The following is a 57,671-nucleotide window of genomic DNA, read 5'->3' on the forward strand; positions in this document are numbered from 1 at the left end:
GAAGTTGGACAGAATGATGATGGCGATGTTGAAAAAGGTTCCGGCGATGAGCAGCGAGGTATACACCGCCTTGCGCTCTTCGAGCAGGGTAACGATGCGGCGGGCGGCGTCGTGCTGCTTGGTACGCAGCATGTTCACGTCTTTGGTCTGCAGGGTAAAGAGCGCCACTTCCGAGCCCGAGGTGATGAAGCTGAGGAGCAGCAGGATGGCCAGCAGCACGCCGAGGAAAACGGCGCTCTGCGAGTTGACGTACAGGAGCGTGAGGGTGGAAGGGTGAAAGAATTGGGCAGCCGTGTGGTGGTCCAAAGCAAGGAATTTGGTGAACAATTGTTTTCCCGGCGCGGGGCCCGGAAAGCATTTCGAAAGCTACAAATTTATCGGGAAACGGGTAACGGCAATCGTGAACCGTGAAATGCGTCGTGCGACGCCGGCGGGCGTAGCCCGTCATTGCGAGCGGAGCGAAGCAAACTCCGGCGTTACGCAGGGTGTTCGTGGCCGAAGACTTTGCGCATTGAAGTCCTCACAGGCGCCGACCAGTCTTAAGGTCGGGGAGTTTGCTTCGCTTCGCTCGCAATGACGCCAAAGGCGTCGCGCAAGCGACGCCTTTGGAGATCCGCGGCTCACGCCCTCAGAACGAGAGGTCCTCGTCACCCCCGACACCATGATGCGGGGCGCCCGGCTCCATGCCGCCTTCGTTGCTGTAGCCGCCCTGCCCGTTGGCGTCGTTGCGCTTATCGAGCATAATGAGGTTGTCGCCCACCACCTCGGTGGCAAACTTGCGGTTGTTGTCTTTGTCTTCCCAGCTGCGCGTGCGCAGTCGGCCTTCGATATAAACGAGTGATCCTTTGTGCAGGTATTTCTGGGCCAGTTCGGCGAGGCCGCGCCAGAGCACCACGGTGTGCCATTCGGTTTGCGACACGAGTTTGCCCGATCGGTCCTTGAAGGTTTCGGTGGTGGCCAGCGGGAATTTGGCCACGGCGATATTTCCCTCCAGGAACTGGATATCGGGGTCTTTACCCAGGTTGCCAATCAGCATCACGCGGTTTACGCCTCTCATACCGTTCTTTTTTCAGGGGTTAACTGTTTCATCGATTCTTCAAAGCCGTTCATGGCATTGAAACAATCAAATTTGTTGCCAGCAAAAGAGGAAATCTTTTGATCTCCGATGTGCGATCTCCGATTTGTTTGGTCGTTTCGAGCGCAACCTCATGGAGCTCAATCCTAAATCCGACACCGGAGATTGGAGATCACACATTTTTCAAAAATGCGCCTACCGTTTTTGGGTAGGGATGCGTGCCAACAGCAGTTTTCGCCACCCATTCAAAGCCGGGAAGAGCCGGACGTTGGTTCAGCTCCAGGTGTAGAAAGGCAAAGTGGATGAGCTGGTGCGAAAGGCGTTGCCGGCCTTTCCCGCCGGCGCTGATCACACTTGAGGATCCGGGTGCAATCCGGTACTCTTTCTGAAGCACATCCAGCAGCTCTTCTTTCGACAGAACGTGCTCCGCCTCCACCAGCAAGGGTTCCCACAGATCCTGCCAGATGTCTTTGCCGCTCCGCGGATGGAGCGCCACAGCGCCGTTATGCTCCAGCAGGATGTAATGAAACCAGCGCTCGCGAACAGCGGTCTTTTTGGCTTTTACGGGAAGGATGCTCTGGCGGCCGTGCAGGTAGGCGCCGCAATGGTCGCGGTAAAAGCAGCGGGCGCACTCGGGCACGGGTTTGCACAGGGTGGCGCCGAAATCCATCAGGGCCTGGTTGTAGATGGCGGCGCGGTCCAGGGGCAGCTCATCCTGGGCTTTTTCCGCAAACCAGCGCTTGCCGGCGGTGCTGTCGATGGGGGTGTCGTTGTTCCAGATACGGGAAAGCACGCGGTATACGTTGCCGTCGACAACAGCATAAGGCAGGTTATAGGCAAAGGAAGCGATGGCCGCGGCGGTGTAGGGGCCGATGCCGGGCAGCGCCAGGATGGCTTCGTAGGTGCCTGGAAAACGGCCGCCGTGCTCATCCGTAATTCTACGGGCGGCGGCGATGAGGTTGCGGCAGCGGGCATAGTAGCCCAATCCTTCCCAGAGCTTGAAAACAGCGGCTTCCGGCGCGCGGGCAAGGTCCTCAACCGTAGGGAAGGCCGCGAGAAAGCGTTCGTAGTAGCTCCAGCCTTGCTCCACGCGGGTTTGCTGGAGAATGACCTCCGACAGCCAGATGCGGTAGGGGTCGGTTTCTCCCTTCCAGGGCATGGGCCGGTCGTTTTCCGTGGCGTTCCAGCGCAGCAGCGCTTCCGCGAAGCGGCCACCCCCTTTTTTTACCCCCTTTCCCTGCTTCATGCCGGCAGAACAATTTTTTTCAAAAATGGTTTATATTTACTTGACAATCACCGGCTTTCGGATTATATTACAGACACAAACCTTGAACCGCTATGAGAAAGGCAGATTTAGTCAACCAGATTTCCGAGAAAACGGGCATTCCAAAGGTAGATGTCCTGATGACCCTCGAAGAGATGTTCCGCGAGATCAAGACCTCACTCTCGAAGGGGGAGAATATCTACATCCGCGGCTTCGGATCCTTCATTACCAAGAAGCGCGCTGCCAAGATCGGCCGCAACATCAAGAAGAACGTCGCGGTGCACATCCCGGAGCATTTCATTCCCGCGTTCAAGCCGGCAAAGGAATTTGTTGCCGAGGTGAAGAAAACCACGGTAGCGGAGTAACTTTGCGGCCTCCCGCGTCACGCGGGATACCGCTGAATGAAGAAACAACAATGGACCGTCCTGGGCATCGTTGCCCTGCTGACGATCGGCATTTACGCCCTCACACAATCGCAGATTTTCGGATCCAAGGCTCCGAAAGGCGAGAACACCGGCTCCACGGTGCACGGCCCCGGCGACGGCCACGATCATGACGCCGCCCCTTTCACAACCGATACCCTACTTGCCCGCGCCCGCCAGCAGCTCGCACCCGCGCAGCGTGCCCGCCTCGCCCTGCTCGAAAGTTCCATTTCGCGCGGCGACGTGCAGGGGCAGAAAGAGCACCTCTATCACCAGTTGGCTGCCTTCTGGCGCGACTCTGCACGCCTCTTTGAGCCCTACGCCTGGTACACCGGCGAGGCCGCCCGGTTGGAAAATTCAGAAAAAACCCTCACCTTTGCAGCCCATTTGTTCTTAAACTCCCTACGCGAGGAGGAAGATCCGGCCCTCAAAAGCTGGAAGGCCCTCCAGGCAAAGGACCTGTTTGAGCGCTCTTTGCAAATCGCCCCGGCAAACGATTCCAGCCAGGTGGGTCTCGGTTCCGTCATCCTGTATGGCGGTCTCGGCTCCCCGATGGACGGGATTGCGAAGATCCGCGCCGTGGCCGACCGCGACTCGACCAACGCGTATGCCCAGATGACCCTCGGTGAGGCCTCACTGATGTCCGGGCAGACCGACAAGGCCATCGACCGCTTTGAGCGCGTGGTGCGCCTGCAGCCCAACAGCCCCCAGGCTGTGTTGCTGCTGGCCGACGTGCACGAGCGGGCCGGCCATAAGGCCGACGCGGTACGCTGGTACCGCCGCAGCCTGCAGCTCGTGCTTCCCGGAGCTGTGAAAGCGGAGGTGGAGCGGAGGATCGCCGAACTGAACAAGTAATTGATTGATCATTAATAAAATAATTTAAACAATGCCCTGCGGTAAGAAAAGAAAGCGTCATAAGATCGCTACCCACAAGCGTAAGAAGCGTCTGCGTAAGAATCGTCACAAGAAGCGTAAGTAAGCTTTCGACGCCCCACAAATACGTGCCGGGAAGGACTTCAGTGCCCTTCCCGGCACGTATATTTATTGATTGCTGATTGCTTTCCCGAAACTTCGGACCCCTGTGCCGGCATCTCCCGTTCCTGTCCTTCTCTCTAGGTTCCTGCAGCACCCGGCCCCAGAGGCGCAATCGGCGTCTATTTCCCCTTTACCCAAAGCTGTAGTAATGTGAACAAAGAATTAATCATCAATGCCGCTCCGCATGGAGTGGACATTGCCTTGCTAGAGGACAAGAAACTGGTAGAACTACACACAGAAAAGGTAGACGCCCGCTTCGCAGTCGGCGACCTCTACCTGGGCAAGGTCAAGAAGCTCATTCCCGGTCTCAACGCCGCATTCGTCGACGTGGGCCACGAGAAAGACGCCTTCCTGCACTATACCGACCTCTCGCCCTACGCCCGCTCGCTCCTGAAATTCACCGCCGCCGCCATCGGCGACAAGTCGGCCGAAGGCATGGACTTCGCCGTATTTCCCAACGAGCCCGAGATCGTCAAGACCGGCAAGATCTCCGAGGTGCTCAATGGAAAGCCCAATATTTTGGTGCAGATCCTGAAAGAGCCCATCGCCGCCAAAGGCCCGCGTCTCTCCTGCGAGATCTCGCTTCCCGGCCGCTTCGTGGTCATCACCCCCTTCAACGACATCGTAGCCGTTTCGCGCAAGATCCACTCCTCCGAAGAGCGCAAGCGCCTCCAGCGGATCGTGGAATCCATCAAGCCGAAGAACTTCGGTGTCATCGTGCGCACCGCCGCCGAAGGCAAAAACACCGCCGAACTCCACGAGGATATCTCCGAGCTCGTAGCTACCTGGAAAACAATCCAGAAGAACCTGCGCGGCGCCACACCGCCCGCCAAGATCCTGAGCGAGCAGACGAAGACGACCTCCATCCTCCGCGACCTGCTGAGCGCCGACTTCAACAAGGTGGTGATCAACGACAAGGAGCTTTTCCAGGAAACGAGAGCGTATATCCAGAAGATCGCGCCTGAAAAGGCGGATATCGTATCGCTCCACCAGAACGGCAATCCTATCTTCGACACCTTCGGCATCACCAAGCAGGTGAAGTCGGGTTTCGGCAAGACCGTCAACCTCGAAAGCGGTGCCTACCTGATCATCGAGCACACCGAGGCCCTGCACGTCATCGACGTCAACTCGGGCTATAAGAGCGTGAGCAACAACCAGGAGCAGAATGCCTTCGAGACCAACCTCGAGGCTGCCAAAGAAATTGCCCGCCAGCTGCGCCTGCGCGATATCGGCGGCATCATCGTGGTGGACTTTATCGACATGAAGCTGCCGGAGCACAAGAAAAAGCTCATGGAAGCCATGGAGGAGCATATGCGCACCGACCGCGCCAAGCACGCGGTGCTGCCCATCTCCAAGTTCGGCATCATGCAGATCACGCGTCAGCGCATGAAGCCGGAGATGAACATCAACACCCAGGAGGTGTGCCCCACCTGTCAGGGCACGGGCAAGATCCAGAGCACCATGCTGCTCGAGGACGATATCGAGAAAAACCTCAACTACCTCATTACCCACCGTCATTCCGACCTCACGGTTGCTGTGGGCCCGATCCTCTACGCCTACCTCACGAAGGGGCTCTTCTGGAGCTCCAAGGCCGCTAAATGGCGCCGCAAATTCGGCCAGAAGATCACCATCAAGGAAGACTCCACCTACCACCTTACGGAGTACCATTTCTTCAATAAGGATGGCGAGGAGATCAAATTGTAAATCTCAGATCGCAGATCTCAGATTTCATCGACGCGAAAGGCCGGAAGCGAAGCTTCCGGCCTTTTTAATTTTGTGCGCCAGCAAGATCTGAGACCTGACATCCGAGAGCTGAGATTACCTGCGGTCGCGGCTGCCCATAAAGATGCTGATGTACTGGAAGAGCGTCACCAGCGCGGCCAGGGCGGCTACCACGTAAGTCAGGGCGGCCCATTTAAGGGCGTCTTTGGCCTTCGGGTATTCCTCGGCACTGGTAACGTTGGTATGCTGCAGCCACACCAGGGCGCGGCGCGAGGCGTCAAACTCCACCGGAAGGGTCACCAGGGAAAAGACGACCGTCAGGGCAAAGAGGATAATGCCGGCCAGCAGGAGCGTGGAGTTGCCCGAGTAAGCCATAAAAAGCCCGGCAATGAGTACCCACTGCACGATATTGGAGCTGAACTGTACGGCCGGCACCAGTTTACTGCGGAGGTTGAGCCAGGCATAGGCCTTCGCGTGCTGCACGGCGTGCCCGCATTCGTGGGCGGCCACGGCGGCGGCGGCGACGCTATAGGATTCGTACACTTCCGGGCTCAGGTTGATGGTCCGGGAAGCGGGATTGTAGTGGTCGGACAGGAAACCGTTGACCGAAACCACCTTGACGTCGAAAATGCCGTTTTCGCGGAGCATTTTTTCGGCCACCTCGCGGCCGGTAAGGCGGGCGCGCAGGGGAATTTTGCCATAGGCGGCGAAGCGGCTCCGCAGTATCCCGGACACGATCATGGAGATGAACAGGAAGACGATCGAGACGAGAAATATCGAGTGAGACCCGTAAAACATGGCTGAATTCTTTCCCTTTTCCCGGCAAATCCGGAACCAAACAGGCCCGGCGGTAAAAAGCCTCCGGAAGTTTTGATTTTGCTAACTTTTTTGGCAGAAATGGAGCAATTTTGGCCGTTTCTAACTGACACTTTTACAGGCCATTAGATTTTGAACCGTGCCCATGGACCTTTATAAGTTATTGAATATCAATATAAAAATGGCAGCTTTGGCTTTGCATTTCCTTATATAAAGCTCTGCTAAAAGTTATGCACAGGGGTAAAAAATAATTTTGTTATCTGCCCTCCTTTTGTAATTTAGTGTCAGAATTTAATGGGTTAGTAAGTAAAGGGGTTGGTCGTCTGACTGACCCCTTTCTTCATTTTAGAATCTCGGATCTTTCGATCTCGGATCTTTTTGCGGCATCGATAAATGGCATCGGAATTCAATCCGATGTATCTGTCAGCAATCACTAATACCCTGAAACTCCATCAACGCAAATTCGAGATCCCGAGATCCGGGATAAAAAGATTTCCTCCAGCATGTCGAAAGTTAAAACTGCCTATTTCTGCCAGAACTGTGGCTACGAAAGTGCCAAGTGGATCGGCAAATGTCCTTCCTGCCAGCAATGGAACACCTTCGTGGAAGAACTCATTCAGAAAGACAACAAGAAAGCTGCCGGCAACGACTGGCAGACCTATCACGAAGCGTCCACATCATCGCGCAAGGTGCAGGCCCTGCATTCGGTGCAGACGCAGGCCACCGAGCGGGTGCGCACCATTGATGATGAACTGAACCGCGTGCTCGGCGGCGGCATCGTGCCGGGCTCCATCGTGCTGGTGGCGGGCGAGCCAGGCATCGGCAAGTCGACGCTCTTCCTGCAGATGGGCCTGCAACTGCAGGGCGTCACGGTACTGTATATCTCCGGTGAGGAAAGTGAGCAGCAGGTGAAGATGCGCGCCGATCGCCTGGGCATGGCCAACGAGCATTTCTACCTGCTCACGGAAACAAGCACCCAGTCGATCTTCAGCGAGATCAAAAAGCTAAAGCCCGAGCTGATCATCGTGGACTCCATCCAGACCCTCGAGTCGCCTTTCATCGAATCGTCGCCCGGCTCTGTGTCGCAGATCCGCGAGTGCGCCGCCGAGTTCCAGCAGTTTGCCAAGGAAACCAATACGCCGGTATTCCTCATCGGGCACATCACCAAGGACGGCACCATCGCCGGCCCCAAGATCCTCGAGCATATGGTGGATACGGTGTTGCAGTTCGAAGGCGACCGCCACTATGTATACCGCATCCTCCGCACGCTCAAGAACCGCTTCGGCTCTACTTCCGAGCTGGGCATTTACCAGATGAACGAAACGGGCATGGTGCCCGTGCGCAACCCCAGCGAGATCCTTATCACGCAGAAGGAAGATGCACTGAGCGGAACGGCGATCGCCGCCACCATGGAAGGCATGCGGCCCCTGCTCATCGAGGTGCAGGCCCTGGTGGCGCAGTCGGTATACGGCACCCCGCAACGCACCGTCAGCGGCTTCGACCTGCGCCGCCTGCAGCTGCTGCTGGCCGTACTCGAAAAACGCGGCGGCTTCCACTTCGGTGTCAAGGATGTCTTTCTCAACCTCGCCGGCGGCCTCAAGGTGGAAGACCCTTCCATCGACCTGGCCGTGCTGGTGGCGCTGCTTTCCTCCTACGAGGATGTGCCGGTAGGACAAGACATCTGCTTTGCCGGCGAAGTGGGTCTCTCCGGTGAGATCCGCGCCGTGAGCCGCATCGAGCAGCGCATTGCCGAAGCCGAGAAGCTGGGCTTCTCCAAGATCGTCGTATCCAAATACAACCAGAAGGGCGTCAAGGCCAGCAAGGCCGGCATCGAGGTGATCCAGATGGGGCAGGTGGAGGAGGTATACCGGTACCTGTTTGCGTAAGGCGAGAATCTTCAATCGTCGGTGCCGACGCCTGATTTTTAAAGGATGGATGCCGTAGCCATCCATCCACATTTACCGCGCATTCGGGATTCCCGATCCCCGATTGCCGATTCCCGTTTATTTTCGCAGCCCTTGGTTTCTATCATCACCGATACCGACACCCCACGGCTGCACTACGTGCTGGATTTCCTCTCGGGATTTTTCGGCCGTCCCTTCGTGCGTAATGGGGCAGAAGGCGTCCGGGTTTACTATGGAGCAGAAAGTAGCGATGCCCTGGTGACGATCCGGCCTTCGGGCCTGCTCAACGAAACCGGCATCCGCTTCCACGACCTCGAAGTGATGCGGCACCGCGAAGGATTCCCGATCTTCTTCACCGATGAAACGGACTTTGGCTTCGACATCTTTTCGGCGATCTTTTACCTGATTACCCGTTACGAGGAATATGTGAAGAAGGAGCGCGACTCCCACGGGCGCTTCGATCACCGCGCCTCCGTTGCCTTTGAGTATGGCTTCCTGGACCGGCCCCTGGTGCATGAATGGCTGGCGTTTTTCTCCGAAGCCGTTTTCGGCGAACGCATCCTGCCGCCCTTTTCCCTGCAGCTCACGTACGATGTCGATATGGCCTGGAGCTATCGCCACAAGGGCTTCGCCCGTAATGCCGGCGGCCTGCTGCGCTCGCTGCTCCGGCGCGACGGTACGGTTGCCGAGCGGATTGCCGTGTTGTCGGGCCACCGCCCGGATCCCTTCGACAATTTCGGGCTGATGGATGCCCTCCATCGCCAGTACGGGCTCCGTCCGACCTATTTTATTCATGCCGGGACCGCCCGTGGTCCTTACGATAAAAATATCCCGCTGGCGCACCCGGCCATGCAACGTCTTGTGCGCAAGCTGGCGGCCTCTTGCCCCGTTGCACTTCATCCTTCCTGGCAAAGCGGTGATGCCGCAGGCTTGCTGGAAAAGGAAAAAGCGGCGCTTGAGGCGGCCGTGGGCAGAAAAGTGACCGCTTCGCGACAGCATTATATCCGGATGACATTGCCGGACACCTACCGCGCCCTCATTGCCGCCGGCATCACCGACGATTACTCCATGGGCTACGGCAGCATCAACGGCTTTCGCGCATCGGTAGCCGTGCCCTTTTATTGGTACGACCTGCAGGCCGGGCAGGCTACCAACCTGTTGCTGCATCCCTTTTGCTTTATGGATGCCAATGCATTTTATGAGCAGGGGCAGGATGCGGCGCAAACCGAGCTGGAGCTGGATCGTTACCTGCAAACCTTTAAAGCCTGGGGCGGCACCTTCAGTTCGGTGTGGCACAATTCCTTCCTTGGAGAAGGCGTCGGCTTCGGGGGATGGAGCGTACTCTGGCGCAGCTTTTTGCACGAGGCTACTGCTTCGTTGCCACGGAGCGATTAACCAGGAACACGCCGTACAGCGTTACCAGCGTGCCGCCGATGATGAACAGCGACAGCGGCTCACCAATGAGCGCGGCGCCCATCAGCACTGCCACCACCGGGTTGATATACGCATACAGACTCACCTGCGTAGTAGGCAGGTTTTGCAAGGCATAGAGAAAAGCGGCGAAGGTCACCACCGACCCGAAGACCACCAGGTAAGCGATGGCTGCCCAGGATTGCCAGGGGATGACACTAAGCGGCATCGTATTGCCGGTGACGCCCAGTCCGCCGAGGAGCACCAGGCCCGAGATAAGCAGTTGCAGGCCGAGGCTGAAGTAAGGATTGAAGTTGCCCGCCTCCTTCTTGGTATAAAGTGTACCGAAAGCCCAGCTCCACGTAGAGGCTACGGAAATACCGATACCCAGCCGGAAAGCCGGGTTGGTGAGGTGATGCAGGTGCTCGTAAAAGATGATGCAGATGCCGCCGAGGCCCAGCAGCATGCCTGCGAGGGTGCGGAGCTGCAGCCGGGTGCCGCCCACCACGAGGCCGATCAGCACGAGCCATACTGGGTAAATGGCGCCGATGATGGAGCCGAGCCCCGCGGGGATAAAGCGCATACCCCAGGTAGAGAGCGCGTTGCTGAGCATGAAGTTGAGAAAGGAAAGCATCAGGATGGGCCGCCACTGCCGCCCGCGCGGCCAGGCAAGGCCTTTAATGCTGAAATAGACAACGAAGCAAAGACCCGCCAGCACCTGCCGGAGCCCGGCCAGCTGCAGGGCGGCGAGCTTGTTGGTGCCGGGCAGGTGCATCACGCCCTGCTTGGATACCACCCAGGTGGTGCCCCAGAAAAAGCACACCAGCACCAGTGCAAAAAGCGCTGTGAAACGCTTGCCCCGCCTCCTGAAATGAAAGGGGTTGAAGCGGGCCCGGTACCAGGCCACATCCTGCGCCGACTGCGGGTCGGCAGGCGTGTAGCTACCGGCCGATCCGGTGCGGCTATGATCCGGGTGTTTTTGCATGGAGCACAAAATTGCAATAATGCGGTGAGGCCGGAGCGGCACAGTTTCGGGAAAATTTGCTGAAGCAGTTCATTAGCCGTGAACCGTGAGCACGCAATGGGCGCTAATAAACAACGTCCCGCTTTTGGCGGGACGTTGTTTATTATTAGGTGTCTGCCGCTCACGGCTCACGATCTCAATGCCGGAAGTGCCGCTGCCCTGTCATCACAAGCACGAGGCCTTTTTCCTGGCAATAGGCAATGCTATCCTTGTCGCGGATGGAGCCGCCGGGCTGGATAAAGGCGGTGATGCCGGCCTCGTGGCCCAGCTGCACGCAGTCGTTGAATGGAAAGAAGGCATCGGAGGCCATCACGGCGCCGTTGAGGTCGAAGTTGAACTGGCGGGCCTTTTCCAGCGCCTGGCGGAGTGCGTCGATGCGGCTTGTTTGCCCGCAGCCCTTTCCGATCAGCTGCCCGCCTTTTACCAGGGCGATGGCATTACTCTTCAGGTGCTTGCACACCAGGTTGGCGAATTCGAGGTCCTTGCGCTCTGCATCCGTAGAACTACGGCCGCCCGCTTCTTCCCATTTGTCGTAGTTGCCGGTGTCTTTCTTCTGGGTGAGTGTTCCGTTGAGTACGCTTTTGTACTGCCGCTCCGGCAATACGGCATCGCCGTTCAGCTGTAGCAGGATGCGGTTCTTTTTCGAGCGCAGAACTTCGAGCGCGTCGGCATCAAAGGCCGGTGCGATGAGCACTTCAAAAAAGATCTCGTTGATGGCTTCGGCAGTTGCCTTGTCGATGGTTCCGTTGCTCACCAGCACGCCGCCAAAAGCGCTCTCGGGGTCACCGGCGAGCGCCGCGGTCCAGGCTTCTGATACCGAGGCGCGAAGGGCAATGCCGCAGACGTTGGTATGCTTGATGATGCCGAAGCAGGATGCGGTTTCCTGCTCTTTTCCGGAGGCACTGATGTCCCGGATCAGCTCGATGGCGGCATCGATATCCACCAGGTTGTTATAAGAAATTTCCTTGCCGTGCAGTTGATTGAAAACCGCTCCGAGGTCGCCGTAAAACTGCGCGGTCTGGTGCGGGTTTTCGCCATAGCGGAGCGGCGTGCGTTGCCCGGCGCCGATCACCTCCAGGGCTTCTTCCGCATTGAAATAGTTGGAGATGGCGATATCATAATCCGCCACGATGCGGAAGGCCTTCGCGGCGTACGCCTTGCGCTGTTCGATCGTCAGCGCGCCGCCCTGGGCTTCCAGCTGGCTTACAAGGCCGGCATAGTCGTCTTTCGATGCCAGCACCGCAACGTCGCGGAAGTTCTTCGCGGCCGCACGGATCATCGACGGACCGCCGATGTCGATCTTTTCGATGATGAGCGCCTCTTCCTTCGTTTGCTTCAGTGTTTCCTGGAAAGGATACAGGTCTACCACAACGAGGTCGAGCCCGGGGATGCCGTATTGCTGCATCTCCTGCACATCGGTTTCGTTGGCACGCCGGCCGAGGATGCCGCCAAACACCAGCGGGTGCAGCGTTTTGACGCGCCCGCCGAGGATCGAAGGATAGGAGGTGAGCTGCTCCACCGGCACTACCGGGAGCCCGAGGCCCTCAATGAATTGCTGGGTGCCTCCCGTAGAATAGATAACAGTTCCCTGTGCGTGCAGCTGGCGAACGAGCGGTTCGAGGCCTTCCTTGTAAAATACCGAGATGAGTGCGGCGGCGATCTTTTTTTCCATGGTGCGTTGTTGGGTTTGGGGCGCGGCAAAGGTAGGAGCGGGATGTTACGATCTCCGATCTCCGATGTCTGATTTAAATCCTTCCATAAAAATCAGACATCAGAGATCCAGCACAAACGCGCCTGCTTCCCGCACGTCGTGACAGGGCACGCCGGCTTGCGCGCAGTCGGCTTTCCAGCGCGCTGCGCTGCGCTTCGGCACGGTAGCATCGAGCACCAGCTGTCGCACGCGGCCTTCCTGCAGCAGAGCCGGCAGAAACATACGCGGCTTACCGGATACCACCAGCACGTCGGCACCGGAAGCCGGCAACGCTTCCCTCCCTTCTTCGAAGACCACCACGCTGCGGTTGCCGAAGCGAAAGGCCGAAGGAAGCGTTGTCGCTTCTTCCCGAAGCCGGTACGCTACATGCGCCGGGCCCAGGTGCTGCTCGCGCAGCGGGCCTGCGAGCACCGATGCGTCGCCGCGAAAAGCAACCTGCCGCCCGTCGTGCACCTCCATCGCGACATGGCGGGGGATATTGTACACTAGGAAGCGTGCCTGCCGCCCGGCCTGCCAGAAAGAATACGCCCGCAGGCATAAGAAGAGGGCGCCACAGGCAAAGGCCGTACGCCAGGCGGGCGCCTGCAGCCGGAGCGGCCCCCAGGCCAGCGCGGCAATAAGGGCATACAGCAGCAACACCTGCAACGGCGACACGGAAATGCCTTCCCATACCGCTACCGGAGAGCGTTCTACCGCGGCTATATACTGGTTGAGCAAAGCAATGAGTGCGTCCGCGCCTTTGCCAATAAGAGTAGCGGCACCTGGCCAGAAAGAAAAGCCAAGGAGCACGAGCAGTGCATACACCAGCAGCCCCGACAAAGGCACGGCGAGGAGGTTGGCTGCGAGAAAAAGCAGCGGGAACTGGTGAAAGTGGTAGAGGCTGATCGGTGTCGTCAGCACCTGTGCCGCCAGCGTCACGGCGCTGCCTTTCCAGAGGGCGTCCAGCAGCCGGTTGTGCGGCGTATACAGCGCGTAGATCGGGCGATAGAAAAGCAGGATGCCGGCAACCGCGGTGCAGGAGAGCTGGAAGCCCGCGTCCCAGAGCCAGAACGGGTTGATCAGCAGCAGCACGAGTGCCCCGAGCAGCAGGGTGTTCATGGCGTTGCCCTTACGGCCGATGAGGCTGCCGAAGGCAAGAAAGCTGAACATCACGGCAGCCCGTAGTACGGAAGGGCCGCCACCGGCAAGGAAGGAGAAGCTCCAGAGACCGGCAAGCACCAGCGTCATCCGCAGCCATTGAAGGCGTTGCGCACGCAAGGGAGCCGTAAGCCCGATGAGCAATCCATAAACCAGCGCCAGGTGCATCCCGGAGATTGCGATGATGTGCACCACGCCCGTGCGGCTGTAGCTGCGCACGAGCTCTTTATCGAGATCGTCTTTATAGCCGATAAGGAGCGCCTCGGCCATCCCGGCACCGCCACCAGGCAGGTAACGCCGCAGCACGCCGATTGTCCAGGCACGTGCCTGAAGGAGTGCGCTTTGAAAACGGGAGCCCCTCCAGCCGGGTAGGATGTGGTAGTCGGTCTTTCCGAGAAAAGCGCTGTGCGTGGTGCCCTGGCGCAAAGCCCAGCCGGTATAGTCAAAGGCAGCCGGGTTGCCCGATCCGCGCACAGGTGCAAGCGGCGCATCGATCAGCAACTCCTGGCCGTAACGGGGCGGCATGCTGCCGCTGTCTTTGCGGAGATAAAGTAAAACACCGCCGCTGGCCGGCTGCCAGCCATTGTTGGTGGCTACCGATAACAACTGCCCCTCGAGTTTCCAGGAGGCGGCTTTTTCGGATGGCTCGGCGGTGAGCACCACGCGCGTCCGGGATGCCGATGGATAATTGCCGATCCAGCCGGGCGCGCGCCGTACATCGCGGGCCTGCAGCCAGAGCGCGCCGGCTACGAGCAACAACAACTGCGTGCCGGCACCGGGGAGCGCGCGCCATCGGAAGCGCATCTTTTCGGAAAGCAGCAGGGGCAGCAGGAAAAGCAGTGCCAGCGCGGCCAGCGCCGGAAATAGTGTTGGTGTCGCCGCCAGCAAATCGTGGAGGGCTATGCCGGCTGCAAAAGGGAGCAGCAGGCGCAGTACCGGTGTTTTTCGCCAGGGCGGAATAGGTGTCCGCATGGCATTAAGTTACTAAAAAAAGAAGGGCGATGATCTGGTCATCGCCCCGTGTTTAGACATAGGTTAGCGTAAACAAGTTCTATATAGGGAGAAAATGTTTTCATGGATATAAAATCCATTACCGTGCCAAACGCTTATCTGATGGGTTTCTCTTTGATAATCAGAAGGTAAACCATAACACACAAAGCTGATATGACGGAAGAGCCAAAGGCCACCGCCGGGCCGTAGCTGCTCCAGAGCGCCCCTGCCAGGAGGGAAGCCACAAGCGCGCAGCAGCTTTCGCAGGAGCTGTAAAAGCCCAGCGCTGTAGCGGTATCGGTAGGAGCGAGCGACGCCAGCCAGGCCTTAACCACGCCTTCGGTGGCAGCGGCAAAAAGCCCGTACAGGAAGAACCCGAGGAAAATCACCGGCACCGAATGCTGCGCAAACGCGAAGAGCGTGTATACAATCGCAAACAGCAGCAGCCCACCCGCCAGCACAAAGCGTTTGCCCAGCCGGTCGGCGAGCGCGCCCAGCGGGTAAGAGGCGCCGGCAAACACGACATTGTAAAAGATATAAGCTGCTACCGTGGTGCTGTCGCTGCCCGTTGCCGCACGCGCCTTCAGCAGCAGGAATATGTCTGAAGAATTGAACAGGGTAAAGAAAAGCAGCGCCAGGGCCACGCGCCGGAATTCGGGCTGCGCAATGCGCCAGTAGCGGAAGTAGGAGAAGAAATTGCCGCGTCCCAATGTGGCGCGAGGTGCCCGCACTTCCTTCAGCAGGAAAATGAGCGCTACCGACAGCAGCCCGGGAATAAAGGCGATCCAGAAAAGCAGTTTGAAATCACCGGGATGACGCAGCAGCAGCCAAAGTGCGATGCAGGGACCGATGGCCGCGCCGAGCGTGTCCATCGAGCGGTGAAAGCCGAAGACGCGGGCTTTTGTGGCCGGCGTGGCGTTCTGCGCCAGCAAGGCATCGCGCGCCGCAGTACGAAGGCCCTTGCCGAGCCGGTCGAGGGTGCGCACGAAGAAGACCCAGAGGGGGAGTGCCAGCCAGCCCATCATGGGCTTGGAGAGTGCGCTTAGAAAATAGCCGCTTTTGATGAAGGGGATCCGCCGTCCGAGCTCATCGCTCCATTTGCCGAAATAGCCCTTGGTCAAACCCGCGGTAAAGCCCGCGATGCCCTCCAGCACACCGATCAGGAATACGGAGAAGCCGATCTGCTTCAGGTAGATCGGGATCACCGGGTAGAGCATCTCGCTTGCTACATCGGCAAAGAGAGACACGAGCGAAAGGATGACGACCGTGCGGTTGATGATCTTCATTCCCGTTAAAGATAGAGGCGGGGTGGAAGAGAAAGAACGCAGATTTTCTATGATCCTTAGGATTGACGCAGCCTTCGGTTACACTCAGGCTGACAACTTTGACTACGCTCAGGCTGGCAATGTCCTGGTGAGCTTGTCGAAACAGGACATTGCCAGCAATCATAAAAAATCATAACCGATCTGCGTATTCTGCCTGCGGGATCAGCGTTCTTTCTCTCCGCGCCGGTACGTCGGCGTCTTGATGTCGTGGTAAAACAGGAAGGTCCAGCCCTCGTTATTTCCCTGCTCCCACCACTGCTGCCGCAGTTGCGTGGCCAGCTCGGGGTTGAAGTCGTACTTGGTTTTATAGCGGATCTTCATCTGCTGGAGCTGCGGCGCGTCGTCGCCGCCAAAGAAGATCGTTTCATTTCCCTCGCGGATCCAGAACACCTGGTGGTGTGGCGAATGCGCGCCGGTGTGGCAGTAGCTGATATAGTCGTCGATAGTGCCTTCGTCGGCGGTGAGCAGGTGCACCTGGTGCGATTCCTGGAGCGCCTCGAGGTCTTCACGGATATAGGATTTGTTTTCCTTCTCCAGGGCGAACTCCAGCTCGCGCTGCTGCACATAATAGGTGGCATTGGGCAGGCTCAGCCAGTTGTTGTTGGGGCCGAAGGCCACGCCGCCCGCATGGTCTTTGTGCAGGTGGCTCATCAGCACCTTCGTTACCTGTTGCGGGTGGTAGCCCGCGGCTTTCAGGTTGCGGTGCAGCTGCAGTTCGTCGCCGATGGAAAAGCCAAGTCCGCAATCAAGCAGCAGCACGTCCTTTCCGGTGACGACCAGGAAGGGCTGTATCTCCACCAGCAGCGAGCCGACGGGCCGGTCGTTGAGTACGTCCTTTTCTTCATCAAAGGGAACGAATTGCTTGGTACGATCGATAGTAAAGGAGCCTTCCGAAAGCGGGATGATCTGCATGCGGCAAAATTAAGTCGCAGCCAGCAGGCAGAACAAATCAGACATCAGGCATCGGAGATCAGAAATTCTCTCAGCGCAGCACCATCTGCCGGTCTGCGTCCAGTCTTATCAGGATAAACAACAGGAGTGTAAACGTGATCAGCGCCGTGCCGCCATAAGAAATGAAGGGCAGCGGGATCCCGATCACCGGGGCGAGGCCGATGGTCATACAAACGTTTACGGCGATGTGAAAGAAGAACACCGAAGCCACTCCGTAGGCATACACGCGGCTGAAAGTGCTCCGCTGGCGCTCGGCCACCGCCACGATGCGGAAGAGCAGCAGCAGGTAGATGATCAGCAGCGTAACGGTGCCGGCAAAGCCGAAGCCTTCGCCGATGGTGCAAAAGATAAAGTCGGTGCGTTGCTCGGGCACGAAGTCAAAGCGTGTCTGTGTGCCGCGCAGCAATCCCTTGCCGACGAGGCCGCCCGAGCCGATGGCGATCTTCGATTGCTTCACGTTGTAGTCGACATCTTTCTTCTTGGGCGCATTGCCGGTTTCTTCTGCGATGGGGCGCTTGTATTCTTCGGGAAGGTCGCGGCCGATGGTACTGAAGATGCGCTCCACCTGGTGGGGCTGCAGCACGTGCTTGAAGATAAAGGGCACGGCAAAGCGCTGGATGCCCACGCAGAGAATGCCCACCAGTGCGATCTTGACCAGCAGCCCGCGGTCGCGGCGCACCTGCCGCCGGAATAGGTAGATGACCAGCGCGGTGATGGCAATCAGGATAAGTGCCAGCGTGTTCTTCTCCAGCAGCAGCGTAGCCACCACCAGCACGGCGAAGGAAAAGCCCACCACCAGGATGGTGGCCGGAAGGCCCTCGCGGTACATCACGATGAAAAAGGAAAAGTATACCAGCGCAAGCCCGGTCTCATGCTGCAGGATCGACATCATGGCCGGTGTGATGGCCAGCGCGGCCGCAATGAGCTGCGAGCGGGTGCGGGTGAAGTTGAGGTCTACCTGCGAAAAGTATTTCGCCAATGCCAGGCACACGCACACCTTGCAGAACTCCGCGGGTTGAAACTGGAAGCCGCCGAAGCGGATGATCGACTCGGTGCCCTTTACCCGTGAGTGAAAGGGAAAGACAAGCAGTAGTAATACGATCCCCATCGCGTACCAAAGGTTGGCCGTCGCGGTAAAGAATTTCGAGTCGGTAAGCAGGATAAAGATGCCCAGTATGATGGCGATACCGAAGAAATACAACTGCTTGCTGTAGTCGGTCTTGAAGGAGAAGAACGACGACACCACCGGGTCGCCTTCCTTATAGGTAACGCCAAAAATTGCCGTGATGCCGATGCCTACGAGCAGCAGGTACAGCCAGATCAGCACGGGGTCGATTCCTTTTGAAATAGTGCCTTTGCTCTTGCTCATGTTCTGTTTCGGAGGCGCGGGGCGCCTTTATTCTTTTGGGCAGACGGCGCTCGTTCCGGCGCCACTGCTGGTTAATTTCGTCTGCCGCGCTGGTTCTGCTTCAGCACCTGCCGCTGGGCACTGTCTAATATGGCCATGCCGTTGTTGACGCGGTTGCTGCTGTCGGCCGGGTCGTTGGGGGCGCCGGGCAGCTGGCTCCGGCGGCGGAATTTTTTGATAAAGGAAGTATCCCTGGTCAGGTTGAAATAGTACTCACCACGCGTGGAGTCGGCGATGAACTGGAGGCGCGGCAGGTAGCTCGGCATCAGGTTGGCCGAAGCAATGCGCTCGATCTCCGGAAGGCGCTCTGCGCGGATAGAGTCGGTGAGGTATTTCTCCATCAGCAGCGAAGCCATAGGCGCGGCCCAGGTGGCGCCAAAGCCACCGTTCTCCACGATCACCGCGATGGCGATCTTCGGATTTTCGCGAGGCGCGAAAGCAGCAAACAGCGAGTTGTCTTTCAGCTGGATGCGGCGGTGGTCGATGATGCGGTAGTTTTCGGCCGTACCCGTTTTGGCGCAGATCCGGATGCCCGGGATGGCAGCGGCGCGCGCCGTACCGATATCCACCACATCCTGCATGCCGCTGTGCACGGTCTCGTAGGCCGTATCCGGGATATGCGTCAGCACTTCGTGCTTGTGGCGAAAGATGTTCATGATGGTGTCGTCCTTCGTTTCGTTGTCGATCTGGCGAACGAAGTGCGGCACATAGTAATAGCCTTTGTTGGCCACGATGCACATGGCGTTGGCCATCTGCAGCGGCGTCACCAGCATCATGTCCTGGCCGATGCCGAGGGTGACGTTGGTACAGGAGTTCCAGGAGCCGCGGTACACCTTGTTGTAGCGCGCCGTGTCGGGGATGAGGCCCGGGTCTTCGCTCGGAAGGTCCACGCCCAGCTTTTCACCAAGACCGAAGGCGTTCATGTATTCGTTCCATTTGGCATAGCCTTTCTTCACCCCGCCGTATGCCGGGTTGTCGACGGTGAGGCGGTAGGTGTTGGAGAAAAACGAGTTGCATGAGTGGGCGATGGCGAGGCGCAGGTTGGCTGCGTGGCCTGCCCACTTTTCGGTGCAGCGTACGGGGCGGTTGCAGCCATAATAGGCGCCCGAGCAGGCGATGCCGCTGCGCGGGGTGATCACGCCTTCGTCGAGGCCCACGAGGGCGCCGAGGGGCTTGTAGGTAGAACCCGCCGGGTAGCGGCCCTTGATGGCGCGGTTGAGCAGCGGGCCTGCCACGTCGAGCACCATCTTGGAGTAATTCTTTTTCTTGTTGGAGCCGGTAAGGTCATTGGGGTTGTAGCTGGGTGCCGACACCATAGCGATGATGCCGCCGGTCTTGGGTTCGATGGCGACGATGGAGCCCACCTTGCCCTTCATCAGCTTCTCGGCAAGCTGCTGCAGCTCGATGTCGATATAGGTGCGGAGGCCGCGGCCCGCTTCGGCAGCCGTGTCGAAGGCGCCGTTCTCGTAGGAGCCCTGCAGGCGGTTGAGGTGGTCTTTGGTAAGAAACTGCACACCGCGCTGTCCCATGAGGATGCGCTCGTAATAGGCTTCGATACCGGAGCGGCCCACGTAGTCGCCGGGCTGGTAGAAGCCCCCGGAGTGGGCAATGATGCCCGAGTCGGCCTCGCCTACGTAGCCCATGATGTGGGCGGCGGCATTATAGGGATAGAGGCGCACGGGGCGCTGCTGCAGGTAGAAGCCCGAATTGAAGCGCCAGAGATTTTCTTCGAGGCGCGCATATTTTTCGGGCGACAGCAATTCTTCAAATGCCGAAGGGCGGTAGCGGCCGTTGCGTACGATCACCTCGTTCATCCGCTTCCTGAATTCAGAAGTGTCGATCTCGAGCAGCTGGCAGAGATAAGAAGTATCCACGCCTTTTACTTCCGACGGCGTCACCATCAGGTCGTACATCAGCGTATTGTTCAGGATGGCCTTGTTCTTCCGGTCGAAGATGATCCCGCGGGGCGGGTACACCACCTTGCGGAACACCGCGTTTTGCAGCGCCAGCTCGCTGTACTTGCCGCCGAAAAGCTGCAGGTGCACGAGTTGCGCGATGATGATCAGGAAGACCGCCAGGAAGATCAGCCGGATGATATAACTCCGCGAGCCGTTGAAAACAGACATAGGTCTTGCAAATATCGAATAACGAAAACCGAATATCGAATAAGGAAGTGCAAAAACCACGCAGGTCTTTCAGCGCGGGTCGCGGAGCGTTGTTCCGGGGCGGATATTATTGTTTCGCCACTACGTTGAGCTTGATGCCGGTGGCCCATTCGTCGTCCATAAACAGCTGGAAGGAATAGGAGCCGGCCTCCTCGAGTTTCACCTGGTAGAGGTTGAGCGTGAAGTTGATGCCCACGTAGTCGGCGGGAGGCTGGGGCGCGCTTACCGGTATATTGGCTTCGAAGGGTTGAATGAGTTCCTTGCCGGAAGGCGTAAGGGTTTTGAGGCGCAGGGTACGGGTGCCTTCTTCCTTGGCGGAGAAGCGGAGGCGCATAGCGAGCGTAAAAGCGGGGTGCACCAGGGGCAGCTGCGGTGCCTGGATGGTATCGAAGGTGCCATTGATGAACAGTTTGCCGCCGGCGTCCTGGGCGTGATCGGCAAGTGTGAAGATCTCAATTTCCATAAAAGCGTTTAGAAGTGGAATCCCGGAAAGGTCAATTATGGGGCCGGAACGGCATATCCGCCAGAGTGGCAGGTGGGGCACGCAGAAAACGCGGAAAACACGGAAGACGTACTCATTAGGAGCGTCTTCTGTTTTCGGAGTTGTACTTATTGGAAAGCTTTGGGTTGGGAAGCCTGCGAGAGTTGGACACTTCACTCAGGTTCAAAAGCCGGAAAAAACCGCAGAACGGTAACACAGCCTGAGAGGAAGGGTACTTATCTTTCTCCGGTTTATACTGGAACTACAACCAGCAACCTGTTTCCAATTTTTTAGCGGAGACCAGCATAGCTGGTTCTGTCACCAAGTAAAGTGACGAACGCGATCAGCAACGTCGCAAAAGGAACCCATTTCCGTGTTTTCCGCGTTTTCCGTGCGCCCTAGGCCGTGTTCGTCCGGTATTTCAGCTTGCGCGGGAACATCAGCTCCACGATCAGGATGAGCAGCATGGAGATGGCGGTGGTGGAAGCGGTTTTGATCAGGAAGTCGAGGAAGGAGCCGAACTGCAGCCACTCCAGGAAGGTGAGGAAGGTGTGGTGCAGCAGCGTCAGGATGAAGGCGTATACGAAGTAGGGAAAGAAGCCCATGCCGCGCGGGGAGGGCTCATGGTAGGTGAACTCGGAGCTTTCCTTGGGCACCAGCAGGAAGATGATAAAGGGCCGTACGTAGGCGATGAGCACGCAGGCCGCCGCGTGCAGGCCGGGCGTCATGGTGAAGTAGTCGAGGGCGAGGCCGGTGAGAAAGCCCGCCGCCAGCAGCGCCAGGCGATGGGTATTGAAGGGCAGCCAGAGGATGAACTGGAAATAGAGATAAGGCACCACGAAGCGGTGCAGGTGCGGGATCTTGTTGAGCACGAATACCTGCACGAGGATGAACAGCGTGAGGCGGAAGATATTTTTTACGAGATCGCTCAACGGCCTTTCGGTTTTACTTGTTCCAGTTTCTTTTCGGTCTCTTTTTCGAGGTCCATCTGCTCGGTGCGCTGCAGGTTTTCTACGATGAACACCTGTTGCACGGTGGCGAAGTTAACGGCGCACTGCACGCGCAGCACGTAGAAACCCGTGGCGGGGTTGATGGCCACGGAGGCCACGCGGCCCACGAGGTACCCGGGCGGGAAGTTGTAGGAGTAGGGGCTGGTAAGCACGGTGTCTCCGCGTTTTACCTCCACGTCTTTGGAGATGCCTTCGAGTGTGAGGAAGCGCGGGTCGCGGGTATCCCAGCGGATGGTGCCGGTGGTGCCGGTCTTTTTGAGGGCGGCGGGCACACGGCTCTTGGTGTGCAGCAGGCTGAGCACCTGGCTGAAGTTGGGACTCGTATTCACTACGATACCCAGCACGCCGCCGTCGGAGGCGATGACGGCCATATTGTCGCGGACGCCCTGGTCGGAGCCGCGGTTCAGCTGGATATAGTTGTTCTCGAAGTTGACCGAGTTGAACACCACCTTGGCGTCGCGGTAGATGTAGCGGCGGTAGCGGGTGATGGAATCCACCCGGGTGGAATCGGTGTGCACCACCGCGCCCGAGTCGGGGATGTTGTAGTTCGACTTCAGCAGGTTGAGCAGCGAGTCGTTCATCCGGTGCACGCGCCGGTTTTCTTCCACGAGGTGGAAGTAGTCGTCCACCTTGTCCACCTGCTTGTTGATGGAGCCGGTGATCTCGTTGGCGGCGCCGAGGAAGATCACCCGGTGGAAGTTGTTGTAGGAAAACAGCATCCACAGCGAGATGATCTCCAGGGCCACGAAGGCCAGGAAGACGAAATGGCGGCGGATGAAAGCGAAAATGTTACGCAAGGGATCTCAGATGTCAGATCTCAGATCTCAGATCTACGCGGACCGGAGGAACCAGATCCGAGATCTGACATCTGAGATCTGAGATTTTTATCGCATTACAAAGGGATAGCGGTCGTAGTTCTTCAGCGCGAGGCCGGTGCCGCGCACCACGCTCTTCAGCGGGTCGTCGGCTACATGAACGGGCAGCTTGATCTTTTGGGAGAGGCGCTTGTCGAGGCCGCGGAGGAGGGCGCCGCCGCCGGTGATGTAGATGCCGCGGCGGTAGATGTCGGCGGCGAGCTCGGGCGGGGTCTGCTCCAGTGCTTTGAGGATGGCTTCTTCGATCTTGAAGATGCTCTTGTCGAGGGCTTCGGCGATCTCCTGGTAGCCTACGTAGATCTGCTTGGGAATACCGGTTACGAGGTCGCGGCCGTTTACGGGCAGGTCGTCGGGCGGGTTGTCGAGGTCTTTCATGGCGGCGCCGATCTGGATCTTGATCTGCTCGGCGGTGCGCTCACCGATGAGGAGGGAGTGGTAGCGGCGGAGGGCTTCCATGATATCGGCGGTGAACTCGTCGCCGGCGATACGGATCGACTGGTCGCACACGATACCGGCGAGGGCGATGACCGTGATGCCGGTGGTACCGCCGCCGATATCGATGATCATGTTGCCGACGGGCTCTTCCACGTCGATGCCGATACCGAGGGCCGCGGCCATGGGCTCATGAATAAGGTATACTTCCTTGGCGCCGGCCTGCTCGGCGGAGTCGCGCACGGCGCGCTTCTCCACTTCCGTGATGGAAGAGGGAATGCAGATCATCATGCGCCAGGTGGGCGGGAAGAGGGGCTTTTTGGGATAAACGAGCTTGATCATCTCGCGCAGCATGAGCTCGGCGGCGTTGAAGTCGGCGATCACACCGTCTTTGAGGGGGCGGATCGTCTTGATGCTTTCATGGGTCTTTTCGTGCATCATGAGGGCGCGTTTACCAACCGCCAGTACTTCCTTGGGATTGTTGCGGTTGAGCGCCACGATGGAGGGCTCGTTTACTACTACTTCGTCATTATGGATGATCAGGGTGTTAGCCGTTCCGAGGTCGATCGCGATTTCCTGGGTAAACCAGTTGAAAAGTCCCATGCTGCTCTCTTGTTATATGATAAGGTAAACTATGCTTGCAAAATTGATGCAAATAAACTTACCGGCAAAAGAAGCCGAAACGTTCTTTGGCGGTTTTAAATGGTTTTAGAAGGTTTTGGTGCCTTTTGGAAGGTTTTGGTGGGTTTTAATGGTTTCAAAGCTTTTCGGGTTGCTGCCGTTCGCCGGAACGCCGTTTCATCCGGTGGTACGGCCGGGCTTTGCGGAAAGCGGGGGCTTATTAAGAAAACTTTGGCAAATGGGCCGCAACCCGCCAACGGCGGTTCAGGGTCCCCGACCCGGATGCCAACGGCGACACCGACGCCGCCCGGGGGCATCCTTCGACTCCACTACGCTGCGCTCAGGATGACAAAGCGGCTGTCAGGCTGAGCGGAGTCGAAGCCTAGGCCATAAACCCGAGGCGACGCTCCACCTCCCTGGGCAGCTGCGGCAGGCGGCGGCGCTCCATGAGGAAGGAGGTGAGCTGGGCGATCTCCTTAAAAATATAGTGCTTGTCGGCGGCGGCCTTGAGGTAGTCTTTGCCGGTGGAGCCGCCGGTGCCCACGCGGGTGCCGATCATGCGGTGCACCATATTCATATGGCGGTGGCGCCAGGTGGAGAGCTGCTCGTCGATCTCCAGCAGGCCGTTGAGGAGCTGGAAGGGGAGCTGCAGCAGCGGGTAACCGCGGTACAGCATGATGAAGAGCGCGGCGCGGTTGGCGCGGGCCGAAAGCGTGTACTCCGACGATTCGGCGCGGCCGAACACCTCGTTGAAGAAGTCGAGGTTGTTCTTTTCAGCCTCGGCGAGCGATCCGGCGTACTCCTTTTTATAAGCCTCCCAGAAGTCGGGGGCGCCGTAGCGCGCCTCGTATTCCTTCCAGAGCTCCGGCTGGTCGAAGACGGGGATGCGCTCCAGCCAGGTGTTGACCAGCTGCAGGAAGGAGTGGCTGCCTTCGGCCTTTTTGATCAGGTCTACGTGCTCGGGGCGGAGGAAGGCGGTGTAGTATTCCTGCCCGTGGCGGTGCTCGAACTTGAGTCCCAGCTTGGCTTCAAGCAGCTTGAACTGCCAGCTCTGGAAGCCCGAGGCGGGGCGGAGCAGGTCGCGGAAGTCGAGGAAGTCCATGGGCGTCATCGTTTCCAGGATGTCGATCTGGTGCACCAGCACGCGCAGGATGGTGGCCATGCGGCCGAGGCGGTGCACGATGGTCTGGAGCTCCGGCGAGTTGTCGTTGAGCGCCGGCTTGGCCATGATCTCCACCAGCGAGTCGGCCTCCCAGTGAAGCTGCTTGAACCAGAGCTCGTAGGTCTGGTGGATGACGATGAAGAGCATCTCGTCGTGGGCGGTTTCGCCCTCTTTGTCGCTTTCGAGGGCTTGGGCGCCGAGGATCTTATCAAGCTGGAGGTAGTCGTGGTAGTGCACGGCGGCGCGCTCACCGGTGGCTGCCGGGGTAGCGCCCGCGCCGCTATGAAAGGGGCAGCCGCCGCTATTGGATGTTTCGTTCGGATTCATGGCAAGACGTTGTAAATGCGAAGTAACGGAAATGGGCCGGGACGGGCGGGATGATATAAAACAGGTGCTGAGGTTCGGGGTTCTGAGGTTCCGGGGTTGCCGGGACGGGTGTTGGTATAAGAGATTGATTTTCAGTATTGTCAATTTTGCAAGTGCCATAGATCCGTTGCCGGATGGCACTTGCGAAATGGGCAGTGGCATGGATCTGTCGCCTGATGGCACTGTCAAAACTGACAGTGGCATAAAGTGATTGCGCGATGGCACTTGCAAAATCTACAGTGGCATCCGGAAGCTTCGGGATGCCGGTGTCAAAACCGACAATGGCACGGATCGGTCCGGCGATGCCATTTACATTTTCGACAGTGGCATTAAGTGGCCTGGGGATGCCGTTGACAAAATTGTCAGTGGCATGGGCGGATTTCCGCGTGGCGGTGACAGCGCTGTCAAAGTCATTTCCCAAAAGCGGGGCGGCTCATTTCAGAACCCGGGAGGCTCCGCTGGAAAATCCGGTTGGTTTCTTTCAGGCATCCCTCCGGGATGCTATTGTTGCGCCGGCACGCCGGCGGCGTGCAAAGCTCTGTGGGCTCTGGCAGGCTCGCGCGTAAGACACGTAGGACCTGTAGACATTGGCCTTAATCTGTAAACGAAGAACCGGCTCCGTGACCTCTGCGAAACGCTTTGTGTTCTCTGCGAGATACCTTCTGCTACAAAGCCCTACAAAAATTCGTACCCGATATCCTTCCGGTAATACATCCCTTCAAAGGAGATTCCTTCGAGCGCTTTCTTGGAAGCCGCCACCGCCTCGCCCAGCGTGGACGCCAGCGTGGTGGCGCAGAGCACGCGGCCACCGCTGGTAACGATATGGCTGTCGCGCTCCGCCGTGCCGGCGTGGAAGATCATGGTACCCTCGCCGGTGCGGGCGGCGAGCCCGTCGATGGCGAATCCTTTGGCATAGTCGCCGGGATAGCCGCCGCTCACGGCCATGATGGTAGCCGCCGCGCGCGGGTCGGTGCCCAGCACCACGTCGGCCATGCGCCCCTCGGCCACGGCCAGCAGCGCCGACGCCAGGTCGCCGCTGGTGCGGGGCAGCACCACCTCCGTTTCGGGGTCGCCCATGCGGCAGTTGTATTCAATCACAAAGGGCTCATCGTCTACCTTGATAAGACCAAAGAAGACAAAGCCTTTATAATCGAGACCGTCTTTTTCCAGTCCGCGCACCGTGGGTTCTACTACTTTGATGCGCACCTTTTCCATAAAAGCGGTGTCGGCAAAGGGCACGGGACTGATGGCGCCCATGCCGCCGGTGTTAAGGCCGCTGTCGCCCTCGCCGATGCGCTTGTAGTCTTTGGCTTCGGGCAGCAGCACATAGCCTTTGCCGTCGGTGAGCGCAAACACCGACAGCTCGATGCCGTCGAGAAATTCTTCCACCACCACCTTGGCCGAGGCCGCGCCGAACTTGGCCGCGGCGATCATGGCTTCGAGCTCGGTAGCGGCTTCTTCATTGGTCTGGCAGATGAGCACGCCCTTACCCGCGGCCAGGCCATCGGCCTTCAGCACCACGGGCACGGGGTGCTGCCGCACGTAGGCAATCCCTTCTTCGAGGTTGTCCCTGGTAAACTCGCGGTAGCCGGCGGTAGGGATGCCGTGGCGGGCCATGAAAGCCTTGGCGTAGGCCTTGGAGCCTTCGAGCTGTGCCGCTTCCTGGGCCGGGCCGATGATGGCGAGTCCGGCAAGGGCTGCGTCGGCACGGAGCGTATCCACGAGGCCTTTCACCAGCGGCTCCTCGGGGCCCACCACCAGCAGGCCGATGGCATGCTGCACACAGGCGGCGCGCACCGCGTCGAAGTCGGTGGCGGCAAAGGGCAGGTTGACGCCTTCGCGGGCCGTGCCGGGGTTGCCGGGGGCGATGTAGAGGTTGTCGCAAAGCGGGCTCTGGCGCAGCTTCCAGGCGATGGCATGCTCGCGGCCGCCGGAACCGAGGAGGAGGATATTCATGGTGAGAGGGCTTTTAGAGTGGTGTGGCCTGCAAGATGCGTATAAAACAGGTGGGAACCACGGTCGGCCGCAAGCGGCCTGCTATCACGACGGCACAACGGCACGACGACGCAACGTTTTTGGTTGTAAGGCACTCGTTCTGCGATATATAATAAATGGTTTTCGTCGTGCCGTTGTGTCTTTGTGCCGTCGCGAAAAGCGCAGGACCGCAGGTCCGCCGCGCTCCCGGCGGTGTTAAAGAAATCCCGCGATTCCGGCACAGTATCAATAATTCCTTATTTTACGCGTTCGAATCCACACAGAAACGAACTTTTCAAAACTTGCTTTATGTCGAATGTGACCGCGGCCGATGAGGCCATCCTGATGCAAACTGCCACCCAGAAAGGGCACCCGAAAGGCCTTGGCGTGCTCTTCGCCACCGAGATGTGGGAGCGCTTCAACTTCTATGGCATGCGTGCCATCCTCTCGCTGTTTATCGCTGAAGCCCTGCTCATGGGCGAAAAGCAGGCCTCGCTGATCTACGGCGGCTTCCTCGGCCTTTGTTACCTCACCCCGATGCTTGGCGGCTATATCTCCGACAAGTACCTCGGCAACCGCAACTGTATCATGCTCGGCGGCGCTTTGATGGGCCTCGGGCAGCTGATGCTGTTCTTCAGCGCCTCCACCTTCGGCTCGAGCATGTCGGCAGCCACCACGCTCATGTGGGCGGCCCTCGGCGTGATCGTATTCGGCAACGGCTTCTTCAAGCCCAATATCTCCTCGATGGTGGGCCAGCTCTATCCCAAAGAGCAGAAGACGAAGCTCGACTCCGCCTTTACCATCTTCTACATGGGCATCAACGTGGGCGCCTTCCTCGGCATCACTATCTGCCCGCTGCTGGGCGACGTGAAGCATGACGGCGTGCGCGACCTCTCCGCGTTCAAGTGGGGCTTCCTGGCCGCTTCTGCCGCGATGTTCCTCGGCACCATCCTCTTCGCCTTCCTCAAAAACAAGTACGTGGTAACGCCCTCCGGCGAAGCCATCGGCGCCCGCCCCGACCGCAACGCGGTATACGAAGGCGAATCTACCCAGGCCAAGTTCACCAGCGGCGCCATCGGCATGGCCGCCCTCATCTTCGCCGCTCTCGTTGCCTTCTTCTATTTCATCGGCGGACAAAACATCATCTACTCCATCATCTACGGCGCGGGTATCTCCCTGGCCGTGCTCATCATGACCGACGCCACCATCACCAAGGTGGAGCGTCAGCGTATCCTCGTGCTGTACATCATCGCCTTCTTCGTGATTTTCTTCTGGGCGGCCTTCGAGCAGGCGGGCTCCTCGCTCACCTTCATCGCCGACAAGCAGACCGACACCCATATCCTCGGGTGGGAGATGCCCCCCAGCATGATCCAGAACTTCAACTCCTTCTTCGTAATCATCCTGGCCATCCCGATGTCGCTGCTGTGGACCGCGCTCGCTTCGCGCCGCGCCGAGCCCATCTCGCCGGTGAAGCAGGCTATCGGCCTCGCCCTCATCGCGCTCGGCTACTTCATCATCGCCACGCAGGTGAAAGGTCTCGGCACCGCCGGTAAGATCGGTATCATCTGGATGATCATCCTCTACTTCCTGCACACCGTCGGCGAGCTTTGCCTGTCGCCCATCGGCCTCTCGCTCGTAGCCAAGCTGGCGCCGAAGCGCTTCGCCTCCCTGCTGATGGGTGTGTGGTTCCTCGGCAACGCCGCCGGCTACGCCCTCACCGGTACCCTCGGCGCCCTGCTGCCGCCCACCGGCGACAAATACGCCGAAGCCGCCACAAAAGGCATCGACCTGGGCGCCGTGCTGGACAAAAAGGTGACCCTGACGCCGGAGCAAACCGCTTTCCTTGCGGATAAAAAAATCCCGACGGCTTACACCGAGTTCGCCGGCTTCACCATCCACAACCTCTACGAGTTCTTCATGGTATTCGTGATCCTCTGTGGTGTGGCCGCCGTAGTGCTCTACGCGCTGACGCCGCTGCTGAAGCGGATGATGCACGGGGTGCGGTAGACCTCACCCACTTTGGTGCACAAAGGCAGGCCTTCGGCCTGCCTTTGTCATGCTGAGCGAAGCGAAGCATCTGAAGCAGGCGTTAAAGAACAGTCGCTTTCTTTCGGAGTGTCAGCACCTGTTTTGAACAGCTTCTCTGTTCAGTCCTCAGATCCTTCGCCAAGCTCAGGATGACAAAGGCCCCGCGTAGCGGGGCCTTTGTGCAAGCGCGTGCGCGCTAAAGAAAGTTCAGGTGCTCATACTTTTTCCCCAGCACCGCTGCATCATCCGCGCCCAGCCACTTATTCAGGATAGTCGCATACACATTCTTGAAATCCACCTGGTGCCTGAGGTCGCCTTCGTCGAGGTCGGCGAGGTTGGGAAGCTCGTTGAGCAGGCCTTTTTGCTTCAGCCCGCCGCCGAAAAGAAACATATTGTTGGCCGTGCCGTGGTCGGTGCCGCCCGAGGCGTTCTGGGCCACGCGGCGCCCGAACTCCGAGAAGGTGAATAGCAGCACGTCGTCCCAGCGGCCATTGGCCTTCATGTCTTTCATAAAGGCGCCCACGGCGTCGTTCATCTCCGTAAACAGGCGCTGCTGCTGGCCCTCCTGGTTCACGTGGGTATCGAAGGAGCCGAGCGACACATAATACACTTTCGTGTTGATGTCGGAGAAGATCAGCGAGGCGATGGTTTTAAGCTCGGCGCCAAGCCCGGTGCGCGGGTAATCGGCACTGGTGGGATGCACGCGCGACTGCTTGAAGATATAGTCGGCCGACGACAGGGTTTGCGCCATGGTCTTGTACAGGTAGTCAACCGGCTGCTCGTCGTGGTGATGCGGGTCGGGGCTGTGCTTTTGCGCCACCTCGCGGAAGAAGCGCTCGTTGGCCGTGCCATACAGGCGACGCGGGTCTTTGAGCGCAAGTCCGTTGCTCTGCGCGCCTTTGAGGGCGAGGCTGAGGGTATCGTCGATCTCGAGGGCCTGCGTGGGGTGGTCACAGCCCGAACACTGCGCGTCGAGGTAGCGGCCCACCCAGCCGGTGTTCCAGTACTCATTGCTTTGCGAGGCGCTGTGCCAGATGTCCATCGAGCGGAAGTGCGAGCGGTCGGGGTTGGGATAGCCCACGGAGTTGAGGATGGCCATCGAGCCGTCGTTCCAGGCGTCGGCGAAGGAGCGCAGTGCGGGGTGCAGGCCCACTTCGTCGGAGAGACCAAGTGCCTTGCCGCGATCGATGCCGAGGCGCGGCCGCTCGCGGTAGTAGATGTCGTTGCGCACGGGGATGACGGTGTTGAGACCGTCGTTGCCGCCGCTCAGCTGCAGCACCACCACTACTTTGTTGCCCGGCGGCACGAGGCGCGGCGCCTCAAAGGCCTTGAGGAATTTGGGCATCAGCAGTGAGGCGGTGGCCAGCGAGCCGGCCTGCAGGAATTCGCGTCTTTTGATGATCATAGTATAAGCGTTATCAGCTTTCAGCGATCAGCCGTCAGCAATCAGTTATTTATCGATTCTGAAATCAAATCAGACATCAGACATTGGAGATCGAAAAGTTCGCTCTAGCACATTTGGTATTCCGGCAAACTCATCACCCGCAGTGTCGCGCTCTTTACAAAGCTGTCGCGGGCGCTGCTGTCGGCGAAGGCACTAACAGTCGCGGCCGGTACCTGCAGCGGCACCTGCAGCAGCGAGCCGGCGATGGAGCTGAACAGCTGCTCGCGTGCCACGCCATCGAAGTTCCTGGTGTAGCGCATCCAGTCGATCTGCGCGTTGATGACGCGGCCGCCGTTGCGCATAGCGGCAGGGAGCGCTTCCATCTTGCCGCCGGCGGTGTCGTCGTCCGTCTTGGGTCGCACGTTGAGGTCGTCCTGGTCGTTGAGCAGCATCGGCATCCGCATGCGGAACATCAGCGTACTGGAGTCGATCCAGCTGCGGCCGCCGGGCCAGCCCGCTACGTTGGGCGGGTAAAAGAGCTGCTGCCCCAGCACGCGCTGCGCCAGCAGCAGGGTTTCTTCGTTTTCCAGCTTCATCGGCAGCACCCGCTGCATGCCCGCAATGAGCTCAATGGGCGACTTGATCTTCGCACCCACGTTTTTCGGATCGTAAAACCAGTCGGACGTAAAGATGTCGTCCATCAGCTTGCCGATCGCGTAATCGTTCTTATAAAAACGCTCGCTGAGCCATTCCGCTTTCTTTTCGTCCACTTCCTCGTTTACAAAGAAGCGGTAGATCTTGCGCGTGATGAAGCGTGCCGTTTGCTTCTGCGCCAGCAGGTGGTCGAGCACGTCTTCGCCGGTGAGATTGCCGGTTTTTCCCAGCACGGTCTTGCTGTCGGAGTCGTGCTGGAAGCGGCGAAACTGGAACTCGCCGCGGAAGTTGGCGCTCCAGCCGGTGAAGGCGCGCGCGGCTTCCTTGATATCATGCTCCGTGTAGTTGCCGCGGCCGAGGGTGAAAAGCTCCATCACCTCGCGGGCGAAGTTTTCGTTGGGATGATCTTTCTTGTTTTGCTGCGCATTGAGGAAGTTGAGCATGGCGGCCGATTTCGACACGGCGTGCAGCAGCTCGCGGAAGGAGCCGAGGGCGTTCACCCGCAGGATGTCGAGCAGGTCCTGCTGGTAAAAGACATTGAGGTTGCGTGTGGCAAAATGGCCGTGCCAGAAGAAGGCCATCTTCTCGCGGAGCTGGGCTTCGCTGTCGATGATCTGGTACAGCCAGGTGAGGTTGAGGCTGCGGATGCCTTCGCGGCTCCGCTCGCGCAGCATCCGTTTTGTTTCGGCGTCACCGGCCTTTGCCCCGGCATCGCCCAGGCCGGCCATCAGTCCTTTCAGCGCGTCGTCCACCACATCTATATAGGCAGGGCGCTTTTCGGAGGCCTGCCGCAGTGATGCGTAGAGGTCCTGGGTTTTGGTGTGCCCGAGGGCGTCGAGGCTACCCGCGTTGGGACCGAAGGCGGCGCGCCACAGGAGGTGCTGGTTTTTTTGCTGGAGGGTAAGGGGCATAGGGGGCATTTTGGCCATGTTCTGACTGAAAAGGTACGCCCGCGTTTAATGGCGTTTTGCCGGCAGCGGGTTATTTGCGAAATTTAATGTCTTATAATATGGGATTCCGCGTATTCAAATATGCTTCGCCGTTGCTGGTTTACTTCGGGGCGCTCTACTCTTTCCTGGGGAGCGGCTTCGTGGTGTTCCTGCCGCTGCTGTATGCCTGGGTGATCATCCCGGCGCTGGAGCTGCTGCTGCCGGCCAACGACGGCAACCTGTCGGCCGCCGGAGAGGAGCTGGCGCGGAAGAACCGTGTGTACGACTGGCTGCTCTATATCATCGTTCCCCTGCAGTGGGGCGCGCTGGTACTTTTTCTATGGCAGATGCAAGAGCCCCAACCGGTGTCGGATATGATAGGCAAGACCGCCGTGATGGGACTTCTTTGCGGCACCTTCGGCATTAATGTCGGCCATGAGCTGGGGCACCGCAGCAACCGGGTTGAGCGGTGGCTCGCCAAGGCGCTGCTGCTGACGTCGCTGTACATGCACTTTTTTATAGAGCACAACAAAGGCCACCACAAGCGGGTAGCCACACCCGAAGACCCGAGCAGCGCGCGCTACGGCGAAACGGTGTATGCTTTCTGGATCCGCTCCATCAGTGGCTCCCTGGCCAGCGCGGCGGAGATCACCGCCCGCGACGCGGAGCGGAAAGGGCACCCTGCCTTTGGTGTGCACAACGAGTTCCTGCAATTCCTGCTGATCCAGGCCGCCCTGCTGCTCACTATCGGCCTCCTGTTCGGGCTTAAGCTACTGGGGCTTTTCTGCGTCGCCGCGGTCATCGGGATCCTCCTGCTCGAAACGGTCAACTATATCGAGCACTACGGGCTGCAGCGAAAGGCGACGGGCGAAGGGCGCTACGAGCGGGCCCTGCCGGCGCACAGCTGGAACTCCAACCATGTCATCGGCCGGGTGATGCTGTTTGAGCTGAGCCGCCACAGCGATCACCACTACCTGGCGTCGCGCCGCTACCAGGTGCTGCGCCACCACGAAGGGGCGCCGCAGATGCCCACGGGCTATCCCGGTATGATGATCCTTTCGCTGCTGCCGCCGGCCTGGTTTGCGGTGATGCATCCGCGTATAAAGAAGATGGCCGGCGCCGGGGCACCGGCCACCATTGCCGTTGGTTAGGGGGTGACGACGCCTATTTGCCTAAAAGGATATTCATGCTGAAGAAGAGCGGATATTGCTGACCGATGCTTGTGTAAACGCCATAGCTGCTTCCGGTTGTTTTTCTTCCGGTGTCGTCGGTCGACCGCGAATGGAAGTATTGTATACCGGCAGCGGCATTGAGTCCAAGTTCAATTAATAGCCGGTTGCGGAATGCGTAGGTGACACCAGGTTCCAGGTAGAGACTGATTGCATCGTCGGTGCTTCGCTGCTCCACGGAGTTGTTATAGTTCCGCGTTAATGAATGCCGGTAGCCGAGATCGAGATGTGCCGCGAGCGCGAAGCCCGCGCCGATGGGCCAGTAACGGCTCCGCTCCAGGGCGGCGCCCCAGCTTTCCGCGGTGGGCCCGCCCGATTCCCGGTCGCCCGAATACTTTTGCCGGCCATAGCTGAAGGCGAGCCCGAGTGCGTTGTTGTCTTTGTAGAAATACGATACCGAAGGGGCAAGGTAGAGTGCGGTGGTCCCGACCGTCGTGGGGCCGTTATCGACCCGGCTGGTAGAGGTGCTTCCGGTAAGGGAGAAGCCAAGCAGCACCCGTCCCTTATGCAGGGTATTGGGCTGTTGTGCCAGCACGCAGGTGGCGCACGCGAGGAAAATGGAAAAGAGCAGGATTTTCTTCATGAACGTTGATTTTGTTTTGGAGACAACAAGATTCGTTGCTTCGCTTCACTTTACCTGGCGGCTTAACGAAAGTTTGGGTTCAGCTTAACACGATGTTTTTCGTTTGTGCATGAACGAAAAAAGCCTCCCGGTGGAAGGCTTCTGTATTTTGATCGCTGAACGTTTACTTGCCGATCAGCACATGGATGCCGGCGGCGATGCTCATGTTGCCGCCCAGACTGATGCCGGTAGTTTTCGTGTTGCCAGCCGGTGCGCCGGTTGTCTGGCTTTTGTTATCGACGTCAAGGCTCGAAAAGGACAGGAGGTCCTGCAGGCCGATCTCGATCATCAGGCGGCGAAACGTATAGTTGACGCCCGGGTAGACAGATACGTTGGCGCCGGAGCCCTTGCCGACCTCGGTCTCAGGGTCGTTGTAGAACTTCGTTTTGATTGATGCCTTGGTATAGCTCACCCCGGCGTGGCCGAACACGGAAAAGCCTTTGCCCAGTTGCCAGTAAGGGCGTACAAAAACACCGGCCGAAAGACCGTTCGAGCGGACGGTGAAGGTGTTGGGGGGCTCCGACCGGGCAGTCGACTTAATGTTTTCGATGCCCACCTCGATACCCACGGCGATACGGTCGCTCACAAAGTAAGCTACGCGCGGAGTAGCCAGAAGGACCTTTCGATTCTGGGTTATATTATTGAAGCTGTTGACGGACGTCTGGTCGGTGTTTTCGTAACTGATGCTGCCGCCGAGCATTACCTGGCCGCGGCCCTGTGCGTGGAGAAGCGTGTGGGCGGAAAGGCCCAAAGCGACGAAGAGAAATTTTTTCATGCAGTTTGTTTAGTGTTAGAAATAAATGCGACCGCAAACATAAGGCGGCCGGCCTGGCCTATTGCGGTATGGGCGAAAAAAAGCTCCTTCGCGGGAAGGAGCTGCGACATTTTATTTATGACCTATGCTTTCCTGGCATTGGCCTGCACATAGGCCAGCACCTGCGCGGTTTCTTCTTCCGTCAGCTTTGCCTTCGGCGCCATGCTGTTCAGGATGGGCACCCAGCGCTCGGCGGTGTAGTTGCTCACTTCTTTCAGGCCATGGCAGCGGCCGCACTTGGCGGTGTAAACCGAGTGACCGGCTTCGATGCTCGCGGTTGCAGCCGTTTTTGTTGCTACCGGTGTCGATGCGGCGGGCGGAGCGGCGGGAGCCGGGGTGGAGGCAGTAGGAGTTGCCTTCGGTGTGCACGCAAACACAGTTGCGGCAGCCAGCGTAACAAAGAGGATCTTTTTCATATTGGTAAACCAGTTCGGTGTTGAAGCATTAAATATAAAAAACCCATCCGAATAGATGGGTTTTGAACAAGGTTAATTTGGGTTAAATCATTTCCGAGCCGTAGTAGCGGTGCAGCACAGGCGGCAGCCGGATGCCGTTTTCGTCCTGGTTGTTTTCCAGCAGCGCCGCCAGGATGCGCGGCAGCGCCAGCGAGGAGCCGTTGAGCGAATGCAGCAGCTGGGTCTTGCCATCTTCCTTGAATCGGGCCTTCATCCGGTTGGTCTGGTAGCTTTCGAAGTTCGACACCGAGCTCACCTCGAGCCATTTTTGCTGGGCGGCGCTCCATACTTCAAAGTCGTAGGTAAGGGCCGAAGCAAAGCTCATATCGCCGCCGCACAGGCGCAGGATGCGGTAGGGGAGGCCAAGCGACTGCACCAGCTTTTCCACGTGGGCCACCATTTCGTCGAGCACTTCGTAGCTGCGCGAAGGATGCACCAGCTGCACGATCTCCACCTTGTCGAACTGGTGGAGGCGGTTGAGCCCGCGCACGTCTTTGCCGTAAGAGCCGGCCTCGCGGCGGAAGCAGGGCGTGTAGCCCGTCAGCTTTACCGGCAGGTCGCTGTCCTTAAGAATGGAGTCGCGGTAGATATTGGTCACCGGCACTTCGGCCGTCGGGATCAGGTACAGGTTGTCGGCCGTTACGTGGTACATCTGGCCCTCTTTGTCGGGCAACTGGCCGGTGCCGTAGGCAGAAGCTTCGTTCACCATATGCGGCACCTGCATCTCGAGGTAGCCGGCGGCGGTGTTGTAATCGAGGAAATACTGGATCAGCGCGCGCTGCAGCTTCGCGCCCTTGCCTTTATATACGGGGAAGCCCGCGCCGGTGATTTTCACCCCGAGCTCGAAGTCGATGAGGTCGTGACGTTTGGCGAGGTCCCAGTGCGGAACGGCGCCGGCGTGCAGTTCGGGCTTCGAGCCGCCTTCGTGCACAGTCACGTTTTCTTCGGGCGTCTTGCCGGGCGGCACCAGCTCCGAAGGCAGGTTGGGCAGGCGCACCAGCAGCTCGCTCAGTTGCTGCTCGGTGGCGGCGAGGCGCTGCTCGATGGGGGCAAGGTCCGACTTGAAAGCCTCTACCTCTTTCTTTTTCGTATCGGCTTCCTCTTTCTGGCCTTTGGCCATGAGCGCACCGATCTCCTTGGAGGCCGCGTTGACGCGGGCCTTCGTTTCGTCGTATTGGGTAGACAGGCGGCGGCGCTCATCGTCGAGGGCGATGGCGGCATCCACCAGTTCGGGTTCCTTGAAGTTCTTTATGGCGAGGCGCTCCTTTACTTTTTCAGTATCCGCGCGCAGAACGGCCAGTTGCAGCATGATTCCAGTTTTAACGGGCTCAAATATAGGACGATCAGGAAGGAGGCTATGGGAAAGAAGCGTCTTTCACCGCTAAGAAAAAAAGGAGCTAAGGTTTTCGCTAAGATATTATTCTGTTGACGCAAGCAAAAAACTTAGCGTAACACTTCGTTGACTTCTTTTCTTAGCGGTAAGAAACCCTTTTTCTCTTTCCTACCTTTGTATGATGCAAATGAATGACGACGTCCAGGTACGCTGGTGGAAGCTCGAGGAAAAGCTGCGCGAGCGCTTCGATAAGAAGCCCGACGTGGAAAGCGTGCTTTACCTGATCGGCATCCAGGAGTTCGGGGAGATCCGCAAGAAATTTTCGAAAGAGCAGAAGCAGGACCTGATGCACATTGCCATCTGCACCGTGCTGGGCCCGAGCGGCTACTTTGAGCTGGAGGGCGCCGACGCCGAAGGCTGGCCGCACTTCCGCCAGCTGAAGCCCATGCCCGAGCTGATGCCCCACGAGCAGGAGCTGTTCCTGAAGGATCATATCCTGCTGTATTTTCAGAATAACGGATTTTTGGATTGAGAGAAAGAACGCAGATCTTTTATGATTCTTATGATGGACGCGGATAACGGTACCGACATCCGCATAAATCATAACCAAACTGCGCATTCCGCTTGCGGAATCAGCGTTCCTTCTCTCCTAAAGTCAAGCAAACGGTTATGACCCGGTTTCTAACGATCGTTTTTTTCCTGATCTCCTTCGCCGCCTCAGCCCAGCAAAACATCAGGCTAAAGCGCCGCGACTATAACCGCGACGTGGAGCTGGTAACCACCGAAGGCACGATCCGCCTGCGGCTCAGCGATTCCACGCCTTATCACCGCGATAATTTCCTCCGCCTCGTGAAGAGCGGCTATTACGACAGCATCCTGTTTCACCGAGTCATCCGGGGCTTTATGGCGCAGGCCGGCGACCCTTCCAGCCGCCGCGCCGTGGCCGGGCAGCCGCTGGGGCAGGGCGGCCCGGGTTACCTGCTTCCCGCCGAGCTGCGGGCAACGCTGTACCATAAGCGCGGCGCCCTGGCGGCGGCCCGCGAAGGCGATGCCAGCAACCCGCTGCGCTATTCTTCGGCCAGCCAGTTCTATATCGTGCAGGGCCGCACCTTCAGCGACCACGAGCTCGACTCCATCGAGACCGCCCGCCTCCAGGGCCGGCGCATACCGGCGGAGCGGCGCACCTATTATAAGACCACCGGCGGCACCCCTCAGCTCGATGGCAATTATACCGTGTTCGGCGAGGTCGTAGCCGGGATGGACGTTGTGGACCGCATCGCTTCCGCCGCCGTTTCGCAAACGCCGCCCAACCGCCCGGTGCAGGACGTGCGCATCCTGAAAGCCCGCCTGGTGAAACGCAAGGGCCAGGACAGGTTCTAGGGTTCCGAGGTTCTGGGGTTCTATGGTTGACACGCAAACCAACCTCACAACCCGAAAACCCCAGAACCTTAGAACCTAAAACCCTTTTATTGGTTATTATTGCAACCTCAATCTTTCTTTATGAACTTCCCGGAGAACGTACGTTACACAAAAGATCATGAATGGATTCGCGTAGAAGGCGATGAGGCGGTAATCGGTATCACGGATTTTGCGCAGCGCGAGCTGGGCGACATCGTGTATGTAGAGGTGGAAACCGTGGGCCAGGCGATAGCCGAAGGCGCGGTATTCGGCACCGTGGAAGCGGTGAAGACCGTGTCCGATCTCTTCCTGCCGGTTAACGGTACGATCCTCGAGCTGAACCCCAAGCTTGCTTCCAGCCCCGAGCTGGTCAACTCCGACCCCTACGGCGAAGGCTGGATGGTGCGGGTCCGCCTCGAAGACCCCGCTGCCGCCGGCAGCCTCATGGACGCCGCAGCTTACCAAACGCTGGTAGGCTGATAAATCCAACGTTTACCCGTTAACGTATATTATTCCGGGCACAGGTCCCGAACAACTTTGAGAACCACTTTTGAGCGCCAAAACCACATACCAGGAAGGCGAGCTCGTAAGCCTGTTGCAGCAAAAGGACAACGCGGCTTTCAGCTACCTCTACGATCACTATGCGGGTGCCCTGCAGGGCATCGTACGGCAGATCGTGATCGATGAGGCGCTGTCCGAAGATGTGGTGCAGGAGGTCTTCGTATCCATCTGGAGGAAGATCGACAGCTACGATCCCGGGAAGGGCCGGCTGTTCACCTGGATGCTCAATGTGGCTCGGAACGCGGCCATCGACAAGGTCCGCTCCCGCTCTTACCAGCAGGGGCTGAAACAGAAGTCGCTCGATGGCTCCGAGCTGCATCATCCCGTGGTGCGCCCTGCCGGGGAAGACGTCGGCCTGCGGCGCGTCCTGCTCAAGTTGAAGGACGAGCAACGCCAGCTGATCGATTTGTCTTACTACCAGGGCTTCACCCACGACCAAATCGCCAAGGAACTGAATATCCCGTTGGGAACCGTAAAAACGCGCCTGCGCAGCGCACTCTCACAACTGCGCAACTTATTAGGATAACAAACCGTGAACGTAAAAGAATACATATCAAGTGGGATCATTGAGAGCTATGTGCTCGGTCTGGCCTCCGACGCCGAAAGGCAGGAGTTCGAGGCCGCCTGCGCTCAGTACCCCGCGATAGCCGAGGCCCGCGACCGCTTCGAGCTCCAGCTGGAGGAAACCCTGCTGGCCGAAGCGGCCGCGCCTTCGCCGGCCCTCAAGGCGCGGATCACCGCCGCCCTGGAGGAAGAAGCCGTTCTGCCCGTTCACGGCGATGGCCTGTCTGCTGCGCCGGTGCGCCGCATCAACCCCTGGAAATGGGTGGCCGCTGCCTGCATTCTGCTGGCCGCCGGCTCGGTATACTGGGCCATCAGCCTGAACAGCCGCATGTCTTCGCTGGAAGCGAAACAGCAGCAGAGCAGCCAGCTGGCGGCACAGCTGGACAGCAACCGCAGTGCGCTGGCCGAAATGCGCCAGGAAGCAGAGACCCTGCGCAATCCGAACCTCAAAATGACGTCGCTGCAAAGCGTGCCCACCGCCCCGACGCGCTCCAACGTGACCGTGTTCTGGGACAGCACCTCCAAAGACGTGTACCTGCTCATCCGCAACCTGCCGGCGCCGGCATCGGATAAGCAATACCAGCTCTGGGCGCTGATCGACAAAAAGCCCGTCGACCTCGGCGTTTTCGAGATCCGCCAGGACCGCCTCATGGTGAAGATGAAAAACGTTCAAAACGCCCAGGCCTTTGCCATCACCCTCGAGCCAAAAGGCGGCAGCCCCACGCCCACCCTGAAGAATATGTATGTGTACGGGGAACTCTGACCGGGTTTCCTCATAAAAACATCCGCGTCCGGAATGGGTTCACCACCTTCCGGATTTTTTATTTTCCGGATTGCTCTTCGGGCAAACCAAATGCTTCGGCCGCTCGTATTTATTCCTGATCATCCTTCAGTGGCGAATGGAGTGATCTCATAGTTGGTTTAAAAAGGGCTTTGTCTAAAGCCCTTTCTCTTTAGCTTGCAGCCATGATCCGTCGCCGGCCCCTGAGGCTCAGCATTACTGCACTTTATTTCGGCCTCTGCTGCTACCTGTTCCTGCTTCCCGGCGACGCGCTACCCAAAGAAAACTGGCTCGACCGGATCTTCTTCGACAAATGGGTGCATATCGGCCTTTTCGGCCTGCTGGCGCTCCTGTGCTGCTGGTGCCTCCAGAACGTAGGGCCCCGGGCGGGCCGCATCCTGCTGGCCGCGCTTTGCTGCTATGGTATGCTGGTGGAAGTGGTACAGGGGCTCTGGGTGCCGCACCGCTCCTTTGATTTATGGGATTTTGTTGCCGACGCCGCAGGCGCCGCAGCGGGCCTATGGCTGTGGAAGCGCTTCTGCCGCAGGCGTGAGGCTGACCAATGAAAAAATTTCAGTCCTATTGCCGGGCCAGCCTGCAAATCTTTCGGGTTTCTTGTCAAAATTTCCTGTGCTGCCAAAAGCGCACAGAACTTGTGGCATTTCCGGGAAAAAAGGAGGTCATTATGAACAACATCACGAAGCGGAATGATGGTACCGGCGCCATGCAGCGCAGCCAGGGTTCCGGGATGCCTTTCGGTAATTTGATGGATGGCGTCCTCAACCGCTTTTTTGACACGGGCTTGTGGAATGTCGGCGACCTGGGCCAGCGCAGCGTTCCCGTTAACCTGCGCGAAACCGAAAAAGGCTATGCGCTCGAACTGGTAGCGCCCGGCCTGCGCAAGGAAGATTTCGAGGTGCGTGTGGACAACAACACGCTGACCGTTGCCTTCCAGCACAAGGAAGAAGAGCGCGCCGCCCGCGAAAAAGACTACCTGCGGCAGGAATACCGCATGCAGTCTTTCTCCAGGAGCTTTACGCTCGACGACAGCATCGACGCCGAAAAGATCAGTGCCCGCTACGAAAACGGCGTGCTCTGGCTCGACCTGCCGCGCAAGGAAGGCAGCCAGCCCAAACGCCGCTCCATCTCCATCCAATAGCCAGGATTGTAAAATGTAAAAGACCGCCGGGAGGCGGTCTTTTCCTATATCGTGCAGGTCTGGCGACCGGGACTTGTTTAAAAAAATAAACCCCTGTAGAAACAGGGGTCGCAACCAAAACTAACTGCTTATGAGAAAATTGACTGCTTATGTGAGAAATTCGTAAGTATTAATGCAAAATTGTTGCCAGTTATTTCATCGTTCTTGTTAATCCTTTCTAAATGTCCTTTTTCTTTTCTTCTGTTTCAATTTCCAAAGAACGCTTCGTCAACCGACATCTATACAATAGAAAAAATGGTGCCAGTTTTCTAATGCCGGTTTTCTAATTTGTTAAAGGACGGCTGTGTAGCACCTTCCACAAATTCAAACAAAAAAATGGGCGGGACCTCCACAGTCCAGCCCATCCATGTATCGTATTAGAATACAATTAGTTAGTGCCCGGTTTCTCTCAATTCTGGTTGACCATCTTCTCCGCGTTTTCGGCAAACTGCAGCGCATCGATAAGTTCCTGGATGCCGCCATTGAGCACCTCCTGCAGGTTATAAAGCGTCAGGCCGATGCGGTGATCGGTAACGCGCCCCTGCGGAAAGTTATAGGTGCGGATCTTGGCAGAGCGGTCGCCGGTGCTTACGAGGCTCTTCCGGTGGCGGGAGATCTCTTCCTCCTGCTTCCGAACCTGCTCCTCGTACAGTTTGGTACGTAGCATCTGCATCGCTTTTTCGCGGTTGCCGAGCTGGGTGCGCTCCGTTTGGCAGATGATGACGGTGCCGGTCGGGATGTGGGTCAGCAGCACCTTGGTTTCCACCTTGTTCACATTCTGGCCGCCGGCGCCGCCCGAGCGGGCCGTCTCCATTTTCACATCGGATTCCTTCAGCTCAAAATCCACCTCTTCCGCCTCGGGCATGATGGCCACCGTAGCGGCCGAGGTATGCACGCGCCCCTGCGTTTCTGTATCGGGAACGCGCTGCACCCGGTGCACGCCGCTCTCGAACTTGAGGGTGCCGTACACGTCGTCGCCCACCACCTCGATCTGGATCTCTTTATAGCCGCCCACGGTGCCTTCGGTTTCGCTGAGGATGGCGGTTTTATAGCCCCGGTTCTCGCAATACTTGAGGTACATCCGGGCCAGGTTGCCGGCAAACAGGGAGGCCTCGTCGCCACCGGTGCCGGCGCGGATCTCGATGATGGCGTTCTTCTCGTCCTGTGGGTCTTTGGGGATGAGCATCTGGCGGATGCCCGCCTCGAGCTGCTCCTTGCGCTCTTCGGTGGCGGGCAGCTCGGCCTTCGCCAGGTCGCGCAGCTCCTCGTCGGAGCCGTTGAGGGCTTCGCGGTAAAACTCGAGGTCTTCGAGCACCTTGCGGTAGTCGTTATAGGCGGTCACGATCTTTTCGAGGCCGCGGTATTCCTTGCTCAGCGCACCGAACTGCTTGCTGTCGGCAATGATCTCGGGGTTGGTAAGAGCAACGCCGATATCCTGGAAACGGGCGTTGATGGCTTCAAGTCTGTCGAGCATAGCGTGCAAAGCTACGAAATGCAGGCCGCAAGCGGGGAGAGAAAGAACGCTGATTCCCCGGGCGGAATACGCAGATTGTTTATGATTTTTTTTTAATTGGCTGACGCACGCATGGTTCGACAGGCTCACCATGACATTGTCAGCCTGAGCGTAGTCGAAGGCTGCGTCAATCAGAACAATCATTAAAAACCTGCGTTCTTTCGCTCCCATGGCGGCACGTACATTCGCGGCATGTCTTACCGCAAGCTCAAAGCCGGCCGTCTGTTTGACGGAACCCGCTTTCACAACGACAAAACATTGATCGTATCCGCGGATGGCCGGATTGAAGCACTGGTGCCCGACTCCGAAGCGCCGGATGCCGAGCGTCTTGAGGGCATCCTGATGCCGGGTTTTGTCAACTGTCACTGCCACCTCGAGTTGTCGCATATGAAGGGACAGATTGCCGAGTGTACGGGCCTGGTGGAGTTCGTGCTGCGGGTTATCTCCGGCCGCAATGAGCGCGCGGCCCTGATAGCGACGGCCATTGCGGAGGCGGAAGCCGAAATGCGGCGCAACGGCATTATGGCCGTGGGCGACATTTCCAATACCAATGACACCGCCGCGCAAAAGCGGCAGGGCAACCTGGCCTATTACAACTTCGTGGAAGTGCTGGGCTGGGCTCCGGCGGGCGCATCGGCCAGCTATGAGCGTGCCCGCGCCGTGCTGGAAGGCTTCGCGGGCTGCGGTCCGGCCACGCTGGTGCCGCATGCGTCCTACACCGTCTCCGACGCGCTCTGGGCCCTGCTGGCGCCGCACTTTCCCGGCCATACCATCTCGGTGCACAACCAGGAAACACCCGACGAAGACCAGTTTATCCGTGATGCTGCGGGCGCTTTTGTTGGGCTGTATGAAAAACTAGGTGTCGACAACCGCCACCACGCGCCGCGCGGTGTGAGCAGCCTCCGTTCCTATTTCGACAAGCTGCAGCCTGCAAGCCGCCGCCTGCTGGTGCACAATACTTTTTTGCCGCAGGAAGACCTGCACTACGCGTTGCAGACGACGCCGGCAGACAGCACCTTTTTCTGCCTTTGCATCAATGCCAACCTGTACATCGAAAACGAAGTGCCGCCCGTAGAACTACTGCGAAAGGCCGGCGCGCCCATCGTCATCGGTACCGACTCGCTCGCTTCCAACTGGAGCCTCGGCATCCACGACGAGCTGCGCAGCCTGCGGAAACATTTTCCGGCGGTGCCGCTGGAAGAGATGCTGGGCTGGGCCACGCGCAACGGCGCCCGCGCCCTGGGCATGGACGCTGAGCTCGGGTCTTTTGAAAAAGGAAAGAAGCCGGGTGTGGTATTGCTGCAGGAAGAAGATCTTTCGGTGCGCCGGATCGTTTAAGCTTTCCTACGCAGTCAGTTCCAATTGCATCACCACGAAATCATAGCCGTCTTTGAAGAACACTTCGGGTGTTTCGCGGAATCCAAAACGCTGGTAAAAGCCCGATGCGTTGCGGCGTGCATTGCACCAAAGCCGTGCGGCGCCCTGCTGCCGCGCGTAGGCGATCACATGATTCAGCAGAGTGGAGCCATAGCCTTTTCCCTGCACCGCCGTCTCGGTGGCGAATTTCCGGAACTGCATTCCCGTTCCGCGGCGGAATAAAGAGACGATGCTCACCAATACGTTATCATCGAACAGGCCCAGGTGAACGCCTTCGGCATCGTCGGCGAGCTTGATGGCGTCGAAGTCGAAGGCGGGATACATCACGCGGTGGCGGAGGGGCCATACGCTTTCGGGTGCGAGGGTACGGATTTCCGTCATGACACAAAGCTAGCGGCGGGCAGTAGTGGCAGAATCAGCTACATACGTTAACCCGAAATTTCGCGCAATACGGGCAGGGTACGCAGGGTGCCGAAGTCGGGAAGGTGCAGGGCATAATAATTCTCCAGCTGGTGAAGTATCTCGCGGCGCAGCTCCTGGTTCAGTTTTACTTCTTCGAGGTCTTCGGGCTGCAGCACTTTCAGGATGTGGGCTACGGCCTCGGCGGCGCGGCCTTCCAGGAAATGCGGGTGCCGCGGCTGGTCGGGGGTGAACACGCCTTCTTTCAGATCGAGGTAGGGTTGCTCTTCGCTCCGGTTGTCATCGATGCGGAAGCCGAAAAACACCGGCAGGTGCAGCGCGAAGAAAAGCGGGAAGTTGGCGGTAACGGTGGGTGAGGCTTTGTCGAGGTGCAGCAGGGCATCTTCGGTAAAATAGAAAAGCTCGGCATTCCCTTCGGGCTCCTTGAGGCTTTTGTACAGCAGCTCCATCATGAACTGGGCGACCGCATTCTTGAAGATATCCGACAGCACCTGCTCATAGAGCAGCGTCCATTTATATTCCTTAATGCGATTAAGGTTACGCTGCGGCTGGTGATACACCACAAGCTCCAGCTGCGCCGCCGGCTGAAAATACGCGGCCCGCGCCGTGCCTTTCGAAGAGGCCTGGCGCACGCTGTTGACGATATAGGATTGGAGTCCGAACAGCTCCGTAAAAGCTGTTACAATGAGGCTCGTTTCGCCGTACTTCACGGTCCGCAACACGATGCCCTTTGTCTTGTGAAGCATGGATAAAATTACTGAAAATAAGGGCGGAAAAGCGTTGTGGAAGGGTTAAAGAGAAGTGAGAATACATGAGTACATGAATACATGATTACATGAGGGAGAAGGTGATCTGATTATCTCGAATCTCGGGATCCCGGATCTAAAACAAATCAGAGATCCGAGATCGGAGATCGAAAAATTCCCTCTCCGGTTCATGTACTCATGTATTCATGTAATCATTTGCTCTTCCCTCGATTCTCCCGTCTTCCAATCGGCATTTCCTCCTTCTCATTTCCCGAGGAACACGATCTTTCCCACGCCCTTTTCGGGCTGGCCTTCCTGCCTTACAAATACCAGGTAGACCCCGCTGGCCACGGCGCGGCCCTGGTAGTCGCGGCCATTCCAGGTGGCGGTGCCGCCGTTGGAGCGGGACTGGTATACGAGGCGCCCGTTGAGTTCGGTGATTTTCACGATGCTGCCTTCCCTGAGCCCGCGCACCGCGATGCTGCCGGTGTAACCGGGCGGTACGGGGTTGGGAAATACCTGAAGGCTGCTGTAGTCTTCGCTGCCCTCGGTGGCGTCGGCGCGGAAGGAGCAGATGCCTTTCGACGTGGATACGAATACCTCGCCGCTGGCGCCGTCGATAGCTACGCGCTTGATGTCGTTGCTGAGCAGGGGGCTGTTGTCTTCGGTAAAATGCTGGAGGCGCTTGTCGCCGTCGGGTGAGATGAGCCAGAGGCCGTTGCGGGTGCCTACCCACTTGCGGTCGGCGCCGTCCACGGCGATGCTGCGTACTTCTTCGCCCTTGAACAGGTAGTTGGCAAAGCTGTTGGTGCCCTGCACGATGGGGAGGGTGGCTTCGCAGCCGGTAAATACGCTGCTGCCGCATTGCATGATGGCTACCCCGTCGGTGGTGCCGATCCACACGAAGCCGCTGCGGTCTTTGGCAAGGCAAAGCGGCTCGCCGGCGGGCAGGTTGCCATTGCCGCCGCCGGAGCGCAGGAGGCGCCAGCGGTCGTCGGAGGGACTGTCGATATTCTCGCCCGGGTAATAGGCGATGACGCCGTTGCCTTTGGGCGAGAGTGCCCAGAGGATCCCCTCATCATCAAAAACAAGTTGGGCGATGGCGTTTTCATTCAGTGTAAAAGGCGGCGAGAAGGAAGCCCAGGTGCCGTCGGTCTTGCGTACGTGCAGGATGCGGCCGGCGCCGTAATTGGCGATCCACAGGTTGCCGGCGGCGTCGAAGGCAAGGCCAGCCACGCGGTAGGATGCCGGGTCGCCGATGGTGGGCCCGACGGGCGAGTTCTGCTTGTAGATCTCGAGGCTGTTGGTGCCGGTGTAGTGTACGAGGCCGCCGCCGTAGGAGCCGCCCCAAAAGCTTTCATCGCGCGGGTCTACGGCTACCGAAATAAGATCCATGACCGTGTCGAGCACGGGCAGGCGGAACTGGTTGTAGTTGGTCCACCGGCCATCCTTGTACTGGTAGATGCCGTTGCGGTCGTACAGGTAATTCCAGCTGTCGTTGACGGTGCCGGCGGCGGCATAGAGCACGCCGTTGCGGACGGTCATTTCACCAGAGGCGATCCCGTCGGGACCGTTGGGTTTATAAAATTCCGGGGCGCCGCCGCTCCACGACGAAAGCCCGGCGTAGAGGTCGGCCACCCACAGTGTGGTGCCGTCGAGGGCCGCCACCAGCGGGTAGGAGAGGGGCGGCGCCGCCGTGGCGCTGCGGAACACGCTGCCGTCGGCGTTGAGCACGAGTGCCTGCGTGGGGCTTCCCGTGAGGAAGGTTTGGGTGACGCCCAGCCTGCCTTCGGTGGGGTTGATGCCGGTGATGGGCTTGCCGTTGGTCCAGAAGAGCGACCAGGTGGCACCGTTCTGTGCCCAGAGCGTGTCGCCGGCCCAGGCCACGATGCGTCCGCTTACGTTGGCCACGCCGGCGGGGGCGGTGGGCGAAAGGCCTCCGGTGCCGGAGAGGTTCTGCCAGCTGCGGAAGTCGGCGGGCGTGGGATTGCTGACCGGCGTGCGCTTGAGACCTTCGTCGGTGGCCGCGTAGATAAAGTCGTTGTCGCGGGTAACGGCGCGGGTGCGCACGTAGGCGCCGCCGTTGCCGATGAACCAGGAGTCCTTCGTTTCGTAGCGGTCGGCGTCGAGCACCCAGATGCCGAGGCCGGTGGACACATACACCACGTTGCCGGCGGGGAAGAAATCGTAAATGCTTTTATCGCCCGACACGCTTTCGCGCTTCAGGTCGGGGATGTTGCGGATGCCGTTGTTGGTGAGTACGTCGATATTGCTGTTGGTATAGGCTACATAGAGCTTGCCGGCGGCCGCGTCGTAGCGGATGGTGCTGATGCCGGTTTCGCTGAGGCCGCCGATCTTGCTGAGGCGCTCCACCTCGTTGCCGTCGCGGCTGACAGAAAAGAGCGCGTAGGGCGTGGCGGCATAAACGCGTTCGGGGGTGATGGCCACGCCGAGGGTGCTGTTGGTGGGCAGGTGCTCGCGCCAGCTGCCGATGGCGGGGAAGGTGTTTTGTGCCGCTGCGAGGGTGGAAATCAGGAGGAAGGGGGCCAGTAGTCTCACTTGCCGAAGGTACGAAAGCAGGCCGTTTCCCGGCATTGCATGCCGGGCTAAGGAACGCGCATCCCTCCGGGATGCTGACCAGATCATAGCTCACATCCCGGAGCGCCTGCCTTTACCGGCATGGGTCGCATACGAAAAGACCCGGGCGAAAGCCCGGGTCGAAAAGATGTAGTTGCCGATTGGTGCTTATGCCGTCGGCTGCTTCCGCAACGAAGGGGTATAGGCCGGGTCGAGCAGGGTGTGATCGAAGTAGCGCCGGGCGGCATCCGGGTTGCGCTTATTGCTACGCGCCACCTGTAGCAGGGCCTCGTAGCAGGCGTCCTCGAGGGCGACACGCGCCTCGTCGCGCTCGCTGCGGTGCTCGCCGAGGTCGCCTTCGGTTCCCTGTTGCGCCTCGCGCAGCCGTTCCCACTCACCGTAAAAAGCCAGCATCCGCTGTCGGGTAGGAGCGTGAAGACGGTCGCCGGTGGCCTCCACCGTTCCCTTCAGGGCAAGCAACACGGCGGGGGGCATCCGTCTTGGTCAATTGCGAATAGGTGCGGCGGCCATTGGGGTAAATCATCCGGAATTCCCGCGAGTCCTCGTCCAGGTCAACGGCTACACGCGCCTGCGATTTGCGCATGAACACCGCCACCTCATCGAGGAAGGCGTCGAGTACCGAAGTGTCGGTGCTGCGTTCGGAGCCGGCCTGCTGCACCCTGCTGCGGCCCTGGACGGCTTTGTCTACGCAGCGCTTGATTTCGGCCGATTCTTGCGGGAAATCTTGGTCCAGCTTGGGCCAGGCATCGGCGCCAAAATCGCAGAGATGGGGCGTGCTGATCGTGCGATCATTGAAAGGGTTGTTACCTACGCGGAAGATTTTTTCCATGTGATTGTATTTAAGGGGTTAAAAATCAATCAAATAGGTGCTCCTTGCCCGTAGGATGCCTATAGGAGGTCCCATACCCGGGCGCTACGTACTAAAGGATACCGGTATGAAAAATCAAACTGCCCTGCTACGCACCGTAGGATGGCAGTTTGAAAATCTGGACTGCCCTGCTACGGACCGTTGGATGCCGGTATGAAAACTCATACTGCGATGCTACGCGCCGTAGCATGGCGGTATCAAAAACCGGATGCCGGCGCTACGGTCTCCGGACCGGTTGTATGAAAAACAGGAAAAGAGCGGGATGCTTTTCGAGGTTGCAGCTGGTTCTGAAAGGATGCGTTGGTATTCTAAATTTAAACATAGGTTTTGATAAAACAAAACCGTCCCGGAATTGAGCATCCCCATTTTACCAATAGACCAATAGACATCTTCCCCATCTTTGCCCCTTTAAACCGCTCCGAACTATGTGGGAATCCCTGGGAAGAATCGTGCTGCGCTACCGCGCGGCCCTGCTGGCACTGCTTCTGGCTATCACCGCTTTTATGGGCTGGCAGGCCAGCAAGGTGAAGATCTCCTACGAGTTCGCCAATGCCATCCCCACCGATAACCCCAAGTACGCCGCCTACCAGGCCTTCCGCAGGCAGTTTGGCGAAGACGGTAACCTGATGGTGGTGGGCGTGCAGACCGACCGCTTTTTTCAAAAAGATTTCTTCGACGACTACCGCCGCCTGCAGGCCGACATCCGCCGCGTGCCGGGCGTGGAAGGCGTGCTTTCGGTGCCCGCCGCCGTGGCGCTGGTGAAGAACGACTCGCTCGGCAAGCTCGAGGCGCGAGCGGTGTTTCCCGACACGCTCCGTACACAGGCCGACATTGATTCGGCGGCGGCCCGCTTCGGTACCCTGCCCTTCTACCGCGGGCTGCTGTACAACGCGGCCACCAGGTCATACCTCATGGCCGTCACCATCAACGGCCCGGTGCTGCAGCGCCCCGAGCGCACCAGGGTGATCGGCGGCATCGTAAAGCTGACCGATGCCTTTTCGGCAAAACACAAAACCGAGCTGCACCTGAGCGGCCTTCCCCTGATCCGCACCCAGGTGGCGGTGAAGATCCAGAACGAGATGCGCTGGTTCACCATCGGCTCTTTCCTGCTGTCGGCCATCATCCTGCTGTTCTTCTTCCGCTCCGTAAGCGCCACGCTGCTGTCGCTGGCGGTAGTTGCCGTAGGCGTTATCTGGAGCTTCGGCATCCTGCAGCTGATGGGATATAAGATCACCCTGCTTACCGCACTCATTCCGCCGCTGGTGGTAGTGATCGGTATTCCCAACTGTATTTACTTCCTGAACAAATACCACACGGCCTGGCGCGAGTACGGCGATAAAAACACGGCGCTGGTGCAGATGATCGCCAAGATGGGCGTGGTGACCCTTTTCTGCAATATCGCCGCGGCCATCGGCTTCGCCGTGTTTGCGCTTACCCGCAGCGCGATCCTGCGCGAGTTTGGTGCGGTGGCGGGCATCGCCATCGGCGCCCTCTTCTTCATCTCGCTGCTGCTCATCCCGCCGGTGCTCAGTTATGCCGCGACGCTCAAGGCACGGCACCTGCGCTACCTCGACAACGCGATGATGGGCCGCTGGCTCGGGCGCCTCGAGCGCTGGTCGCTGCATCACCGCCGCGCCATCTGGATCGTGACCGGTTTGCTGCTGGCCCTGTCCATCGCCGGCATCACGCGGCTGAAAAGCGTGGGCTATATCGTGGACGATCTGCCGAAGACCGATAAGATCTACGCCGACCTCAAATTTTTTGAGAGCCAGTTCGGCGGCGTGATGCCGCTGGAGATCGTGGTGGATGCGAAGAAGAAGCGCGGCCTGCAGCGCGATATCCCGGGCAATATGCGCCGCGTGGATTCGCTGGTGCAATACCTCCGCGGGAAGCCCTATATCGGCCGCACGCTGGCCCTGACCGAGATCGCAAAGTTTGTGCGCCAGGCGTTTTACGATGGCGACAGCAGCACCTACGGGCTGCCTTCCGACTTCGAGCTGCCGGCGCTGAAAGACTATCTCAGTGCCTCGAAAGACACCGGTACCCGCGCGGCCACGCCGGTGTCGCGGCTGCTGCGCACGCTGGTGGACAGCAACAGCCAGCGCGCCCGCATTTCGTCGGCGATGATGGACGTGGGCTCGGCGCGCCTGCCCGGCATCCTCGATAGCGTACAGGCACGCGCAACCGAAATTTTCGACACCTCGAAATACAACGTGCAGATCACCGGTGGCTCGGTAACGTTCCTCGAAGGCAGCCGCTTTATCATCAACGGGCTGCAGGAAAGTATCCTGTGGGCCTTTGCGCTCATTGCGCTGTGCATGCTCTACCTGTTCCGCTCGGGCCGCATCCTGCTCTGCTCGCTGCTGCCCAATGTTATCCCGCTGGTAATCACGGCGGGTGTGATGGGCTGGGCAGGCGTGCCGCTGAAGCCCTCGACGGTGCTGGTTTTCAGCGTGACGCTCGGCATCGCCATCGATATCACCATCCGCTTCCTGGTCAACTACAAGCAAGGCGCGGCCACGGCCGCCGACGTGGAAAAGAACGTGGTGAGCACGATTCATTCCACCGGCCTCAGCATCATTTATACGTCGCTGGTGCTGATCGCGGGCTTTGTGATCTTCTGCTTTTCCGGCTTCGGCGGCACCAAGGCGCTGGGCTGGCTCACCTCCCTCACCCTGGTGGTGGCAACGGTGGCCAACCTGACGCTTTTGCCGGCGCTCCTGCTCTCGCTGCGTCCCCGGAAAACAGATAAGAGCTGAGTACTTTTTATAAAAACCTGATAATTAGCCCGTTCAACGGGTGAAAAGCAGGGCTTGCCGGTAAAAACACCTATCTCAAAAAAAAACTCATCACTTACTAACATTTTTTTAACGTGGCCGTTAAATTCGTGCAACAAAAATGAATGGATTGTTGTCTATTCGTTTTGACTGTCTTCCTGCTCCGACAAACCACATGAGATAAACTGCTTTTACAAGCGCCCGGGCGGGGGACGATGGACCCGATTCAGCTTTTTAGTTTTAAATAAAGTATGCACATGAGAAAATTCCCAATGCTTCTGTTGGGGCTGTCCGTGCTATCCACGCAGCTCCATGCACAGAACCGCACCGTCACCGGCAAGGTGACCGACGAAAGCGGTGCCGCGGTGCCCAATGCATCGGTTACCATTAAAGGAAGCAATCAAGGCACCACCACCGGTGCGGATGGCAGCTTCTCCATCAGTGTTCCCGGCAGTGCCCGCAACCTCGTAGTATCATCAGTAGGCTACGGCATCCAGGAAATCAGCATCAACAACCGTTCAAACGTTACGGTATCGATGCGCGCAGCCGATAACGGCCTCCAGGAGGTTGTCGTTGTGGGTTACCAGCAGCGCAAGAAGCGCGATGAAGCCGGCGCTATTTCGACCATCCGCGCGGCAGACATCCAGAACATCCCTGCTTCCTCCATCGACCGCGTGCTGCAAGGCAAGGCGGCCGGCGTGGTGGTACAGGGCAACAGCGGTCTTCCCGGCGGCGCCGTTACGGTGCGCGTACGCGGCTACGGCTCCATCACATCGGGTAACAACCCGCTCTATGTTGTTGACGGTGTGCAACTGAACACCAACAACACCAACACCTTCACGCAGTCGAACCCGCTGTCGTTCCTCAACCCGAACGACATCGAATCGATCGACGTACTGAAAGACGCCGCCTCCGCCGCCATCTATGGTGCTGCGGCTTCCAACGGTGTGGTGATCATTACCACCAAGAAGGGCAAGGCCGGCAAAACGAAGTTTACCTTCAACACTTACCATGGCACAACGCAGCGACTGCAGAAGCTGGATGTGGTGAACAGCCAGGAATACTTCCAGCTGCGCACCGAGGCTACCGCCAACAACCAGAACCTGCCGGTGACAGACCTTGGCGTTCGTCGCTCTGTACTTTCTACTGATTTCCGCGTTCCGGGAGCACTGTCCTTTACCTCCAAGCAGGTGGATTCTGCAGTAGCTTCCACACCGACTTACGACTGGCAGGACGAAGCCTTCCGCCGTGGCCAGGTTCATAACTATGAGCTGGGCATCAGCGGTGGCAACGAGCGTACTACGTTCCGTCTCTCCGGTAACTACAGCTCACAGGAAGCCATCGTTACGAAGGCAGACTTCGTGCGCTCCGGCCTCAGCTTCAACTTATCCAACAAAGCTACCGACCGCCTGACCGTATCGACCGGTATTAACCTGTCTACGTTCCGCCAGGAAGGTCCTTTCGGTGGTGGCGGCGGCTCCTCGCTCGGCAACATCGCCTTCTCGGCGGCCGGCATCCTGCCGTTCAACCCCATTTACAACCCCGACGGCACCTACTATGGCATGCCCGGTCAGACACCCGCGAACCTGTCGGGTGTACTGAACCAGAATGCAGTTGCAGTGAATGAGCTGAACAAGATCAGCCAGCGTACCAACCAGCTGATCGGCAATGTCCAGGGCGAATACAAGATCTTCGACTGGCTCAGCTTCCGTTCCTACTATTCCCTCGACTACCGCAACGTACAGGGTAACAGCTTCTGGGATCCCCGCACTGCCGACGCCTTTGCGCGCGTGGGCCTCGTGCAGGCTTCCAGCAACTGGAACACCAACTTCCTGACCGACCAGATTCTTTCTGCGCGTCACGACTTCGGTACGAAGCACCACATCGATGGTCTGATCGGCTACGAATACCGCCGCGAGAACTTCAACGATCAGTACTCCTCGGCTGAAAACCTGCCCACGCCGCAGTTTACCACGCTGGGTGCGGCTTCCACGCCGGTAAGCGTTACGGCAAGCACTTCGCAGTTTCGCGCTCAGAGTGTGTTTGCAAGCGCTAACTATAGCTTCATGAGCAAGTACCTCATTGGCGTCACCGCACGCTACGACGGTTCTTCCCGCTTTGGTGCCAACAACCAGTACGGCTTCTTCCCTGCTGTTAAAGTGGGCTGGAACGTTGACCGTGAAGACTTCATGAAGGGCATCGACTGGGTGTCTTCCCTGCGCCTGCGCTACTCCATCGGTAAGGTGGGTAACAACCAGATCTCCAACTTCGCACCGCTGGGACTTTATGGCGGCGGCGCCAACTACGGTGGTCGCTCGGGTCTTGCGTACATCCAGCTTTCCAACCCCGATCTCACGTGGGAATCGAACCACTCTTCGAACTTCGGTGTTGACTTCGGCTTCCTCAACAACCGTGTCTCGGGTAGCGTGGAGGTATACCGCAAGAAGACGACCGACCTGCTGCTTCGTCAGCCGGTTTCCTACACTTCCGGTTTCAGCACGGTTACGAGCAACGTAGGTGAAGTTGAAAACAAAGGTGTTGAACTGACCCTCACCGGTGGCCTCCTGAAGTCGCGCAAGGCAGACGGACTTAACTGGAATCTTACCTTCACTTTTGCGCATAATAAGAGCAAGCTCCTGAAGCTGGCTGGTGATCAGAAAATCCTCACCAACGAAGCTTCCAACCCGATCTCCGGCTTCACCCCGACCTATATCGTAGGCGAAGAGCTGTATGCTGTATACGCAGCTCCCTATGCCGGTGTTAACCCCGCTACCGGTCGCGCCATGTGGATCGACAGCCTGGGCAACTACACTTACCAGATCCAGTCGCCCCGCGATAACCGTGTACTTGGCAGCGAGCTGCCGAAGTTTACCGGTGGTCTCACCAACTCGATCAGCTGGAAGGGCTTTACCCTTGACGTATTCTTCCAGTATGAGTACGGTCGCCTCGTGAACGACGGCCAGGTTTCCTTCCTGTCGGAGGCGAGCGGACGTATCAACTGGCTCCACTCGATCTACGAGAACCGCTGGACGGCCCCTGGTCAGATCACCGACGTGCCCCGCATGAACCTCGCCGCCGAAGTGAAGAGCTCCGGTCAGGGTGGCGGCAGCCGCCTGTGGGTGAAGGGTGACTACATCCGTCTGAAGAACGTAATGCTTTCTTACGACATCCCCTCCAACATCATCCGCCGCGTGAAGATGAGTGGTGTGAAGGTTTACGTTCAGGGTACGAACCTGGCTACCTGGACTGCAGCCCCGAGCTATGACCCTGAATTCCTGGGTGCCGGTACGGGCCAGATTCCGCAGAGCCGCAACGTGACCGTAGGTCTTCAAATTGGTTTTTAATTATTAAGACAGAATCAGCATGAAAAAATATTCGCTTTCTATTGCCCTTGCTGCACTCGTGTCGGCAGGAGCTATCACCGGATGCAAAAAGGCACTCGATGTGGCGCCCACCGAGTCGATCGATGCCAATATCGCACTCTCCACTAAAGAGGGAATTAACGCCGCTGTAAACGGAATTTTCTCCCGCCTGAAAGATGCCCGTCTTTACGGCCGCGACCTGATCGCACTTCCCGAAGTACTGGCTGACAACGGCTATGCGACGAACCGTTCCGGCCGTCTCTTCGCCGAATCGAACAACCAGAACCGTGCGCATTTCACCGATGCCACCTGGCAGCTGCTTTACAAGAACATCAACGAGGCAAACCTGATCCTGGAGAATTCCGGTTCCGCACCGGTAACCGCTTCCGAGCGCTCCTCGATTGAAGGTCAGGCCTACTTTGTACGCGCCCTGTGTCACCTGAACGTTGCGCTGGTATATGCCTATATGCCGGGTGCAGAAGTATCCGGTCAGAGCCAGGGCGGTGTGCCGCTGCTGCTGAAGGGTACCAATACGATCGCCGGTGCACTTGCATCGGTTCCGGGTCGTGCCCCGATCGATACGGTGTATGCGCAGATCGTTCGCGACTTCGAAGCGGCCAATGCACGCCTGACACTTAGCGGCGTTTCCCCGTTCACGTTTCCGAACTACGCCAGCAAGCAGGCCGCCCAGGCCATGCTCTCGCGCGTGAACCTGTATCGGAAGAACTATTCGGAAGCCAAGCGCTGGTCGGATTCCTCGATCACGAATTCAGGTTCCCGTCTGACGAGCGGCAGTGCCTATGTCACCAACTGGCGCAACGCCACTCACGGCGAGACCCTGTTCCAGGTGGCATTTGTCAACAACAACGAGAATATCGGTGTGAACGAGTCGCTGCAAACCACATTTACTACGCTCAACGCACCGGGTGGTACCACTACTACCGGCTTCGGAGATGTGGTTGCATCGCTCTTCATGCTCGATAGCCTGGGTATTACACTGAATGGCGGCAACAACGTTACCAATTACAAGACCGCAGCCGCTACGATCGCTTCGCGCTCCTCGGACGTACGCAACCAGCTTTACGAGCCTGGCACTGCCGGTCGCGGCAAGCCCTATGTGGAGGTAACGAAATACATCGGCAAAAACGGCTTTGTCAACCTTGACAATGCACCGGTAATCCGCATCGCAGAGGTATACCTGAACCGCGCCGAAGCACAGGCCACACCTGGTTCCCCGGTGTTTGACCAAGCTGCTGCACTGGTTGATCTGAACAAGATCCTGGTTGCGCGCGGTCTTCCCGCCGTTGCCCTCGCCGGATCGGCACTTCTGGACGAGATCGGTCGCCAGCGTCGTATTGAGCTTGCCTTCGAAGGCCATCGCCTTTGGGATCTCAAGCGCACCCGCCGCGATATCATGAAGGCCCCGGTGTTCACCGGCGGTGACGTTCCCTTCATCGATACGCGTATCCTCGCCCCGATCCCGACCCAGGAAATCCAGGTAAACCCGAACATCAAACAAAACGCAGGCTACTAAACTGATCATATGAAGAAAACACAAGTAGGCTTACTGGCCCTGGCAATCACCGTCGGTCTGTTTAGCTGTATCAAGAAAGAAACGGTGACATTCCAGGATTCCCTGGTGGAATTCGATGCGGCCGTGCTCAATACCAACAATGCTTATACACCTGGTAAAGATGCCACGCTTGGTCGTCTCGCCAACCCCCTCGACAGCATCGCCTTCCCGATCCTGACCCGCCAGCCCGCCATCGGCCGCGCGGTTACCGGCTCCGATGCCAACATTACCCGCACTTCCGGTAGTGTGCGGCTCCGCGTGAATCTGGTAGGTGCTACCCGCAAGTCGCCGACGGAAGTAACGTATACGACGATGTCCAAGTCCGACTACACGCTCATCGGCGTTCCGTCGAACACGAACGGGCAAGCCACCGCCGGTACGCATTACGGCACCCTGAACGGGAAGTTCACCATTCCTGCCGACAGCAGCTGGGGTTATCTCGACGTGCCGATCACCGACCCGGGCGTGAGCTCCACAACGGCACAGGAAGTCGTGTTCCGCCTCACCGGCGGTACCGATGTGCGCCCCAACCGTAACTACTCGATCGTGGGCATCCGCATCGCCCAGAACTAAGAGTGGTTTGCGCTAACAACGTGTGTTATTGCCTCTGAATACATTCCGGTTATCGCAAAAGAAGGCTGCCCTCGGGCAGCCTTCTTCTTTTCAGTTACGCAGGAAAATTATTTCAGCACTTCGGCAAGCTTTTGTTCCAGGGCCGGCCCGCGCAGGTCGGTGGCCACTACAGTGCCCGACGGGTCTACCAGTACATTAAAAGGAATAGAGTTGAATCCGTAAGTGCTTACGGCCTTACTGTTCCAGAAGGCAAGGTCGCTGACATGGGTCCAGGTGAGCCCGTCCTGGCGGATGGCTTTTGTCCAGGCTCCTTTTTCCTCGTCGAGCGAAACGCCCAGGATCGTGAAGTTCCTGTTCCTGAATTTATTGAAGGCAGCTACTACGTTGGGATTTTCGAGGCGGCAGGGGCGGCACCAGGAGGCCCAGAAGTCGATGAGGAGCCATTTGCCGCGGAAGGAAGATACCGGTACGGGTTTGCCGGTGCTGTCGTTAAGCGCCAGCTCGGGTGCGGGTTTGTTGAGCAGCGCCGAAGCACCGGCGGCTGCCGGCTCCGTGCTTCCTTTTTTCACTTCACCTTCAACGGATGCCCGCAGCTGCGCCAGGCCCTTGTGCTCACCGAAGCGTGCGGCAGTGG

General features: G+C 58.5%; 50 protein-coding genes (2 of these 50 only partly in view). 19 read left to right on the forward strand and 31 right to left on the reverse strand.

The genetic code is table 11. The annotated features are described in order from the left end of the window. The 3 genes from gldE to mutY all read right to left on the reverse strand — a co-directional run. Window positions 1-306, reverse strand: the start of a protein-coding gene (gldE, locus tag EPD60_RS08495; protein ID WP_165871483.1) for a gliding motility-associated protein GldE. 1,029 nt of this gene lie to the left of the window's left edge; the window shows 306 of its 1,335 coding nt (coding positions 1-306); its start codon is at window positions 304-306; its stop codon lies beyond the left edge, outside the window. Window positions 307-628: 322 nt separating this feature from the next. Then, a complete protein-coding gene (locus EPD60_RS08500) occupies window positions 629-1,057 on the reverse strand; it encodes a single-stranded DNA-binding protein (RefSeq protein WP_131448776.1) in 429 nt (142 codons plus the stop codon). A gap of 190 nt (window positions 1,058-1,247) precedes the next feature. Continuing rightward, entirely contained in the window at window positions 1,248-2,321 is a 1,074-nt protein-coding gene (gene mutY, locus EPD60_RS08505; protein WP_131448778.1) for an A/G-specific adenine glycosylase, read from the reverse strand. 92 nt (window positions 2,322-2,413) lie between these two features. On the opposite strand from mutY, the gene EPD60_RS08510 reads away from it, so the two are divergent. The 3 genes from EPD60_RS08510 (at window position 2,414) to EPD60_RS08520 (ending at window position 5,500) form a co-directional block, all read left to right on the forward strand. Next, window positions 2,414-2,704 carry an HU family DNA-binding protein gene (locus EPD60_RS08510; RefSeq protein WP_131448781.1) on the forward strand — a complete coding sequence of 97 codons (291 nt, stop codon included), beginning with the start codon at window positions 2,414-2,416 and terminating at the stop codon, window positions 2,702-2,704. Window positions 2,705-2,740: 36 nt separating this feature from the next. Next, window positions 2,741-3,616, forward strand: coding sequence for a tetratricopeptide repeat protein (locus EPD60_RS08515; RefSeq protein WP_131448783.1), 876 nt, complete (start codon window positions 2,741-2,743; stop codon window positions 3,614-3,616). Between the two features lie 330 nt (window positions 3,617-3,946). Beyond that, a complete protein-coding gene (locus tag EPD60_RS08520) occupies window positions 3,947-5,500 on the forward strand; it encodes an Rne/Rng family ribonuclease (protein ID WP_131448785.1) in 1,554 nt (517 codons plus the stop codon). Window positions 5,501-5,614: 114 nt separating this feature from the next. Here EPD60_RS08520 and EPD60_RS08525 read toward each other — a convergent pair whose 3' ends face one another. Continuing rightward, window positions 5,615-6,316: a zinc metallopeptidase gene (locus tag EPD60_RS08525; protein ID WP_131448787.1), complete on the reverse strand. Its 702-nt coding sequence runs from the start codon at window positions 6,314-6,316 to the stop codon at window positions 5,615-5,617. A 521-nt stretch (window positions 6,317-6,837) separates the two neighbouring features. On the opposite strand from EPD60_RS08525, the gene radA reads away from it, so the two are divergent. After that, window positions 6,838-8,220 carry a DNA repair protein RadA gene (gene radA / locus EPD60_RS08530; protein ID WP_131448789.1) on the forward strand — a complete coding sequence of 461 codons (1,383 nt, stop codon included), beginning with the start codon at window positions 6,838-6,840 and terminating at the stop codon, window positions 8,218-8,220. Window positions 8,221-8,352: 132 nt separating this feature from the next. Further along, window positions 8,353-9,633, forward strand: a complete 1,281-nt coding sequence (locus tag EPD60_RS08535; RefSeq protein ID WP_131448791.1) for a polysaccharide deacetylase family protein — start codon at window positions 8,353-8,355, stop codon at window positions 9,631-9,633. Here EPD60_RS08535 and EPD60_RS08540 read toward each other — a convergent pair. The 14 genes from EPD60_RS08540 to purD all read right to left on the reverse strand — a co-directional run bounded on the left by EPD60_RS08540 (window position 9,605) and on the right by purD (window position 27,262). Then, window positions 9,605-10,633 (reverse strand): DMT family transporter, encoded by a 1,029-nt coding sequence (locus tag EPD60_RS08540; RefSeq protein WP_131448793.1) that lies wholly within the window; start codon window positions 10,631-10,633, stop codon window positions 9,605-9,607. The genes EPD60_RS08535 and EPD60_RS08540 overlap by 29 nt on opposite strands. Window positions 10,634-10,808: 175 nt before the next feature. Next, the gene (gene purH, locus EPD60_RS08545; protein ID WP_131448795.1) at window positions 10,809-12,344 is read right to left on the reverse strand and encodes a bifunctional phosphoribosylaminoimidazolecarboxamide formyltransferase/IMP cyclohydrolase; all 1,536 of its coding nucleotides are present in this window, start codon (window positions 12,342-12,344) and stop codon (window positions 10,809-10,811) included. A 99-nt stretch (window positions 12,345-12,443) separates the two neighbouring features. Further along, entirely contained in the window at window positions 12,444-14,492 is a 2,049-nt protein-coding gene (locus EPD60_RS08550) for a ComEC/Rec2 family competence protein (RefSeq protein WP_131448797.1), read from the reverse strand. A gap of 134 nt (window positions 14,493-14,626) precedes the next feature. Then, window positions 14,627-15,796, reverse strand: a complete 1,170-nt coding sequence (locus tag EPD60_RS08555) for an MFS transporter (RefSeq protein WP_131448799.1) — start codon at window positions 15,794-15,796, stop codon at window positions 14,627-14,629. 201 nt (window positions 15,797-15,997) lie between these two features. Next, complete coding sequence (locus EPD60_RS08560) at window positions 15,998-16,747, reverse strand: MBL fold metallo-hydrolase (RefSeq protein WP_131448801.1); 750 nt, start codon at window positions 16,745-16,747, stop codon at window positions 15,998-16,000. A 70-nt stretch (window positions 16,748-16,817) separates the two neighbouring features. Then, window positions 16,818-18,155, reverse strand: a complete 1,338-nt coding sequence (rodA, locus tag EPD60_RS08565) for a rod shape-determining protein RodA (protein ID WP_131448803.1) — start codon at window positions 18,153-18,155, stop codon at window positions 16,818-16,820. Window positions 18,156-18,226: 71 nt separating this feature from the next. Next, entirely contained in the window at window positions 18,227-20,320 is a 2,094-nt protein-coding gene (gene mrdA / locus EPD60_RS08570) for a penicillin-binding protein 2 (RefSeq protein ID WP_131448805.1), read from the reverse strand. Between the two features lie 106 nt (window positions 20,321-20,426). Beyond that, entirely contained in the window at window positions 20,427-20,822 is a 396-nt protein-coding gene (locus EPD60_RS08575; RefSeq protein ID WP_131448807.1) for a DUF6941 family protein, read from the reverse strand. Window positions 20,823-21,238: 416 nt separating this feature from the next. Next, on the reverse strand, window positions 21,239-21,772 hold the full coding sequence (locus EPD60_RS08580) for a rod shape-determining protein MreD (RefSeq protein WP_131448809.1): 534 nt from the start codon (window positions 21,770-21,772) through the stop codon (window positions 21,239-21,241). Next, a complete protein-coding gene (mreC, locus tag EPD60_RS08585; RefSeq protein ID WP_131448811.1) occupies window positions 21,769-22,647 on the reverse strand; it encodes a rod shape-determining protein MreC in 879 nt (292 codons plus the stop codon). Before mreC ends, EPD60_RS08580 begins: the two co-directional genes overlap by 4 nt. An 87-nt stretch (window positions 22,648-22,734) precedes the next feature. Then, window positions 22,735-23,760, reverse strand: coding sequence for a rod shape-determining protein (locus tag EPD60_RS08590; protein ID WP_131448813.1), 1,026 nt, complete (start codon window positions 23,758-23,760; stop codon window positions 22,735-22,737). 400 nt (window positions 23,761-24,160) lie between these two features. Next, the gene (locus EPD60_RS08595) at window positions 24,161-25,267 is read right to left on the reverse strand and encodes a tryptophan 2,3-dioxygenase (RefSeq protein WP_131448815.1); all 1,107 of its coding nucleotides are present in this window, start codon (window positions 25,265-25,267) and stop codon (window positions 24,161-24,163) included. After that, a complete protein-coding gene (locus tag EPD60_RS08600) occupies window positions 25,242-25,727 on the reverse strand; it encodes a hypothetical protein (protein ID WP_131448817.1) in 486 nt (161 codons plus the stop codon). Before EPD60_RS08600 ends, EPD60_RS08595 begins: the two co-directional genes overlap by 26 nt. A 254-nt stretch (window positions 25,728-25,981) precedes the next feature. Then, a complete protein-coding gene (purD, locus tag EPD60_RS08605) occupies window positions 25,982-27,262 on the reverse strand; it encodes a phosphoribosylamine--glycine ligase (RefSeq protein WP_131448819.1) in 1,281 nt (426 codons plus the stop codon). A gap of 327 nt (window positions 27,263-27,589) precedes the next feature. Between purD and EPD60_RS08610 the strand changes: the two genes are divergently transcribed. Beyond that, the gene (locus tag EPD60_RS08610; protein ID WP_207896571.1) at window positions 27,590-29,287 is read left to right on the forward strand and encodes a peptide MFS transporter; all 1,698 of its coding nucleotides are present in this window, start codon (window positions 27,590-27,592) and stop codon (window positions 29,285-29,287) included. A gap of 217 nt (window positions 29,288-29,504) precedes the next feature. On the opposite strand, the gene EPD60_RS08615 is transcribed toward EPD60_RS08610, so the two are convergent. Further along, window positions 29,505-30,713, reverse strand: a complete 1,209-nt coding sequence (locus tag EPD60_RS08615) for a DUF1501 domain-containing protein (protein ID WP_131448821.1) — start codon at window positions 30,711-30,713, stop codon at window positions 29,505-29,507. Window positions 30,714-30,817: 104 nt separating this feature from the next. Further along, a complete protein-coding gene (locus tag EPD60_RS08620) occupies window positions 30,818-32,257 on the reverse strand; it encodes a DUF1800 domain-containing protein (RefSeq protein WP_131448823.1) in 1,440 nt (479 codons plus the stop codon). A gap of 98 nt (window positions 32,258-32,355) precedes the next feature. On the opposite strand from EPD60_RS08620, the gene EPD60_RS08625 reads away from it, so the two are divergent. Beyond that, complete coding sequence (locus tag EPD60_RS08625) at window positions 32,356-33,426, forward strand: alkane 1-monooxygenase (protein WP_131448825.1); 1,071 nt, start codon at window positions 32,356-32,358, stop codon at window positions 33,424-33,426. 13 nt (window positions 33,427-33,439) lie between these two features. Here EPD60_RS08625 and EPD60_RS08630 read toward each other — a convergent pair whose 3' ends face one another. From EPD60_RS08630 to serS, 4 genes are all read right to left on the reverse strand, one after another. After that, window positions 33,440-34,087, reverse strand: a complete 648-nt coding sequence (locus EPD60_RS08630; RefSeq protein WP_131448827.1) for a TonB-dependent receptor — start codon at window positions 34,085-34,087, stop codon at window positions 33,440-33,442. A gap of 163 nt (window positions 34,088-34,250) precedes the next feature. Then, window positions 34,251-34,901: a hypothetical protein gene (locus EPD60_RS08635; RefSeq protein ID WP_131448829.1), complete on the reverse strand. Its 651-nt coding sequence runs from the start codon at window positions 34,899-34,901 to the stop codon at window positions 34,251-34,253. Between the two features lie 122 nt (window positions 34,902-35,023). Further along, window positions 35,024-35,356: a c-type cytochrome gene (locus EPD60_RS08640; protein WP_131448831.1), complete on the reverse strand. Its 333-nt coding sequence runs from the start codon at window positions 35,354-35,356 to the stop codon at window positions 35,024-35,026. A gap of 82 nt (window positions 35,357-35,438) precedes the next feature. After that, window positions 35,439-36,704: a serine--tRNA ligase gene (gene serS / locus EPD60_RS08645; RefSeq protein ID WP_131448833.1), complete on the reverse strand. Its 1,266-nt coding sequence runs from the start codon at window positions 36,702-36,704 to the stop codon at window positions 35,439-35,441. A gap of 202 nt (window positions 36,705-36,906) precedes the next feature. Between serS and EPD60_RS08650 the strand changes: the two genes are divergently transcribed. From EPD60_RS08650 to EPD60_RS08680, 7 genes are all read left to right on the forward strand, one after another. Next, window positions 36,907-37,260, forward strand: a complete 354-nt coding sequence (locus tag EPD60_RS08650; protein ID WP_243647791.1) for a hypothetical protein — start codon at window positions 36,907-36,909, stop codon at window positions 37,258-37,260. A 137-nt stretch (window positions 37,261-37,397) separates the two neighbouring features. Next, window positions 37,398-38,108: a peptidylprolyl isomerase gene (locus tag EPD60_RS08655; RefSeq protein ID WP_131448835.1), complete on the forward strand. Its 711-nt coding sequence runs from the start codon at window positions 37,398-37,400 to the stop codon at window positions 38,106-38,108. Window positions 38,109-38,228: 120 nt separating this feature from the next. Further along, a complete protein-coding gene (gcvH, locus tag EPD60_RS08660; protein WP_131448837.1) occupies window positions 38,229-38,606 on the forward strand; it encodes a glycine cleavage system protein GcvH in 378 nt (125 codons plus the stop codon). A 70-nt stretch (window positions 38,607-38,676) separates the two neighbouring features. Beyond that, entirely contained in the window at window positions 38,677-39,213 is a 537-nt protein-coding gene (locus EPD60_RS08665) for an RNA polymerase sigma factor (protein ID WP_131448839.1), read from the forward strand. 6 nt (window positions 39,214-39,219) lie between these two features. Next, on the forward strand, window positions 39,220-40,014 hold the full coding sequence (locus EPD60_RS08670; RefSeq protein ID WP_131448841.1) for an anti-sigma factor: 795 nt from the start codon (window positions 39,220-39,222) through the stop codon (window positions 40,012-40,014). Between the two features lie 203 nt (window positions 40,015-40,217). Further along, window positions 40,218-40,598, forward strand: coding sequence for a VanZ family protein (locus tag EPD60_RS08675; RefSeq protein WP_131448843.1), 381 nt, complete (start codon window positions 40,218-40,220; stop codon window positions 40,596-40,598). A gap of 119 nt (window positions 40,599-40,717) precedes the next feature. Further along, on the forward strand, window positions 40,718-41,191 hold the full coding sequence (locus tag EPD60_RS08680; protein WP_165871484.1) for an Hsp20/alpha crystallin family protein: 474 nt from the start codon (window positions 40,718-40,720) through the stop codon (window positions 41,189-41,191). 448 nt (window positions 41,192-41,639) lie between these two features. Here the strand turns inward: EPD60_RS08680 and prfA are convergent, their stop codons facing one another. Continuing rightward, a complete protein-coding gene (prfA, locus tag EPD60_RS08685; RefSeq protein ID WP_131448847.1) occupies window positions 41,640-42,704 on the reverse strand; it encodes a peptide chain release factor 1 in 1,065 nt (354 codons plus the stop codon). A 231-nt stretch (window positions 42,705-42,935) separates the two neighbouring features. Here prfA and EPD60_RS08690 point away from each other — a divergent pair, with 231 nt between their 5' ends. Beyond that, complete coding sequence (locus EPD60_RS08690; RefSeq protein WP_131448849.1) at window positions 42,936-44,081, forward strand: amidohydrolase family protein; 1,146 nt, start codon at window positions 42,936-42,938, stop codon at window positions 44,079-44,081. A gap of 6 nt (window positions 44,082-44,087) precedes the next feature. Here EPD60_RS08690 and EPD60_RS08695 read toward each other — a convergent pair whose 3' ends face one another. From EPD60_RS08695 to EPD60_RS08715, 5 genes are all read right to left on the reverse strand, one after another. Next, a complete protein-coding gene (locus EPD60_RS08695; protein ID WP_131448851.1) occupies window positions 44,088-44,501 on the reverse strand; it encodes a GNAT family N-acetyltransferase in 414 nt (137 codons plus the stop codon). Between the two features lie 47 nt (window positions 44,502-44,548). Next, on the reverse strand, window positions 44,549-45,286 hold the full coding sequence (gene recO / locus EPD60_RS08700) for a DNA repair protein RecO (protein ID WP_131448853.1): 738 nt from the start codon (window positions 45,284-45,286) through the stop codon (window positions 44,549-44,551). 264 nt (window positions 45,287-45,550) lie between these two features. Next, complete coding sequence (gene porZ / locus EPD60_RS08705) at window positions 45,551-47,845, reverse strand: type IX secretion system anionic LPS delivery protein PorZ (protein WP_131448855.1); 2,295 nt, start codon at window positions 47,843-47,845, stop codon at window positions 45,551-45,553. Between the two features lie 186 nt (window positions 47,846-48,031). Continuing rightward, complete coding sequence (locus EPD60_RS08710; protein ID WP_131448857.1) at window positions 48,032-48,277, reverse strand: hypothetical protein; 246 nt, start codon at window positions 48,275-48,277, stop codon at window positions 48,032-48,034. Continuing rightward, on the reverse strand, window positions 48,258-48,713 hold the full coding sequence (locus EPD60_RS08715) for a hypothetical protein (RefSeq protein WP_131448859.1): 456 nt from the start codon (window positions 48,711-48,713) through the stop codon (window positions 48,258-48,260). Before EPD60_RS08715 ends, EPD60_RS08710 begins: the two co-directional genes overlap by 20 nt. Window positions 48,714-49,177: 464 nt before the next feature. Between EPD60_RS08715 and EPD60_RS08720 the strand changes: the two genes are divergently transcribed. The 4 genes from EPD60_RS08720 to EPD60_RS08735 all read left to right on the forward strand — a co-directional run bounded on the left by EPD60_RS08720 (window position 49,178) and on the right by EPD60_RS08735 (window position 57,037). Next, entirely contained in the window at window positions 49,178-51,511 is a 2,334-nt protein-coding gene (locus tag EPD60_RS08720; protein WP_131448861.1) for an efflux RND transporter permease subunit, read from the forward strand. A 275-nt stretch (window positions 51,512-51,786) separates the two neighbouring features. Continuing rightward, complete coding sequence (locus EPD60_RS08725) at window positions 51,787-54,873, forward strand: SusC/RagA family TonB-linked outer membrane protein (RefSeq protein WP_165871485.1); 3,087 nt, start codon at window positions 51,787-51,789, stop codon at window positions 54,871-54,873. A gap of 19 nt (window positions 54,874-54,892) precedes the next feature. After that, window positions 54,893-56,425: a RagB/SusD family nutrient uptake outer membrane protein gene (locus tag EPD60_RS08730; protein WP_131448865.1), complete on the forward strand. Its 1,533-nt coding sequence runs from the start codon at window positions 54,893-54,895 to the stop codon at window positions 56,423-56,425. A gap of 9 nt (window positions 56,426-56,434) precedes the next feature. Further along, window positions 56,435-57,037, forward strand: a complete 603-nt coding sequence (locus EPD60_RS08735) for a hypothetical protein (protein WP_131448867.1) — start codon at window positions 56,435-56,437, stop codon at window positions 57,035-57,037. Window positions 57,038-57,144: 107 nt separating this feature from the next. On the opposite strand, the gene EPD60_RS08740 is transcribed toward EPD60_RS08735, so the two are convergent. Next, a protein-coding gene (locus tag EPD60_RS08740; RefSeq protein ID WP_165871486.1) for a TlpA disulfide reductase family protein crosses the window boundary here: on the reverse strand, window positions 57,145-57,671 show its end. It continues 652 nt past the right edge of the window; 527 of the gene's 1,179 nt are visible here — the last part of the coding sequence; its start codon lies beyond the right edge, outside the window — the gene reads right to left on this strand; it ends in the stop codon at window positions 57,145-57,147.

Source organism: Flaviaestuariibacter flavus (genome assembly GCF_004337505.1).
GTDB classification, from domain to species: Bacteria; Bacteroidota; Bacteroidia; order Chitinophagales; family Chitinophagaceae; genus Flavisolibacter; species Flavisolibacter flavus.

Excerpts from the sequence above, each read along its gene's own strand:
- EPD60_RS08610 (WP_207896571.1), top strand. The coding sequence starts at position 27,590 with ATGTCGAATGTGACCGCGGCCGATGAGGCCATCCTGATGCAAACTGCC.
- purH (WP_131448795.1), bottom strand. The coding sequence starts at position 12,344 with ATGGAAAAAAAGATCGCCGCCGCACTCATCTCGGTATTTTACAAGGAA.
- EPD60_RS08640 (WP_131448831.1), bottom strand. The coding sequence starts at position 35,356 with ATGAAAAAGATCCTCTTTGTTACGCTGGCTGCCGCAACTGTGTTTGCG.
- recO (WP_131448853.1), bottom strand. The coding sequence starts at position 45,286 with ATGCTTCACAAGACAAAGGGCATCGTGTTGCGGACCGTGAAGTACGGC.
- EPD60_RS08620 (WP_131448823.1), bottom strand. The coding sequence starts at position 32,257 with ATGCCCCTTACCCTCCAGCAAAAAAACCAGCACCTCCTGTGGCGCGCC.
- EPD60_RS08730 (WP_131448865.1), top strand. The coding sequence starts at position 54,893 with ATGAAAAAATATTCGCTTTCTATTGCCCTTGCTGCACTCGTGTCGGCA.
- EPD60_RS08655 (WP_131448835.1), top strand. The coding sequence starts at position 37,398 with ATGACCCGGTTTCTAACGATCGTTTTTTTCCTGATCTCCTTCGCCGCC.
- EPD60_RS08635 (WP_131448829.1), bottom strand. The coding sequence starts at position 34,901 with ATGAAAAAATTTCTCTTCGTCGCTTTGGGCCTTTCCGCCCACACGCTT.
- EPD60_RS08695 (WP_131448851.1), bottom strand. The coding sequence starts at position 44,501 with ATGACGGAAATCCGTACCCTCGCACCCGAAAGCGTATGGCCCCTCCGC.
- purD (WP_131448819.1), bottom strand. The coding sequence starts at position 27,262 with ATGAATATCCTCCTCCTCGGTTCCGGCGGCCGCGAGCATGCCATCGCC.
- radA (WP_131448789.1), top strand. The coding sequence starts at position 6,838 with ATGTCGAAAGTTAAAACTGCCTATTTCTGCCAGAACTGTGGCTACGAA.
- EPD60_RS08630 (WP_131448827.1), bottom strand. The coding sequence starts at position 34,087 with ATGAAGAAAATCCTGCTCTTTTCCATTTTCCTCGCGTGCGCCACCTGC.
- EPD60_RS08715 (WP_131448859.1), bottom strand. The coding sequence starts at position 48,713 with ATGGAAAAAATCTTCCGCGTAGGTAACAACCCTTTCAATGATCGCACG.
- EPD60_RS08560 (WP_131448801.1), bottom strand. The coding sequence starts at position 16,747 with ATGCAGATCATCCCGCTTTCGGAAGGCTCCTTTACTATCGATCGTACC.
- EPD60_RS08540 (WP_131448793.1), bottom strand. The coding sequence starts at position 10,633 with ATGCAAAAACACCCGGATCATAGCCGCACCGGATCGGCCGGTAGCTAC.
- EPD60_RS08575 (WP_131448807.1), bottom strand. The coding sequence starts at position 20,822 with ATGGAAATTGAGATCTTCACACTTGCCGATCACGCCCAGGACGCCGGC.
- EPD60_RS08550 (WP_131448797.1), bottom strand. The coding sequence starts at position 14,492 with ATGCGGACACCTATTCCGCCCTGGCGAAAAACACCGGTACTGCGCCTG.
- EPD60_RS08650 (WP_243647791.1), top strand. The coding sequence starts at position 36,907 with ATGATGCAAATGAATGACGACGTCCAGGTACGCTGGTGGAAGCTCGAG.
- serS (WP_131448833.1), bottom strand. The coding sequence starts at position 36,704 with ATGCTGCAACTGGCCGTTCTGCGCGCGGATACTGAAAAAGTAAAGGAG.
- EPD60_RS08595 (WP_131448815.1), bottom strand. The coding sequence starts at position 25,267 with ATGAATCCGAACGAAACATCCAATAGCGGCGGCTGCCCCTTTCATAGC.
- EPD60_RS08590 (WP_131448813.1), bottom strand. The coding sequence starts at position 23,760 with ATGGGACTTTTCAACTGGTTTACCCAGGAAATCGCGATCGACCTCGGA.
- EPD60_RS08720 (WP_131448861.1), top strand. The coding sequence starts at position 49,178 with ATGTGGGAATCCCTGGGAAGAATCGTGCTGCGCTACCGCGCGGCCCTG.
- EPD60_RS08735 (WP_131448867.1), top strand. The coding sequence starts at position 56,435 with ATGAAGAAAACACAAGTAGGCTTACTGGCCCTGGCAATCACCGTCGGT.
- prfA (WP_131448847.1), bottom strand. The coding sequence starts at position 42,704 with ATGCTCGACAGACTTGAAGCCATCAACGCCCGTTTCCAGGATATCGGC.
- EPD60_RS08555 (WP_131448799.1), bottom strand. The coding sequence starts at position 15,796 with ATGAAGATCATCAACCGCACGGTCGTCATCCTTTCGCTCGTGTCTCTC.
- mutY (WP_131448778.1), bottom strand. The coding sequence starts at position 2,321 with ATGAAGCAGGGAAAGGGGGTAAAAAAAGGGGGTGGCCGCTTCGCGGAA.
- EPD60_RS08515 (WP_131448783.1), top strand. The coding sequence starts at position 2,741 with ATGAAGAAACAACAATGGACCGTCCTGGGCATCGTTGCCCTGCTGACG.
- rodA (WP_131448803.1), bottom strand. The coding sequence starts at position 18,155 with ATGAGCAAGAGCAAAGGCACTATTTCAAAAGGAATCGACCCCGTGCTG.
- EPD60_RS08500 (WP_131448776.1), bottom strand. The coding sequence starts at position 1,057 with ATGAGAGGCGTAAACCGCGTGATGCTGATTGGCAACCTGGGTAAAGAC.
- EPD60_RS08615 (WP_131448821.1), bottom strand. The coding sequence starts at position 30,713 with ATGATCATCAAAAGACGCGAATTCCTGCAGGCCGGCTCGCTGGCCACC.
- EPD60_RS08525 (WP_131448787.1), bottom strand. The coding sequence starts at position 6,316 with ATGTTTTACGGGTCTCACTCGATATTTCTCGTCTCGATCGTCTTCCTG.
- EPD60_RS08510 (WP_131448781.1), top strand. The coding sequence starts at position 2,414 with ATGAGAAAGGCAGATTTAGTCAACCAGATTTCCGAGAAAACGGGCATT.
- EPD60_RS08625 (WP_131448825.1), top strand. The coding sequence starts at position 32,356 with ATGGGATTCCGCGTATTCAAATATGCTTCGCCGTTGCTGGTTTACTTC.
- EPD60_RS08675 (WP_131448843.1), top strand. The coding sequence starts at position 40,218 with ATGATCCGTCGCCGGCCCCTGAGGCTCAGCATTACTGCACTTTATTTC.
- mrdA (WP_131448805.1), bottom strand. The coding sequence starts at position 20,320 with ATGTCTGTTTTCAACGGCTCGCGGAGTTATATCATCCGGCTGATCTTC.
- EPD60_RS08725 (WP_165871485.1), top strand. The coding sequence starts at position 51,787 with ATGAGAAAATTCCCAATGCTTCTGTTGGGGCTGTCCGTGCTATCCACG.
- EPD60_RS08680 (WP_165871484.1), top strand. The coding sequence starts at position 40,718 with ATGAACAACATCACGAAGCGGAATGATGGTACCGGCGCCATGCAGCGC.
- EPD60_RS08690 (WP_131448849.1), top strand. The coding sequence starts at position 42,936 with ATGTCTTACCGCAAGCTCAAAGCCGGCCGTCTGTTTGACGGAACCCGC.
- EPD60_RS08710 (WP_131448857.1), bottom strand. The coding sequence starts at position 48,277 with ATGCTGGCTTTTTACGGTGAGTGGGAACGGCTGCGCGAGGCGCAACAG.
- gcvH (WP_131448837.1), top strand. The coding sequence starts at position 38,229 with ATGAACTTCCCGGAGAACGTACGTTACACAAAAGATCATGAATGGATT.